The sequence below is a fragment of the Streptomyces sp. NPDC006208 genome (assembly GCF_040613775.1).
Classification (GTDB): domain Bacteria; phylum Actinomycetota; class Actinomycetes; order Streptomycetales; family Streptomycetaceae; genus Streptomyces.
In genome coordinates, this window is sequence record NZ_JBEXSW010000034.1 from 56,328 (window position 1) to 102,027 (window position 45,700).

At 70.6% G+C, this 45,700-nt stretch carries 39 protein-coding genes (1 of these 39 running past the window's edge); 26 read left to right on the forward strand and 13 right to left on the reverse strand.

The genetic code is table 11. The annotated features are described in order from the left end of the window. The 3 genes from ABZ208_RS25865 to ABZ208_RS25875 all read left to right on the forward strand — a co-directional run. Positions 1 to 2,850: the 3' portion of a DEAD/DEAH box helicase gene (locus ABZ208_RS25865; RefSeq protein ID WP_356911852.1), read on the forward strand. 57 nt of this gene lie to the left of the window's left edge; the window shows 2,850 of its 2,907 coding nt (coding positions 58-2,907); its start codon lies off the left edge, out of view; its stop codon occupies positions 2,848 to 2,850. Next, entirely contained in the window at positions 2,847 to 4,166 is a 1,320-nt protein-coding gene (locus ABZ208_RS25870; RefSeq protein ID WP_356911853.1) for an SWIM zinc finger family protein, read from the forward strand. Before ABZ208_RS25865 ends, ABZ208_RS25870 begins: the two co-directional genes overlap by 4 nt. A gap of 325 nt (positions 4,167 to 4,491) precedes the next feature. After that, the gene (locus tag ABZ208_RS25875) at positions 4,492 to 5,184 is read left to right on the forward strand and encodes a chaplin (RefSeq protein WP_356911854.1); all 693 of its coding nucleotides are present in this window, start codon (positions 4,492 to 4,494) and stop codon (positions 5,182 to 5,184) included. A 5-nt stretch (positions 5,185 to 5,189) separates the two neighbouring features. On the opposite strand, the gene ABZ208_RS25880 is transcribed toward ABZ208_RS25875, so the two are convergent. Then, the gene (locus ABZ208_RS25880; RefSeq protein ID WP_356911855.1) at positions 5,190 to 5,837 is read right to left on the reverse strand and encodes a DUF2293 domain-containing protein; all 648 of its coding nucleotides are present in this window, start codon (positions 5,835 to 5,837) and stop codon (positions 5,190 to 5,192) included. 45 nt (positions 5,838 to 5,882) lie between these two features. Here ABZ208_RS25880 and ABZ208_RS25885 point away from each other — a divergent pair, with 45 nt between their 5' ends. After that, positions 5,883 to 6,854: a D-2-hydroxyacid dehydrogenase family protein gene (locus ABZ208_RS25885; RefSeq protein ID WP_356911856.1), complete on the forward strand. Its 972-nt coding sequence runs from the start codon at positions 5,883 to 5,885 to the stop codon at positions 6,852 to 6,854. Positions 6,855 to 6,870: 16 nt separating this feature from the next. On the opposite strand, the gene ABZ208_RS25890 is transcribed toward ABZ208_RS25885, so the two are convergent. Next, the gene (locus ABZ208_RS25890) at positions 6,871 to 7,329 is read right to left on the reverse strand and encodes a hypothetical protein (protein WP_356911857.1); all 459 of its coding nucleotides are present in this window, start codon (positions 7,327 to 7,329) and stop codon (positions 6,871 to 6,873) included. Between the two features lie 68 nt (positions 7,330 to 7,397). Between ABZ208_RS25890 and ABZ208_RS25895 the strand changes: the two genes are divergently transcribed. After that, positions 7,398 to 8,129: a hypothetical protein gene (locus ABZ208_RS25895; protein ID WP_356911858.1), complete on the forward strand. Its 732-nt coding sequence runs from the start codon at positions 7,398 to 7,400 to the stop codon at positions 8,127 to 8,129. A 409-nt stretch (positions 8,130 to 8,538) separates the two neighbouring features. Here the strand turns inward: ABZ208_RS25895 and ABZ208_RS25900 are convergent, their stop codons facing one another. Next, positions 8,539 to 9,750: a pyridoxal phosphate-dependent aminotransferase gene (locus ABZ208_RS25900; RefSeq protein WP_356911859.1), complete on the reverse strand. Its 1,212-nt coding sequence runs from the start codon at positions 9,748 to 9,750 to the stop codon at positions 8,539 to 8,541. An 85-nt stretch (positions 9,751 to 9,835) separates the two neighbouring features. Between ABZ208_RS25900 and ABZ208_RS25905 the strand changes: the two genes are divergently transcribed. Further along, entirely contained in the window at positions 9,836 to 10,513 is a 678-nt protein-coding gene (locus ABZ208_RS25905; RefSeq protein ID WP_356911860.1) for a winged helix-turn-helix transcriptional regulator, read from the forward strand. Position 10,514: 1 nt separating this feature from the next. On the opposite strand, the gene ABZ208_RS25910 is transcribed toward ABZ208_RS25905, so the two are convergent. Beyond that, entirely contained in the window at positions 10,515 to 11,066 is a 552-nt protein-coding gene (locus ABZ208_RS25910; protein ID WP_356911861.1) for a hypothetical protein, read from the reverse strand. Between the two features lie 133 nt (positions 11,067 to 11,199). Between ABZ208_RS25910 and ABZ208_RS25915 the strand changes: the two genes are divergently transcribed. Then, the gene (locus tag ABZ208_RS25915) at positions 11,200 to 11,838 is read left to right on the forward strand and encodes a uridine kinase (protein ID WP_356911862.1); all 639 of its coding nucleotides are present in this window, start codon (positions 11,200 to 11,202) and stop codon (positions 11,836 to 11,838) included. A gap of 24 nt (positions 11,839 to 11,862) precedes the next feature. Here the strand turns inward: ABZ208_RS25915 and ABZ208_RS25920 are convergent, their stop codons facing one another. The 5 genes from ABZ208_RS25920 to ABZ208_RS25940 form a co-directional block, all read right to left on the reverse strand. Beyond that, the gene (locus ABZ208_RS25920; protein ID WP_356911863.1) at positions 11,863 to 12,750 is read right to left on the reverse strand and encodes a sugar kinase; all 888 of its coding nucleotides are present in this window, start codon (positions 12,748 to 12,750) and stop codon (positions 11,863 to 11,865) included. Next, positions 12,747 to 13,652, reverse strand: a complete 906-nt coding sequence (locus tag ABZ208_RS25925; RefSeq protein ID WP_356911864.1) for a pseudouridine-5'-phosphate glycosidase — start codon at positions 13,650 to 13,652, stop codon at positions 12,747 to 12,749. The genes ABZ208_RS25920 and ABZ208_RS25925 overlap by 4 nt, the downstream gene beginning before the upstream one ends. A 163-nt stretch (positions 13,653 to 13,815) precedes the next feature. Then, positions 13,816 to 15,090: an MFS transporter gene (locus ABZ208_RS25930; RefSeq protein ID WP_356911865.1), complete on the reverse strand. Its 1,275-nt coding sequence runs from the start codon at positions 15,088 to 15,090 to the stop codon at positions 13,816 to 13,818. 81 nt (positions 15,091 to 15,171) lie between these two features. Beyond that, a complete protein-coding gene (locus ABZ208_RS25935) occupies positions 15,172 to 15,702 on the reverse strand; it encodes a methylated-DNA--[protein]-cysteine S-methyltransferase (protein ID WP_356911866.1) in 531 nt (176 codons plus the stop codon). Then, a complete protein-coding gene (locus ABZ208_RS25940) occupies positions 15,699 to 16,628 on the reverse strand; it encodes a glycerophosphodiester phosphodiesterase family protein (protein WP_356911867.1) in 930 nt (309 codons plus the stop codon). Before ABZ208_RS25940 ends, ABZ208_RS25935 begins: the two co-directional genes overlap by 4 nt. A gap of 256 nt (positions 16,629 to 16,884) precedes the next feature. Here ABZ208_RS25940 and ABZ208_RS25945 point away from each other — a divergent pair, with 256 nt between their 5' ends. The 6 genes from ABZ208_RS25945 to ABZ208_RS25970 all read left to right on the forward strand — a co-directional run bounded on the left by ABZ208_RS25945 (position 16,885) and on the right by ABZ208_RS25970 (position 25,070). After that, a complete protein-coding gene (locus tag ABZ208_RS25945; protein WP_356911868.1) occupies positions 16,885 to 17,763 on the forward strand; it encodes an MHYT domain-containing protein in 879 nt (292 codons plus the stop codon). Positions 17,764 to 17,843: 80 nt separating this feature from the next. Then, entirely contained in the window at positions 17,844 to 19,973 is a 2,130-nt protein-coding gene (gene uvrB, locus ABZ208_RS25950) for an excinuclease ABC subunit UvrB (RefSeq protein ID WP_356911869.1), read from the forward strand. Positions 19,974 to 20,105: 132 nt separating this feature from the next. Beyond that, the gene (locus ABZ208_RS25955) at positions 20,106 to 20,684 is read left to right on the forward strand and encodes a TerD family protein (protein ID WP_328401952.1); all 579 of its coding nucleotides are present in this window, start codon (positions 20,106 to 20,108) and stop codon (positions 20,682 to 20,684) included. A 143-nt stretch (positions 20,685 to 20,827) separates the two neighbouring features. Then, positions 20,828 to 22,828 carry a TerD family protein gene (locus ABZ208_RS25960; RefSeq protein WP_356911870.1) on the forward strand — a complete coding sequence of 667 codons (2,001 nt, stop codon included), beginning with the start codon at positions 20,828 to 20,830 and terminating at the stop codon, positions 22,826 to 22,828. Between the two features lie 264 nt (positions 22,829 to 23,092). After that, positions 23,093 to 24,115: a TerC/Alx family metal homeostasis membrane protein gene (locus tag ABZ208_RS25965; RefSeq protein ID WP_356911871.1), complete on the forward strand. Its 1,023-nt coding sequence runs from the start codon at positions 23,093 to 23,095 to the stop codon at positions 24,113 to 24,115. A gap of 202 nt (positions 24,116 to 24,317) precedes the next feature. Further along, entirely contained in the window at positions 24,318 to 25,070 is a 753-nt protein-coding gene (locus ABZ208_RS25970) for an alpha/beta hydrolase (protein WP_356911872.1), read from the forward strand. A 221-nt stretch (positions 25,071 to 25,291) separates the two neighbouring features. Here the strand turns inward: ABZ208_RS25970 and ABZ208_RS25975 are convergent, their stop codons facing one another. Further along, the gene (locus ABZ208_RS25975) at positions 25,292 to 25,948 is read right to left on the reverse strand and encodes an MBL fold metallo-hydrolase (RefSeq protein WP_356911873.1); all 657 of its coding nucleotides are present in this window, start codon (positions 25,946 to 25,948) and stop codon (positions 25,292 to 25,294) included. A 9-nt stretch (positions 25,949 to 25,957) separates the two neighbouring features. After that, positions 25,958 to 26,641: a maleylpyruvate isomerase family mycothiol-dependent enzyme gene (locus ABZ208_RS25980; protein WP_356911874.1), complete on the reverse strand. Its 684-nt coding sequence runs from the start codon at positions 26,639 to 26,641 to the stop codon at positions 25,958 to 25,960. Positions 26,642 to 26,834: 193 nt separating this feature from the next. On the opposite strand from ABZ208_RS25980, the gene uvrA reads away from it, so the two are divergent. After that, the gene (gene uvrA / locus ABZ208_RS25985; RefSeq protein ID WP_356911875.1) at positions 26,835 to 29,828 is read left to right on the forward strand and encodes an excinuclease ABC subunit UvrA; all 2,994 of its coding nucleotides are present in this window, start codon (positions 26,835 to 26,837) and stop codon (positions 29,826 to 29,828) included. Positions 29,829 to 29,957: 129 nt separating this feature from the next. Here the strand turns inward: uvrA and ABZ208_RS25990 are convergent, their stop codons facing one another. Then, positions 29,958 to 30,854 (reverse strand): carbohydrate kinase, encoded by an 897-nt coding sequence (locus ABZ208_RS25990; RefSeq protein ID WP_356911885.1) that lies wholly within the window; start codon positions 30,852 to 30,854, stop codon positions 29,958 to 29,960. 156 nt (positions 30,855 to 31,010) lie between these two features. On the opposite strand from ABZ208_RS25990, the gene ABZ208_RS25995 reads away from it, so the two are divergent. Next, complete coding sequence (locus ABZ208_RS25995) at positions 31,011 to 31,466, forward strand: Rieske (2Fe-2S) protein (RefSeq protein ID WP_356911876.1); 456 nt, start codon at positions 31,011 to 31,013, stop codon at positions 31,464 to 31,466. A 22-nt stretch (positions 31,467 to 31,488) separates the two neighbouring features. Here ABZ208_RS25995 and ABZ208_RS26000 read toward each other — a convergent pair whose 3' ends face one another. Continuing rightward, positions 31,489 to 32,427 carry a hypothetical protein gene (locus ABZ208_RS26000; RefSeq protein WP_356911877.1) on the reverse strand — a complete coding sequence of 313 codons (939 nt, stop codon included), beginning with the start codon at positions 32,425 to 32,427 and terminating at the stop codon, positions 31,489 to 31,491. A 276-nt stretch (positions 32,428 to 32,703) separates the two neighbouring features. Here ABZ208_RS26000 and uvrC point away from each other — a divergent pair, with 276 nt between their 5' ends. From uvrC to ABZ208_RS26055, 11 genes are all read left to right on the forward strand, one after another. After that, positions 32,704 to 34,701, forward strand: coding sequence for an excinuclease ABC subunit UvrC (gene uvrC, locus ABZ208_RS26005; protein WP_356911878.1), 1,998 nt, complete (start codon positions 32,704 to 32,706; stop codon positions 34,699 to 34,701). 6 nt (positions 34,702 to 34,707) lie between these two features. Further along, the gene (gene rapZ / locus ABZ208_RS26010) at positions 34,708 to 35,649 is read left to right on the forward strand and encodes an RNase adapter RapZ (protein WP_328401972.1); all 942 of its coding nucleotides are present in this window, start codon (positions 34,708 to 34,710) and stop codon (positions 35,647 to 35,649) included. Then, a complete protein-coding gene (gene yvcK / locus ABZ208_RS26015; protein WP_356911879.1) occupies positions 35,646 to 36,680 on the forward strand; it encodes a uridine diphosphate-N-acetylglucosamine-binding protein YvcK in 1,035 nt (344 codons plus the stop codon). Before rapZ ends, yvcK begins: the two co-directional genes overlap by 4 nt. Continuing rightward, positions 36,671 to 37,660 (forward strand): DNA-binding protein WhiA, encoded by a 990-nt coding sequence (gene whiA / locus ABZ208_RS26020; protein ID WP_005318962.1) that lies wholly within the window; start codon positions 36,671 to 36,673, stop codon positions 37,658 to 37,660. The genes yvcK and whiA overlap by 10 nt, the downstream gene beginning before the upstream one ends. Positions 37,661 to 37,815: 155 nt before the next feature. Next, positions 37,816 to 40,764 (forward strand): M14 family zinc carboxypeptidase, encoded by a 2,949-nt coding sequence (locus tag ABZ208_RS26025; protein WP_356911880.1) that lies wholly within the window; start codon positions 37,816 to 37,818, stop codon positions 40,762 to 40,764. A gap of 212 nt (positions 40,765 to 40,976) precedes the next feature. Next, a complete protein-coding gene (gap, locus tag ABZ208_RS26030; RefSeq protein WP_328401979.1) occupies positions 40,977 to 41,981 on the forward strand; it encodes a type I glyceraldehyde-3-phosphate dehydrogenase in 1,005 nt (334 codons plus the stop codon). A gap of 118 nt (positions 41,982 to 42,099) precedes the next feature. Continuing rightward, positions 42,100 to 43,311 (forward strand): phosphoglycerate kinase, encoded by a 1,212-nt coding sequence (locus ABZ208_RS26035; protein ID WP_356911881.1) that lies wholly within the window; start codon positions 42,100 to 42,102, stop codon positions 43,309 to 43,311. 6 nt (positions 43,312 to 43,317) lie between these two features. After that, positions 43,318 to 44,106: a triose-phosphate isomerase gene (tpiA, locus tag ABZ208_RS26040; RefSeq protein ID WP_328401983.1), complete on the forward strand. Its 789-nt coding sequence runs from the start codon at positions 43,318 to 43,320 to the stop codon at positions 44,104 to 44,106. Positions 44,107 to 44,210: 104 nt separating this feature from the next. Next, entirely contained in the window at positions 44,211 to 44,441 is a 231-nt protein-coding gene (secG, locus tag ABZ208_RS26045; RefSeq protein WP_328405962.1) for a preprotein translocase subunit SecG, read from the forward strand. A gap of 135 nt (positions 44,442 to 44,576) precedes the next feature. Continuing rightward, positions 44,577 to 44,912: an RNA polymerase-binding protein RbpA gene (locus ABZ208_RS26050; protein ID WP_072483070.1), complete on the forward strand. Its 336-nt coding sequence runs from the start codon at positions 44,577 to 44,579 to the stop codon at positions 44,910 to 44,912. A gap of 109 nt (positions 44,913 to 45,021) precedes the next feature. After that, positions 45,022 to 45,700: MFS transporter (locus ABZ208_RS26055; RefSeq protein ID WP_356911882.1), on the forward strand; the 679-nt coding region annotated here is incomplete at its 3' end.

Genomic DNA, 45,700 nt, shown 5'->3' on the forward strand with positions numbered 1-45,700 from the left:
CCCGCCGGTCTGCCACGCGAGGGCCGCGTCGCCTTCTGGAACCCGGACGGCGGCCCGGTCCCGGACCTGGTGGGCGCCGAGACCGAAGCGCCGGGTGCCGCAGACGGCGGCAGTGGCCGGCTCACCGTCGTGCGGCCGCACGGCGCAGGGGTGCGAAGCCGCACCGTGCCCGCCGTACTGCTGCCGGTGGCCGAGGCCCTGCCGCTGCTGGCCCGGGCCCGTCATGATCCGGCCGCACACCCTGCGGCAGCCTGCTGGGGCGCCGCGGCGCTGCACGCCCTTCATCTGGTGGCGCGCGGCCGTCTGCTGCCCGGCCTGACCGCGCACGACCACGACGCCTGGCGGGCCGGACCGCTGGACGCCGACGACATCGCCCAGCTGCGCGCCATCGCGGCCGCCATGCCGTACGAAGCGCATGCCGCGCCCTTTCCCGGGCTGCGCCCGCTGCGGCTGCCCGATCCTGAGGCCTTGGTGCGCGCGTTCTTCGACGCGGTCGCCGACACCCTGCCGCGTACCCCGTCCGCCGCGCACGCCGCGGGTGCGCCGTTCGCGGCGGCGGGTGCACAGCATCTGCCTGCCGCGCGCGAGTGGGCCGCCGAGGCGGCAGCGGGCATGGACGCCGGGGTGCGCGTCTCGCTGCGCCTGGACCTGTCCGCGTTCGAGCTCTTCGACACGGCTGACGAGGACGGTGCCGAGCGCAGTGCCGGGGCCGCCCTGGTCCAGGTGCACAGCCTTGCCGACCCGACGCTCGTGAGGGACGCCGCACGGCTGTGGGCGGGCGACGGCGACGAGCACTTCGGGCCCCGCGCCCGGATCGATGCCGTGCTGGCACTGCGCCGCGCCGCCCGGGTCTGGTCGCCGCTGACGCGGTTGCTGGAGCGGGACGTGCCGGACGTGCTGCCGCTGACCGAGGACGAGCTGTACGAGCTGCTGGGGCCCGGCGCGGCGCGCCTGGACGCCGCAGGAGTCGCCGTCCACTGGCCCAGGGAGCTGGCGCGGACTCTCACCGCCGCGGCGGTCGTACGGCCCGCGCCCGGCTCGGCCACCGACGGTACGCCGTTCTTTGACAGCGACGAACTGCTCAAGTTCAACTGGCAGCTGGCGTTGGACGGCGAGCCGCTCACCGAGGGGGAGATGGACGCGCTGGCCGAGTCCCACCGTCCTGTCGTGAGGCTGCGGGACCGATGGGTCGTGGTCGATCCCGACCTCGTACGCAAGGCGCGCAAGCGGGAGTTGGGGCTGCTCGAGCCCGTCGACGCGCTCGCCGTCGCGCTGACCGGTACCGCCGAGGTGGACGGCGAGACGGTGGAGGCGGTGCCGACCGGCGCGCTGGAGCGCCTGCGCGACCGGCTCAGCGCCGTGGCCGCTCCCGTCGAGGCACCGGCCGGCCTGCATGCCACCCTGCGCGAGTACCAGCTGCGCGGGCTGGCCTGGCTGGATCTGATGACCGGCCTCGGGCTCGGCGGCTGCCTCGCCGACGACATGGGGCTCGGCAAGACGGTCACCGTGATCGCCCTCCATCTGCGCCGCGCACGCAAGGCACCGACTCTCGTCGTCTGCCCGGCCTCGCTCCTCGGCAACTGGCAGCGGGAGATCGCCCGTTTCGCCCCCGGCGTGCCGGTGCGCCGCTTCCACGGCACCGAGCGCTCCCTTCCCGGACCGGACGAGGAGCCCGGCGGCACGTTCGACGCCGGGACCGGCGAGGTGCCGGCCGGCGGCTTCGTGCTGACCACCTACGGCACGATGCGCACCAGCGCCGAGCGGCTGGCCGCGCACACCTGGGGCATGGTGGTCGCCGATGAGGCGCAGCACGTGAAGAACCCGTTCTCGGCGACCGCCAAGGCGCTGCGCACCATTGCGACCCCGGCCCGCGTCGCCCTGACCGGCACCCCGGTGGAGAACAACCTCTCCGAGCTGTGGGCGCTGCTCGACTGGACGACACCGGGTCTGCTCGGCCCGCTGGGGGCCTTCCGCGCCCGCCATGCCCGCCTGGTGGAGCTGGGTGAGGACGACGAGGCGGCCCAGCGGCTGGCCCGGCTGGTCCGCCCCTTCCTGCTGCGGCGAAGGAAGTCCGATCCGGGCATCGTTCCGGAGCTCCCCCCGAAGACCGAGACCGACCACCCCGTCGCGCTCACCCGCGAACAGGCGTCCTTGTACGAAGCGGTCGTGCGGGAGGCGATGGCGGCAATCGAGGGCGCGGAGGGCATCGCCCGCCGCGGCCTCGTGATGAAGCTGCTGACCTCCCTCAAGCAGATCTGCAACCATCCGGCGCAGTTTCTCGAGGAGTCCGGGACGGCAGGCGCCGGCCCCCGGCTCGGCGGCCGCTCCGGCAAACTCGCCCTCCTCGACGAACTGCTGGACACGATCCTGTCGGAGGACGGCTCGGTCCTGGTCTTCACCCAGTACGTCTCCATGGCCCGGCTGCTGTCGGCCCATCTCGCGGCCCGCGCGATCCCGAGCCTGCTCCTGCACGGCGGCACGCCGGTGGCCGAGCGCGAGCGCATGGTCGACCGTTTCCAGTCCGGTGAGGTCCCGGTGTTCATCCTCTCCCTGAAGGCGGCAGGCACCGGCCTGAACCTCACCCGTGCCGGCCATGTCGTCCACTTCGACCGCTGGTGGAACCCCGCGGTGGAGGAGCAGGCGACGGACCGGGCGTACCGCATCGGCCAGACCCAGCCCGTGCAGGTCCACCGGCTGGTGGCGGAGGGCACCGTGGAGGACCGCATCGCCGAGATGCTCGCCGCCAAGCGGGCGCTGGCGGACGCGGTTCTGGGCGCGGGTGAGGCGGCCCTGACCGAGCTGACCGACCGTGAGCTGGCCGATCTCGTCTCTCTGCGGAGGTCCGCATGAAAAGGCCGGACCGCGCGCGCACCGGGCCGGCCCGTCCCGGATCCCGTCCCGGTTCCCTGCCCGGGCACGACGACCACCGCCGTACCTTCCCCGCCCTGGAGCCGCTCGGCGGCGAGGAGGCCGCGGCCACCTGGTGGGGCCATGCCTGGGTGGACGCCCTGGAGGACATGGCCCTCGACCAGGCCCGGCTGCTCCGCGGCCGTGCCTATGCCCGCGGGGGGAACGTCGCGGCGATCACCGTCACCCCCGGCCGCGTCATGGCGTACGTCCACGGCAGCAGGCCGCGCCCGTACCGCACGGAGATCCGCCTGCGCACCCTCACCGACGACGAGTGGGAGGACTTCCTCGCAGCCGCCGCGGCCCGGCCGGACCACATCGCGGCGCTGCTCGACAAGGACGTGCCGCACGGCCTGGCGGCCGCCGTCGATCTGCTGCCCGCACCCGGCGACCTGATCCCCGACTGCTCCTGCCCGGACGACGGTTATCCCTGCAAGCATGTGGCGGCCCTGTGCTACCAGACGGCCAGACTGCTGGACCAGGACCCGTTCGTGCTGTTCCTGATGCGCGGTCGCGGCGAGCGGGAGATCCTCGCCGCACTGGCCCGCCGCAATGCCACACGATCGGCTGCCGAGCGGACCACCACCGCGGCCGACGCCCCCATGGCGACCGTCCCCGCCCGCTCGGCCGTCGCCGAGAGGTCGCGGCCCGCGCTTCCGCCGCCCTTCCCGGCCCCCGACCGGGCCGGCCGGCCGCCGTCGTATCCGCATGCGCCCGGCGCGCCCGACCCGCTCGCGCTGGACCTGCTGGCCGGCGAGGCCGCCGCACGCGCCCACACTCTCCTGGTCACCGGGCGGGACCCCGTCGCGCACCTGACGCAATGGCAGGACGCGGTCCGGCTGGCCGCAGGCCATCCCGGCTCGGGGCTGACGGCCTCCACCCGCGCCCTCTACCGCGATCTCGCAGCGGCCTCCGGCCGCACCCCCACCGACCTGGCGCGCGCCGTCGCTGCCTGGCGGCAGGGCGGACTCGCAGCCCTCGCCGTACTGGAAGAGCCGTGGGACCCGCCCGCGGGTCCCTTCGACCGGGCCCGGCCCGCTCTCATCGCCGCGGACTTCCCGCCGTTCCGCCCCTGGCGCAACCAGCTCTCCAGCCTCCCGCAGCCTCCCGGCGGGGGTGCCACCCTGCTGCAGCTGCGCTTCGGCCGCGACGGCCTCTGGTACGGCTACGAGTCGGACCCGGACCGTGAGGACTGGTGGCCACGGGGGACCCCCGACGCGGACCCGGTGGGAGCACTCACCTCCTTCGCCGGCGGCTGACCGACCGGCTCACGGCATCGCGGCCACGCCGGCGCACAGCGCACCCGCCTTCGGACGTATGCGCGACCGTTGTCGACGGCCGGATCCCGATACGGGACCGGACCGCTGACCCTCGGGGTGCCCGCCATCGCCACCGAGCTCGCAGAACGGCCGCCCGCGCCGCCCCCGCGACCCGCGGACGCCGTATCCAGAAGGGTGACGGCCAGTTCGACACATTGCGCACCCGATGGGGTGAATGGAGGTTTCACCAGAACCGATGAGGCCTCGCGGCGTTATTTCCGGTGCGGGCGAGTGTCCCGAGATTATCTTCCGAAAGCAGGGAACTATGAGGCAGGTTCACCGAAAGGGCCTGACCACCGTGATGCTCACGGGTGGCGCGTTGGCCATGGCGACGGGATACGCGCAGGCGGACTCCAGCGCGAGCGGCGGCGCGTCCAACTCACCGGGAGTGCTGTCCGGCAATGCGGTGCAGATCCCGGTGAACGTTCCGGTCAACGTGTGCGGCAACACGGTCGACGTCGTCGGACTGCTGAACCCGGCGGCCGGCAACCGGTGCTCCAACGACTCGAGCGGTGCCGCCGTCTCGGGCGGCTCGCGTGCCGGCGTCGTGCACCAGGGCGGCACCCGCGCCCCGGGCTCTCTTGCCAACGGCGGCGGCGCGAGGGCCGACGGTGCAGCGGAGAACTCCCCGGGCGTCCTCACCGGCAACGGCGTCCAGCTGCCCGTCGACCTGCCGCTCAATGTCAGCGGCAACTCGGTGAACGTCGTCGGCATCGGCAACCCCGCCGTCGGCAACTCGTCGGAGAACGTCTCGGGCAAGCCGCCGGTCACACCGCCGAGGACCGTACCGCCGCAGACCGAGCCGCCCCTCGGCGAGAGCGGGGCCAGGGGCCCGTCCCTGGCGCAGACCGGCAGCGACGCGCTGGCGTTCGCCGTACCCGCGGGTGCGACCATGCTGCTCGGCGGCCTGGTGCTCTACCGCCGCTTCCGGCCCGCGCAGCAGTCGGCGCGCGCCTGACCCGGCTACGAGCACCACGACGCCAGCACCGCGTCGATCGTCGACGCCACCCGCGCCCGCGCCTCGTGGCGGGTGACCCCGGCCATCAGCAGCGCGTCGTACGGGGTGTCGAGATGCCGTACGGAAGCCCGGACAGCGGCGGTGACCGCCTCCTGCTCCATGGAGCGGCCCGCCGCCGTCCGGCCCACCCGGCCGCTGCCGCGCACCGAGGCATGCGCGGCGATGCCGGCGGCACGCTCGGCAGGACAGCCCGGAAACAGCCGGCGGATCTCGGCGCAGAGTTCGGCGGTGAACCGCACGTCCTCGGCCGCCCTCCGTACGGCATCCCGCTCCCGACGCCGGGCCCGGGCGTCCGCATCGGCGAGGCAGGCCGACTCGGCGCGGGCGAGAGCCGCCTCCTCGACCAGCAGCCCCTGGCGCTCGTAGCGCCCCCGGCGCCGGTGGAAGCGCACCACGACCGCGCACAGCGAACTGGCCTCGCGCGCCCGCCGGGTGAGCGCCGCACTGCCCCGCGGCAGATACACCAGATGGGCAAGATCCGCGCAGTCCAGGCAGATGGGGCGACGGAACTCGAGCACATGCAGCGTGAGCGGTCCGCGGCGGCACTCCGCGCAGTGTTTGTCCTTCAGTGGTTCGATGACCACCAGGTCCATGCCCGGAGCGTACCCACACCCACTGTCCCGATACGCTCGGCCCTCATGACGCTGCACTGTGCCGTTCTCGACGACTTCCAGGGTGTCGCACTCTCCCACGCGGACTGGTCCTCGCTCGGGGATGCCGTCGAAGTCCGGGCGCTTCGCACCCATTTCACCTCCGAGGAGGACGTCGCCGACGCCGTCGGCGACTGCGAGATCCTGGTCGTGATGCGTGAGCGCACCCCCTTCGCCGCGTCCCTTTTCGCCCGGCTGCCGCGGCTGCGTCTGCTGATCACCTCGGGCATGCGCAACGCCTCGATCGATCTCGCGGCGGCCGCCCGGCACGGCGTCACCGTGTGCGGCACCGCCAGCAGTTCCACACCGCCCGCCGAGCTGACCTGGGCGCTGATCCTGGGCCTTGCCCGCCATGTCGTCGAGGAGAGCACCGCTCTGCGACACGGCGGCCCTTGGCAGTCCACGATCGGCAGCGACCTGCACGGGCGTCGCCTCGCCGTCCTCGGCCTGGGGAAGATCGGCACCCAGGTCGCCCGCGTAGGAAAGGCCTTCGGTATGGAGGTGACGGCCTGGAGCCGGAACCTCACCGACGAGCGGGCCGCCGAACACGGCGTCGTACGGGCGAAGTCGCTGGACGAGCTCCTCGAGGCCGGTGACGTCGTGTCGGTGCATCTGCAGCTCAGCGACCGTACCCGGGGTCTGATCGGCGCGGCCGAGCTGCGGCGGATGCGCGGTACCGCGTACCTCGTCAACACCTCGCGGGCCGCGATCGTCGATCAGCAGGCGCTCGCCCGTGCCCTGCGCGAGGGATGGATCGCCGGAGCGGGGTCGGACGTCTTCGAGACCGAGCCACTGCCGGCCGACGACCCGCTGCGCACGGCTCCCCGCTTCCTCGGGCTGCCGCATCTCGGCTATGTCACCCACGGCAACTATGAGCGCTACTACGGCGAAGCGGTCGAGAACATCGCTGCATACCTCGCGGGCACGCCGGTCCGTACGCTCACCGAGGCGGCCGAGTAGCCCCCGGGGGCGGTCCTCAGCGGACTCCCGGAGCCGCGGCGCCGATGAACTCCGACAGCGTCTCGCGGGCCTGCTCGGAACGTTCCGCCCGGTCGTCCTCGTCCTGCGCCTCGTGCATGCAGTTGGTCACCTCGAAGGCGGCCGCGGCAAGCTCCAGCGCAGCCGTGTCGTCACATACCAACTGGACGCGGATCAGTGCCTGATGGGCGGCGGAGCGCAGACGGTAGGAGTCGATCCGGGACTGTTCGGCCACCGCGCTGCCCGGGGCCTCCTGGCCCCGGTGCCAGCGGTCGTTCTGACCGCGGCGGTAGTCGACGAGAGCGTCCGCGAACGAGCTGTACGCCGAGATCCTTTCCTGGCGAAGCTGTTCGGCACGGGCGAGGGCGGCGGTCCGCTCAGCCGTCTGCCGCTGGAAGAAGTGGGTCGCCACCGAGCCGAGCAGGGTGCCTACGACCGCGATGACGGCTGTCCACATGGTGCCTCAATTCCCGTGCTCCGAATAATCGATCGATCGATTCGAGCGGTACTGCTAGCTTCACCTGCGTGGCGAAACTCAATCAGATCATCGCAGTGGAGAAAGGCGTCAAGTCCAAGGCGCATCAGGACCTGACGGCGGCCCATCACGGGCTCCAGAAGCCTGCCCTGCTCGCCGGTATCTCGCGGACGTACCAGCCGAAGGACGAGGAGGGCGAGCAGCTGCCGCCCGAGTCCACCCGGGTGCAGGTCAAGGCCGAGGACGTGCTGCGCGAGACGGCCAAGACGCTGACCAGGCTGTTCGATGTGACTGCCACCAAGGACTGGGCCAACTGCGCGGCGCGCGCGGATGTGACCGTGGACGGGCGCGTGCTGGTGAGCGATGTGCCGGTCGCGTATCTGCTCTTCCTCGAGAAGCAGCTGACCGACATCAACACCTTTGTGCGCAAGCTTCCGGTGCTGGACGCCTCCGAGTCGTGGACGCAGGACCCGTCGACCGATGCCTGGAAGACCGAGGCCGTGCGGACGCTGCGGACCAAGAAGGTGCCGCGCAACCATGTGAAGGCCGAAGCCACCGAGAAGCACCCGGCGCAGGTCGAGGTGTACTACGAGGACGTGCCGGTGGGTTACTGGACCACCGTGAAGTTCTCCGGCGCGCTGCCGGCCCGGCGGGTGAACGAGCTCCTGGACCGGGTGGAGAAGCTCCAGCAGGCCGTGAAGTTCGCTCGTGAGGAGGCGAACGGCGCGGAGGTCACCGACCAGCGGGTGGGTGACGCGGTCTTCGGCTATCTCTTCGGATAGCCCCATGAACCCCCCGTCCGCCGGAGCGCGGGCGGGGTGCGCGAGGAGCGCAAAGCTGAAACTGAAGCTTGTCGTGAACCACGCGGTCCCAGTGGAGGTTCGAGTCCTCCCCCCGGCACCACAGGCCGGGGTGGCCCAACTCGGCAGAGGCAGACCGCGATGAATCTCAGACTCTCGCTCCAGACTCAGCATTCGCCGCTCATCGCCGGATCGACCGGGCCCGGGCCCTGGTGCGTCGAAATGCCAGTTCGAATCTGGTCCGCCGAGCTCGATCGGCGGTGGTCCAAAGGCAGGACGCGACGCAATGACGACTGACCCGGGTCCTCAAGTGTGCCGGCGTGTGATCGTGAGCGGCATTCCCAGGGCTCGGGGGCAGGCTACGCCCCCGGGCCCGCTCCTTTCTCCCGGGTCACTGCCGGTAGCCGCTGAGGAAGCGGCCGATCCGGCTGATGGCCGCGTCGAGGTCATCGGCATGCGGCAGGGTGAGGATCCGGAAGTGGTCGGGACGCGGCCAGTTGAAGCCCGTGCCCTGCACGACCTGGATCTTCTCCCGCAGCAGCAGGTCCAGCACGAACTTCTCGTCGTCGTGGATCCGGTGCACCTTCGGGTCGAGCCGCGGGAACGCGTACAGCGCACCCTTCGGCTTGACGCACGAGACTCCGGGGATCTCGTTCAGCTTCTCCCAGGCCCGGTCGCGCTGCTCGTGGAGCCTGCCGCCGGGCGCGACCAGTTCCCGGATGGACTGGCGGCCGCCGAGCGCGGCCTGGATCGCGTACTGGGCGGGGGCGTTGGCACACAACCGCATCGAGGCGAGCATCGTCAGGCCCTCGAGGTAGCTGCGGGCGTGCTGTTTGGGGCCGGTGACCACGAGCCAGCCCGAGCGGAATCCGGCGACGCGGTACGTCTTGGACAGTCCGCCGAAGGTGAGCACGACGAGATCGGGCGCGAGGGCTGCTGCCGTGTGGTGGACGGCGTCGTCGTACACGATCTGGTCGTAGATCTCGTCGGCGAACACCATCAGCTGGTGGCGGCGCGCGAGATCGAGGATGCCTTCGACGATCTCACGCGGATAGACCGCGCCGGTGGGGTTGTTGGGATTGATGATCACGACCGCCCGCGTACGGTCGGTGATCTTGGAGGCCATGTCGGCGAGGTCCGGGTACCAGTCGGACTCCTCGTCGCACAGATAGTGCACCGCCTTGCCGCCGGAGAGGGTGGTCACTGCGGTCCACAGCGGGAAGTCCGGGGCGGGGATGAGTACTTCGTCGCCGTCCTCCAGCAGGGCCTGGACGGCCATGGAGACCAGCTCGGAGACGCCGTTGCCGAGGAAGATGTCGTCGACGGACACGTCGGGCAGGCCCAGCGACTGGTAGCGCTGGGCGACCGCACGCCGGGCGGAGAGGACGCCGCGGGAGTCGGTGTAGCCGTGGGCCTGCGGGAGCATCCGGATCATGTCCTGGACGATCTCCTCGGGTGCCTCGAAGCCGAAGAGCGCGGGATTGCCCGTGTTGAGGCGCAGCACGCTGTGGCCGGCCTCCTCCAGCGCGTTGGCGTGCTCGATCACCGGACCGCGGATCTCGTAGCAGACCTCGCTGAGCTTGCTCGACTGCCGGAACTCCATGCCGTGCCCTCCCCGGACCGAATGACGTACTTGGTTTTACCAAGTTCGAGCTTGGAAAGTCCAACAACTTGTCTAGACTCCTCGCATGCCACGCCAGACGCGCCGCCGAAGCTATGACCAGTACTGTGCCGCCGCCCGCGCGCTCGACGCCGTCGGAGACCGGTGGACCCTGCTGGTCGTCCGGGAGCTGCTGGCGGGCCCCCGTCGCTACACCGACCTGCACGCGGACCTGCCGGGCGTCAGCACGGACGTCCTGGCCTCCCGGCTCAAGGACATGGAACGGGACGGACTGGCCACGCGTCGCAAGCTCCCGCCGCCCTCGGCCGCGACCGTGTACGAACTGACCGTGCGGGGGCGGCAGTTGCTTCCCGTGCTCACCGCCCTGGCCGGCTGGGGCGCGCCCGAGCTGGCCGAGCGCCGGCCCACCGACGCGGTACGCGCGCACTGGTTCGCGATCCCGCTGGTGCGCGCGCTCGCCGGGCCGGGGGACCGTTCGGGCGTGGTGGAGGTGCGGCTGGACGAAGGTGTCTTCCACGTACGACTGGGAGGCGGGGGACCTGACTACGGAGACGGTCCCGCCACCCGGCCGGACGCGTGCCTCACCCTTGACGCGGACACCTGTGTCGCCCTCGGCAGAGGCGAGTTGACGCTGGCGGACGGTGTACGGACCGGTCAGATCACCGTGGAGGGGGACACGGCGTTCCTCGGCGTAATGAGCACGTCCGTCCCGAGCGGCGGTACCGGCTCCGCGGGCGGCGGGTGAATCAGCGCTCGCCGGTGACGACGATTGTCGCGCCCGAGGTGCTCAGCCGCGGGTCCTTGAGCGGATCGGAGCCGCCGTACGGCTTCTGCCCCTTGTACTCGACCCGCACGGTGCGCAGCCGGCCGTCGTCGTACCGGTCCGTGTAGACCGCGCCGGTGCGCGAGGCCACCGCCGTACCGTGGCGGCCGACCTGATAGGTCCGCACGAAGTCGGCGACGCTGCTGTCGCGTACGACGTCGAGGTCGTAGCGCAGCCGGGAGGAGACGACGGCACCGGACGCGGCGCGCACCACAGTTGCCTCGACGGGCACGTAGAAGCGGATCTCGTCCGGGTACTGGTCGTGGTGGAGATGGGCGAACGTCTCGGCGGCATCCACATCGGTGCGGCGCGAGCGGGGCTCCTCCGTCGTGAACACCAGGACCAGCCAGACCAGACCCAGACCGGACAGGATGAGGAACCCCGACCGTACGGCGGTTGCGACACCGCGCCGCCGTGCGCGCCGGGCAGGAGGCGCCGGCGCGTCGGCGGCCTCGGTCCGTTCTCCGGTCCTCACACCCCCACCTCCGGCCTTCATCCTGGCATGTCGGGAGTCGGCCGGTGAACCGTGGTCGCAGCTGCCGGTGGCCCTACCGGAGCGCACCTCTTCGGCGAGGACAGGCCGCAGCCCGCCGGGCGATGATGGGCGCGTGCGACTCGAAGCGATCACCTGGGAGCGGCTGACCGAAGCACTCGCGGCCCGGATCCTTCGGACCCGGGCCGCGGACGGCAGCCCGTGGCTGCGCGTCGGCATCGACGGTGCCCCCGCGGCACGGCCCGAAGAACTCGCCCGTCCGCTCGCCGAGGCCCTGCGGCTGCGCGGGCGCGGCGTGCTGGTGGCCGGCACGGACGGATTTCTGAAGCCCGCGTCGCTGCGGTACGAGCACGGGCGCGAGGACCCCGACACGTACTACAGCGGCTGGTTCGACACCGGGGCGCTGTGGCGGGAGGTCTTCGGGCCCCTGGAGCCGGGCGGTACCGGGCGGGCGCTGCCCGACCTGTGGGACCCGGCGACCGACCGGGCGACTCGTTCGGCGCCCGTCGAACTCCCGCCCGGGGGAGTGCTGTTGCTGCACGGCCCGTTTCTGCTCGGGCACTGGTTCCCGTTCGACCTGACCGTGCATCTGCGCCTGTCGCCGGCCGCGCTGGAGCGCCGCACGGACCAGCGGGAACGCTGGACGCTCCCGGCGTTCGCCCGCTACGAGGACGAGGTCGGTCCCGGGGACGCCGCGGACGTACTCGTACGGGCCGACGATCCCCGCCACCCGGCGTGGGGCGGCCTGCACTGATCCGGCTTGTACTGATCCGGCTGATCAGGGCCGGCCGCCGGTCAGTGTGACGGCCAGGGCCCCGGCCCGGCAGCCCTCGTCCGCGGCCGTCCGGGCGTCCGCCCCCGAGAGGCGGGCCGCGAGAAACGCTCCCGTGAACGCGTCGCCCGCGCCGGTGCTGTCCACCGCCTCGGCCGCGTGGGGCGCGATGCGGGCCGTCACCCGGCCCGCCTCCGCGACCAGTGCCCCGTGGGTGCCCAGCGTGACGACGGCCAGCGGGACACGGCGGCTGAGTTCGGCTGCCGCGGCCGCCGGATCGGGCAGCCCGGTGAGCTGCCGGGCCTCGTCCGCATTGGGGAGGAGGACGTCCGCGCCGTCGACGGCAGACAGCATGTGCTCCACACCCAGCGCGGCGATGAAGCCCGCCGAGGCCGGGTCGACGCTCACCGGGATGTTCCTCTCCCGCGCCGAGTCGATCGCGAGGCGGGCAGCGGCCCGGCTGGTGCCGGAGAAGAGGAGGTAGCCCGACACATGCAGGGCGCCGACCCCGTCCAGCATCGATGCCGAGAAGTCCCCTGCGGCAAGGTGCAGAACCGCACCGCTGTCGGTGAGAAACGTACGCTCGGTCGTCGCGTCGACGAGCGCGATGACGGTGGCGGTGGGCACGTCCTGATCGGGCACCAGGTACGGGTGCACCCCGGCCGCTCGCAGCTGCTCCGCGTGCCAGGGCAGATCGGCAGCGCCGACCCTGGCGAGCAGCCGGACCTCCCCGCAGGCCCGACGGGCGGCCCAGCAGGCCACGTTGGCACCGGCGCCGCCGGGCAGGACACGGATACGTGCCGTCGTGTCCGTGCCCCGCGCGAGCGGAGTGCGGTGGCGTGCCACGACATCGGTGACGACGTCCCCGAGGACCAGCAGTCCGCCGCCCGTCATGCGTACGCCGCTGCGATCCGGGCCGCGAGCCGGACATTGCCGCGCACCGCGGCGAGATTGGCCTCCAGTGAGGCGCCTTCGGTGTACCGCATCAGCCTCTCGAGGAGGAACGGAGTGACCGCCTGGCCCGTGACGCCCGTCTCGTGTGCTTCGTCGAGGGCCCGGGCGAGCACGCGATCGTGCAGAGCGGGGTCCAACTGGTCCTGCACCGGCACCGGGTTGGCCACGATCAGGGAGGAGTGCGGTGCGCCGAGCGCGTCCTTCGCCTGCATCACCGTGGCCACCTCCTCGGGCGTATGCACGACCCAGTCGACCGGTTCACCCGCAGACGTCAGATAGAAACCGGGGAACTGCTCCGTGCCGTACCCGATCACGCCCACACCCAGGGTTTCCAGCCGCTGGAGCGTGGCGGGGACATCGAGGATCGACTTGACCCCGGCACAGACCACGGTGATGCCGATCCTGGCGAGCAGCCGCAGGTCCGCCGACTCGTCCTGTGTCTCGGTCCAGCCCCGGTGCACACCGCCGAGGCCTCCGGTGGCGAAGACCCGGATCCCGGCACGGTCCGCCAGGAACGCCGTTGCCGACACCGTCGTCGCCCCGCTCGCACCTGCCGCGAGTGCGGGCGCGAGGTCCCGGTGACCGAGCTTGCGTATGGAGTCGTCCCCGGCGATCCGCTCCAGCTGGTCCTTGTCCAGGCCGACATGGGCCTTTCCGTCCAGTACGGCGATGGTGGCGGGGACGGCGCCCGCGTCCCGGACCAGCCCCTCGAGCTCCTCGGCGACGGCGAGATTGCGGGGGCGGGGCAGTCCGTGCGCGATGATCGTCGACTCCAGGGCGACGACCGGGCGCTGTGCGTCCAGGGCTTGTTGTACTTCGTCGGTCACATGGGTCAGCAGCATGTCCCATCCCTGGCACAGGAGCGGTGCCCCCAAACGTCGGAAGCCGGCGTGGACCGACGGACACGTCCTTGACCGGCAGGTTCTGTGACGAGCTGGTGCCGACCGCGCCCTCATGTCCACCGTCGCAGCACATGAGCCGGGGCCCGGTCTCCGGCCCAGGAGGTCAGTCGCGGGCCAGGGCGCGGTGGACGGTCAGGGCCGCCATCGGCAGCAGCAGGCACGCGCCGATCAGGTTCAGCCAGCCGTAGCTCGCCTGGGCCACGATCAGACCCGCCGCCGCGCCGCCGAGGCCCGCCGATGCGTTGCTCGTCAGGTCCGAGAGTCCCTGGACGGCGGCCCGGGCCGGTTGCGGTACCGAGTCGGTCAGCAGTGTGGAACCGGCCACCAGACCCGCCGACCATCCCAGGCCCAGCAGGAACAGGCCGATCGCCGTCCGGCCGTGACTCGCTCCTGCCGTGCCCGCCAGCACGGCGGCCGCGCAGAGCAGCCCCGCGGCCAACCCGATCACCGACAGCCGTCCGATGCGGTCCGCAAGCCAGCCCATCACCGGCGAGAACGCGTACATGCCCGCGATGTGGCCGCTGATCACCAGACCGATCAGCTGGATGTCCGCGCCGTGGTGGCTCAGCGCGACCGGGGTCATCGACATGATCGACACCATCGCGGTGTGCGACACGGCCACCGTCACCAGCGCCAGCCGGGCCTGGGGCGAGGCGCGGACCGCCCGGACCCCGGCGCGCAGCGAGCGTCCCTCGGGTGAGCGGTCGGCCGGGGACAGGGCCCGCGCCGTGAGCAGCGGGTCGGGTCGCAGCAGGACCAGGACCAGGACCGCCGCGACGAGGAAGACCCCGGCCGCCCACACGAACGGGCCGGCCGCTGCCGGAATGCCGAGCCCGGACACGCTGCGACCCGCGGGCGCCGCGATGTTGGGGCCGAGGACCGCCCCGATCGTGGTCGCCCAGACGACGGTGGAGATGGCCCGGCCACGACGCTCCGGCTCGGCCAGGTCGGCGGCCGCGAAACGGGCCTGCAGATTCGCCGACGACGCCGCGCCGAACCCGGCCATGCCCACCAGCAGAAGCGGGAAGCTGCCGGCGACCGCGCCCATCACGACCACGCCCGCGCCCACCGCCCCGATCAGATACGCCAGGACCAGCCCGGGCCGCCTGCCGCGCGCCGCCATCAGAGCGGCCAGCGGCATCGACAGCAGCGCGGTGCCGGCCACGGTCGCGGTCGGGGCCAGGCCGGACAGTGCCTCCGTGCCGCTGACCTCCTGTGCCAGCACCGAGGCGAGCGCGATCCCCGTCGCGACACCGAGTCCGCCGAGGATCTGGCTCGCGATCAGTACGGCGTTGATCCTGCGCCGCAGCGCGGGCAGCCCTGCGGCAGGCACCGCGATGCCGCCGGGTATGTCAGGTGCGTCAGGGCTTACGGTCACCGGCGCAGTGTGCCAGCCCGCACCTCCGCACGAAACAGCGGCGGCGCCCGACCCGGTGGTCGGACCGACGCCGGAACAACGTCAGAACAGCGGCTCGGGCAGCACACCCTCCAGCGCCAGCAGCTTCCGCTTGGTCTCCGGACCGCCGCCGAACCCGCCGAGCCCTCCGTCCGTCTCCACCACCCGGTGGCAGGGCACCACGACCGGCAGCGGATTGGACCCCATCGCCGCGCCCACTGCCTGGGCCGCACCCGGCCGGCCCACCCGGGACGCCAGGTCGCCGTACCCGACCACCGTTCCGTACGGCACGCCGGCCAGCAGCTCGCACAGCACCCGGCGGTTGAAGCCGCCGGACAACGACCAGTCCAGTGCCAGGTCGAACGTCCGCAGCCCGCCGGCGAAGTACGCCTCCAGCTGGCGTATCGGCTCGGCGAGCCGCCCTGCCGGGTCCTCGACGCCCGCCGCGTCGAGCCGTGCCGTCAGCCGCTCGAGCGCCCGCTCCCGCACCGCCGCGTCGGCGTGGAAGACCACGCTCACCAGCCCCTCGTCGGTCGCGGCGAGAAGCAGCGGCCCGATGTCGGTGCCGACCGTGGCCCACCCGAAGCTGTTCATGGGACCACGGTACGACCGGCCACTGACACTCCCGCTGAGCCCGGAGCCCGGCCCAGGGCGTCCCGCACCACGTCCGGGTTGTTGGTGATGATCCCGTCCACTCCGAACCCGGCCGCCCGCACCGCGCCCTCCGCGTCGTTGACCGTCCAGGTGTTCATCCGCAGCGGCCTGCCGTGCGGGCCCTTGAACGCGTGGACCGCGTCGACGTACTCGGCGCTCAGTGAGGTGTGCGACGGATTGATCTGGTCCGTGAACGCCGCGAACGAGGGCAGGTCCGCCACCGCGGGCGTACCGAGGAAGCCGGTCGTGATGTCGGGTCGCAGTGCGTGGACCACCTTCATGCTGTCCGCGCCGAAGCTCTGGACGACCAGCCGGTGCCCGACGTGCGCCCGGTCGAGCCAGCCCTCTTCACCGAGCACCCGCAGGGTGTCCTGCTCGATGCCGGGGTACAGCTCCGGCTTCTTGATCTCCAGCAGCAGCTTCTGACCGTTGTCGTCCACCCGGTTCAGGTACTCCTTGAGCGTCGGCACCCGGGCCCATGCCCACTCGGGTCCGCGCCAGCTGCCCGCGTCCAGGGTCGCGATCTCGGCGGCGGTGAAGTCCTTCACCTTCCATGGCGCCCGGCCTGGAAAACGCTCTTCCACGTCGGTCGTCCGGGCGAGTGAATCGTCGTGCACGACCACGAGCTCACCGTCCCTGGTGCGCTGGACGTCGTTCTCGACCCAGGCGAAGCCCATACGGGCGGCGAGGTCGATCGCCGCAAGCGTGTTCTCCGGCGCGTAGGCGGACGCGCCGCGATGGGCGATGACCACCGGGTCGCCGTGCCGTGCCGTGGCGTCCTCGGTGCCCGCGGCGGATCCGGGCAGGAACAGCGCACTGAATCCGAGAGCGGTGGTGGCCAGCGCTGCGACGGGGCGGGCGAACATAAGTGGTCCTCACGTCGTCGGTCACGGACGAGCCGAGGGTGGCAGCTGTCGGTCAACGAGGTGCGAGTGAAGTATGGCCGTAACGTGAACGCGGCCGCGCGGCGCGCATTCCGTGTCAGACTCCGTGTCGACAAACTCCGCTCAACGCTTGCGTGACGCCTTGCGGGCCGTGTTCCGGCCCGAACCGGACCCCCATCAGGGTTCGCAAGGGATCGCAGGGATCGCAGGGCGTCACCCGGGACGAAGGGCAAGGGTCATGCAGGGCACTGTGGACGGATTCAGCTACGGGCTCGTCACGCCCGTGGCCGCGTTTCTCATGGCATGCCTCGGCGGGGCGCTCGGCCTGCGCTGCACCACCCGCTCCCTGCGCACCGGACGGTCCTTCAAGCCGGGCTGGCTCGCCCTCGGCGCGACCGCGATCGGCTCCGGAATCTGGACGATGCACTTCATAGCCATGATGGGATTCAGCGTCGAGGGGGTGGCGGTCAACTACGACAGACCGACCACCTTCGCCAGCCTCGCCGTCGCCGTGATCATGGTCGGCATCGGTATCTTCATCGTCGGCTACCGGGGTGCGACGGCCATGGCCCTCGTCACCGGCGGCACGATCACCGGACTCGGTGTGGCCTCCATGCACTACCTCGGCATGGCCGGAATGCGGCTGGAGGGGCGCCTCCTGTACGACACGGGGACCGTCGCCCTGTCCGTGGTGATCGCGGTGGTCGCCGCTACGCTGGCGCTGTGGGCCGCCGCCGCGATACACGGCTTCATGGCGAGCCTCGGCGCGAGCCTGGTGATGGGGATCGCGGTGACCGGGATGCACTACACGGGCATGGCTGCCGTCAGTGTGCATCTGCATCCGGTCGTCGGCTCCGCCGCCGGCGGTGACCCGGCCGCCACGGTCCTCGCTCCCGTGCTGGTCGGCCCCGGCGTCTTCCTGCTTCTTGCCGCTGTCGTGGTGATGTTCGATCCGCTGCTGGTGCTGGGCGAGCCCGACCGGCTGCCCGCCGAAGGCGGCCGTGCCCGGCCCGGAGTGCCCGCGCAGCGGACGCCGGCGCCGTCGTATCCGAGGGCAGCCGCCTGGGCCGCCGACCGCAGCATGCGCCGCGGGCACCAAGGCTCCGGCAAGGACTGAGCCACGGCCGGCCGGTCCGGCCGCGGTCGTGCGCGGCCGATCACCCCCCTGGTGTCAGTGGCGGGTCGTACGGTTGTTGCATGCGGCCCGTTTCCAAGATCGAACGTACGGTGGCGCCCTTCGAGGTCGTCAGCCACTACCAGCCCAGCGGCGACCAGCCGACCGCCATCGCCGACCTGGAGCGGCGTATCCGCGCAGGTGAGAAGGATGTCGTCCTGCTCGGTGCGACCGGCACCGGCAAGTCGGCGACCACCGCCTGGATGATCGAGAAGCTCCAGCGCCCCACCCTCGTGATGGCGCCGAACAAGACCCTGGCCGCCCAGCTGGCGAACGAATTCCGCGAACTGCTGCCGAACAACGCGGTCGAGTACTTCGTCTCGTACTACGACTACTACCAGCCCGAGGCGTACGTCCCGCAGTCGGACACCTACATCGAGAAGGACTCCTCGATCAACGAGGAAGTGGAGCGCCTGCGCCACTCCGCGACGAACTCCCTGCTGACCAGGCGGGACGTCATCGTGGTCGCCTCCGTCTCGTGCATCTACGGCCTCGGCACCCCGCAGGAGTATGTGGACCGCATGGTGCAGCTCAAGGTCGGCGACGAGATCGACCGCGACCAGCTGCTGCGCCGCTTCGTCGACATCCAGTACACGCGCAACGACATGGCGTTCCAGCGCGGCACCTTCCGGGTCCGCGGCGACACCATCGAGATCTTCCCGGTCTACGAGGAGCTCGCCGTCCGTATCGAGATGTTCGGCGACGAGATCGAGGCGCTGTCCACCCTCCATCCGCTCACCGGCGAGATCCTCAGCGAGGACCGGTCGCTGTACGTCTTCCCGGCCAGCCACTATGTGGCCGGCCCCGAGCGCATGGAGAAGGCGGTCAACGGTATCGAGGCCGAGCTGGAACAACGCCTCGCCGAGCTGGACAAACAGGGCAAGCTGCTCGAGTCCCAGCGGCTGCGCATGCGTACGTCGTACGACATCGAGATGATGCGCCAGATCGGCTCCTGCTCGGGCATCGAGAACTATTCGATGCACTTCGACGACCGGGAGCCCGGCTCCCCGCCCAACACTCTCCTCGACTACTTCCCCGAGGACTTCCTGCTCGTCATCGACGAGTCGCATGTCACCGTGCCTCAGATCGGCGCGATGTACGAGGGGGACGCCTCCCGCAAGCGCACCCTGGTCGACCATGGATTCCGGCTGCCCTCGGCGCTCGACAACCGCCCGCTGAAGTGGGAGGAGTTCAAGGAGCGGATCGGCCAGACCGTCTATCTGTCCGCCACCCCCGGCACCTACGAGCTCTCCCGCGGCGACGGCTTCGTGGAGCAGATCATCCGCCCCACCGGCCTCGTCGACCCCGAGGTCGTCGTCAAGCCCACCGAGGGGCAGATCGACGACCTGGTGCACGAGATCCGCCTGCGTACGGAGAAGGACGAGAGGGTCCTGGTCACCACGCTCACCAAGAAGATGGCCGAGGACCTCACCGACTACTTCCTCGAACTGGGCATCCAGGTCCGCTACTTGCACAGCGACGTCGACACCCTGCGCCGGGTCGAGCTGCTGCGCGAGCTGCGCGCGGGCGAGTACGACGTTCTGGTCGGCATCAACCTGCTGCGTGAGGGCCTCGACCTGCCCGAGGTGTCGCTGGTGGCCATCCTCGACGCGGACAAGGAGGGCTTCCTGCGCTCCGGCACCTCGTTGATCCAGACCATCGGCCGCGCGGCGCGCAATGTCTCCGGCCAGGTCCATATGTACGCGGACAAGGTGACCGCGGCCATGGAGAAGGCGATCGAGGAGACCAACCGCCGCCGCGAGAAGCAGATCGCCTACAACACCGCCAACGGCATCGATCCCCAGCCGCTCCGCAAGAAGATCAACGACATCGTCGCCACCATCGCGCGCGAGGAGGTCGACACCGAGGAGCTGCTCGGCACCGGCTACCGCCAGGCCAAAGAGGGTAAACCGGGCAAGGCGGCCAAGGCGCCGGTCCCGGTGCTCGGCACCGGCGCGGGGGCGGCAGGCCGTAAGGGGGAGGTGCTCTCCGACCGCCCGGCGGCCGAACTGGCCGGAATCATCGAGGAGATGACCGAGCGGATGCGGGCCGCGGCCGCGGAGCTCCAGTTCGAGGTGGCGGCACGGCTGCGTGACGAGGTGAGCGAGTTGAAGAAGGAACTGCGGCAGATGAAGGAGGCGGGTCTCGCCTGAGCCCCGCACACCAGGTGTGTTGCAAGACCGACACAAAAAACGACCAACTGTGCTGCGCTGTTGGAGTGACTGCGTAGGGTGCTGGACAACCGCACATATGGGCGGCGGCAAATACTAAGAAGGGGACAGCGCGTGACGGTCAACATGACCAAGGGTCAGGCCATCAGCCTGCAGAAGAGCGACGGGGGGACCCTTACCTCGGTGCGGATGGGGCTCGGCTGGCAGGCGGCGCCTCGCCGCGGTCTGTTCGGTTCGCGCACCCGTGAGATCGATCTCGACGCGTCGGCGGTGCTGTTCGCCGACAAGCAGCCGGTGGACGTGGTCTTCTTCCGCCACCTGGTCAGCGATGACGGCTCGGTCAAGCACACGGGTGACAACCTGGTCGGCGGCGCGGGCTCGGGCGGCGACGACGAGGCGATCCTCGTCGACCTGCAGCGGGTGCCGGTCCACATCGACCAGATCGTCTTCACGGTGAACTCGTTCACCGGCCAGACGTTCCAGGAGGTGCAGAACGCCTTCTGCCGCATTGTCGACGAGAGCAACGGCCAGGAGCTGGCCCGCTACACCCTGGACGGCGGCGGCCAGTACACCGCGCAGATCATGGCGAAGGTGCACCGGGTCGGCGGCGGCTGGAAGATGACGGCTCTGGGCAACCCGGCCAACGGCCGCACGTTCCAGGACCTGATGCCGTCCATCCTGCCGCACCTGTAAGTACGGCCCGCGCGGACGGACACGCAGCTCCCGGGGGCCCAGCCGCCGGGAGCTGCACCGCGTACCACGCACCGCGAATGACGCACGGTGAGCTGCTCACCGTGCCGACGACCACAAGCGCACAGCACCGAGGAGACAGAGCGATGACGGCCGAGCTGGTCCGGGGGCAGAACCACCCCCTGCCCGACACCCGCCTGCAGATCCGGGTGTCGGCGGGCCATCCAGTGCTGGCCTGCGCCACCTGCTCCGACGCGCAGGGGGCCGTCGGCGACGGTGCGATCGCCTACCCCGGAGCCACCGCGCTGCCCGGGATCGAGGTGCCCGGGCAGGCCACCGAGGCGCCCCGGTTCAGCATCGACCTGGACGCGGTGCCCGATGCGGTGGACCAGGTCAGTGTGCTGCTCGCGCTCCCGGAGGCATCGGGCGGGCCGGCCCACTTCGGCGCCACCGCGGCCCCCTTCCTCGCCGTCGTCGGCCAGGACGACGCCGAGTTGGTCAGCTTCACCATCACCGGACTGGACAGCGAGACCGCGCTGGTCGCCGTCGAGCTGTACCGCCGCCAGGGCGCCTGGAAGATCCGCGCCGTCGGCCAGGGGTACGCGGGCGGACTCGCCGCGCTGCTCAGGGACCAGGGCATGGACGGAGCCGACCGGATCGCGGCGGCCGTCCAGGAGAAGGCCGCGTCCCGCTCGCCGCGTACGGAACCGGCCCGGCTGCGTACGAGCGGCGGCGACGCCCACGCCGCTCAGGGCACCCCCGCACCGGGACCCGACCAGTCGGCGCCGGCGGACGCCACCCTCGCTGCCGGCAGTGCCCTTCCCGACGACTTCCCGCTCGCCGGCCCTCAGCCCGCCACCGCCGGCGGCGCCACCGGGCCCCAGCAGACGCCCACCGCCGACGCCCCGCAGACGCCCAGCGGTGGCCCCATCAACTACGCGCATCCGCGCCGGCAGTCCACCGCGCCCCCGCCGCCGCCTCCGGCCGCACAGCCCGGCGAGCCGGGCCGCCCGCCCGTGCCCGTGGCCGGCGATGCCACCGGCTGGTCGATGGAGGAGCGCCTGTACAACCAGGTGTGGGGCATGTTCGAGGACTACGCCCGTGCGGTGGCCGCCTATCGCAGCGCGGTCGAATTCGCCGAGAACCGTATGGAGCAGGAGCTCGACCATGTCCTGTCCGACCCGCGAAGCCGGATCGGCGGCACGGGCGATGCGGCCCGCGAGGCGGCGCGCGCCAAGTGCGAGCAGCTCACCGACCAGGCCCGTCAGGTCCTCGACCGCGATCTCGCCCAGCTGGCGGCCGAGTCGGAGGTCGTCGAGCCGGCCCTGCCGCCCGCCTTCGCCCGCTGGGACAACCCCACCTGGCACGCCTACCGGGTCCCGATGGAGATCCCCATGGCGCTGCGCATCGGCGATCTGCATCTGCCTGAGAGCCCCGAGCTGCGCATCCCCTGTCTCGTACGGCTGCCGCTGGAGCGCGGGCTGTGGGTCGACAGCGGACGGGGCGGCTCGGAAGCCGCGCTGATGATGGACGACGCCCAGCTGCGCCGCCTCGCCGTCGACTGCGCGGTCGCGCACGCGGCCCGGCTGCTCGCCGTCTACCCGCCCGGCGAGTTCTCCGTGCATGTCATCGACCCTGCCCGCTCCGCGGCCGCGTCGCTCGCCCCGCTCGTCGCCTCCGGAGTGCTGGCGGCGCCGCCCGCCGCCGGCGCCCAGGGCGTCAGCGACGTGCTGGCGAAGCTCACCCAGCGCGTGGACCTGGTGTCGATGGCTATGCGCGGAGGCGCGGCCGACGCGCTGCCCCCCGGCTTCGACACCGGTGAGCAGCTGCTGATCGTCAATGACTTCCCGCACGGCTTCGACGATCGAGCGGTCACCCAGCTGCGCTATCTCGCCGACGAGGGCCCGGCCGTCGGCGTCCATCTGATGATGGTCGCCGACCGCGAGGACGCGAGCGCGTACGGCCCGGTGCTGGACCCGCTGTGGCGCTCCCTGCTGCGCATCACGCCGGTCCCGGACGACCACCTTGCCGACCCCTGGGTACGGCATGCCTGGACGTACGAGCCGCCGATGGTGCCGTCGGGCAGCGACGTGCTGCGCCAGGTTCTGGACCAGGTGGCCACGGCCCGCCGTTCCTGGAACCGCTGAGCCGTCCTCGGCCCCTTACCTGATCCAGTCACTGACCTGCGCATTTGAGGAGTGCTTTACCTCAACCTTTACCTTTCATTGGGCTTCCGTGTACTGTTCTTTGCGCGGAGGGGAGTACTCCCGACACGCGGCGTGCCCGTCAGTACGGACAGACAGAGAAGTCCCGGGGCGCCGGCCCGTGGTTGCGGCATCGCGTCGCCCCGGGTGGAAGAGACCTCCGGCAGCGACGACGCTGATCAATAGCCGTACGACGCCGGAGGCGCAGTGGACGTTTCATTCAACATGTGGGTGCTGACCATTCTCGGTCTGAGCGCTCTGATCGCGGTCGACTTCTTCATCGGGCGCAAGCCCCACGACGTGTCCATGAAGGAAGCGGGCATCTGGACCGTCGTCTGGATCGTGCTCGCCGCACTCTTCGGCCTGGGCCTGCTGGTGTTCGGCGAGCGCCAGGCGTCGGGCGAGTTCTTCGCGGGCTTCATCACCGAGAAGTCGCTCAGTGTCGACAACCTCTTCGTGTTCGTCCTGATCATGGCGAAGTTCGCGGTGCCGTCGCACCTGCAGCAGCGCGTGCTGCTCGTCGGTGTGCTGATCGCGCTGGTTCTGCGGGCCATCTTCATCGCGGCCGGCGCCGCGATCATCGCCAGCTTCTCCTGGGTCTTCTACATCTTCGGCGCGTTCCTGATCTACACCGCCTGGAAGCTCATCCAGGAGGCGCGCTCGGACGAGGAGGAGGACGAGTTCGAGGAGAACAGGCTCCTCAAGTCCATCGAGAAGAGGTTCGGGGTCGCCGACCGGTACCACGGCACCAAGCTCTTCATCCGGGTCAACGGCAAGCGGGTCCTGACCCCGCTGATGGTGGTCATGCTCGCCATCGGCACGACCGATGTGCTCTTCGCGCTGGACTCGATCCCCGCGATCTTCGGCCTGACCCAGGACCCGTACATCGTCTTCACCGCCAACGCCTTCGCCCTCATGGGTCTGCGGCAGCTGTACTTCCTCATCGGCGGACTGCTCAAGAAGCTCGTCCACCTCAGCTACGGCCTGTCGGTGATCCTCGGCTTCATCGGCGTGAAGCTGGTGCTGCACGCCTTGCACGAGAGCGGAGTGAACGTCCCGGAGATCTCCATCCCCTTCTCGCTGGCCTTCATCTGCGGTGTGCTGATCATCACCACGATCACCAGCCTCATCGCCTCCAAGAAGCAGTCCGAGCGCGAAGCGGCCGAGGAAGCCCGGAAGGCCGGGGTCCAGGGCCCCGGGGAGTCGGACAAGGACAGCGTCGACGCCTGACGGCCGACGAGGCACCAACACCCCCGACCGGCGGGTGCGGACGGCAGAGCCGTTCCGCACCCGCCGGTCCCGGCGTACGGGCCCGACTCTCGGGGGAGGGGGGAGGCGCGCGGCGCGGCGCCCTTCCGCATACCGTTGCGTGCGACACACGACGACGACGCACGACGGTGGACGACCGTCCCGAGCCGACCCGACCGAGGACATGACACCCCGACGCACACGCCGGCAAGAGCCCGCGCCCGCCGCCCCCCTCACCTTGCGCATCGACCGGACCGCCCAGCCGCCCCGGGCAGCGGTCCTGTTGCTGCACGGCGGCCGGGCCGACGGCCTCGAGCCGCCCTCCGGCCTCAACCTGCCCGGCGTGCGGATGCACCCCTTCGCGCGGGCCGTCGCCCGTGCCACTGCCGGGCACGACATCGTGCTCGGCCGCGTCCGCTACGGCCACCGGGGCTGGAACGGCACGCGGGCCGACGCCGGACGTGACGCCCTCAGCGCCCTGGACGAACTCGCCCTGCTGACCGGCCCCGTGCCCACGCTGCTGGTCGGCCACTCGATGGGCGGGCGCGCCGCCCTGCACGCCGGCGGACATCCGCTGGTGACCGGCGTCGTCGGCCTTGCCCCCTGGTGCCCCGAGGGTGAACCGGTGGACCACCTCGCGGGCCGCCGCGTCGTACTGCTGCACGGTGACCGGGACCGTGTGACCGACCCGCAGGAGACCTGGGCGTTCACGACCAGGGCCCGCGCCGCGGGGGCCGAGGTGTGCGCGCTGCGCATGGCCGGCGGCGATCACGCCATGCTGCGCCGCGCCGGCGAATGGCACTCGCTCACCACCCGCGTGGTGACGGGTCTGCTGGGGCTGGGGCCGCTCCCGCCGGTGATCGCGAGGAGCTTCGAGGGTGCGGGCGCCGCCGAGCCGACCGACGCCGCGGACGCGACGGACGCCGCGGGCGGCTAGGCCCTGTCCGGGCGATCTTGTCGGGCCTGTGGCGACAGCTACGGCACCTTGCTGTGTTGTCGGAGTCGCCCAAGTACGCCCAGTACGAGGGCGACCTCCGCCGTGCGATGTCTCTCCCCCGGCCCTGGCGGGCCGGGGGAGACCCCACGCATCTGACGCCGCAGGCTTATCCTCGAAGGTCGCCCGGACAGGGCCTCGGGCGTCCGGCGCGTGCCGTCCGTCTACCAGCCGCGCTCGCGCCACGTGGGCAGCTGCGGCCTCTCGTTGCCGAGACTGGTGTCCTTTCCGTGGCCCGGGTAGACCCAGGTCTCGTCCGGGAGTGCGTCGAAGAGCTTCTTCTCGACCCCGTCGATGAGGCTCGCGAAGGCCTCCGGGTCCTTGCGGGTGTTGCCGACCCCACCGGGGAACAGGCAGTCGCCCGTGAAGACGTGCGGATGGCCGTGCGGGTCGTCGTAGACGAGCGCGATCGAGCCCGGGGTGTGGCCGATCAGATGACGGGCGACCAGCTCGACCCTGCCCACACGGATCGTGTCGCCGTCCTCGACGAGCACATCGGTCGGGACGGGGATGCCGTCGGCGTCGTACCGCCCGGCGTAGGTGCGCGCGCCGGTCTCGCGGACCACCTCGGCCAGCGCCTGCCAGTGGTCGGCGTGCTGGTGCGTGGTGACCACGGACGCGATGGAGTCGTCGCCGATGAACCCCAGCAACGTCTCCGGCTCGGCCGCCGCGTCGATCAGCAGCTGCTCGCCGGTGGCCCGGCAGCGCAGCAGATATGCGTTGTTGTCCATCGGTCCGACCGCGATCTTCGAGATCATCAGGTCCGTCAGTTCGTGTACGTCCGCAGGGCCGCCGACCTTCACCACTCCGCTGTACGTCATGGGCTCAGCCTATAGCGGGGGCAGTGCGGGCAGCAGGCCTCCGGAGACCTCCAGCGCCGCGCCGTCCCGCCGGCCCGCGAGCCAGCCCAGCACGTCCGCCGCCGGGCCCGAGACGGTGACCGGGGTGCCGCCCGTGCCGCCGGTGTGCCACTCGCCGCCGTCGGTCAGGATGCGGGTCGGAGGGACGTCCGCGTGCCCGCTGAAACGCTGCGCGAGGAAGTCGGTCTCCCGCTCCGTGAACTCCTTCGGCAGGTCCTCGAGCTCGTAGCCGATGTCCAGGTCGACATGGTGCAGCTCGACCTCGACGAGACGCCGGAACGGCAACCGGGAGGCGTTGTCGGTCACACCGTTGCGGAGCTCGACCGTCCGTGACCAGTCGGCGTCCCGCTCTCCGGCGGCCTGGATGCGGTCGGCGGTCGCGCGGAGGTCGGCGAGCTGCTCGGTGAGGGGGCGAGGGGCGTCGCGCTCGATATCGGCCTCGCGCGCCGCAGCGCTCTCGTACATGGGGCGGCCCTCGAGAACATTGACGAGGGCGTCGGCGTTACGGGCCAGGTGGGCCAGGACATGGCCGCGGGTCCAGCCCGGCAGCCGTGACGGTCCGCTCGTGGCGGCGTTGTCCAGAGCGGTGGCTGCGGTGAGCAGTCGCTCGGTGGCTTCGCGTACAGCGTCCAGGTCGCGCTTGGGATCGATCATGGTGCAGACGATAGACCCGCCACTCGATCGGGTGAAGGTGGCCGAGCGCGTCCGCTAATCGAATGTGCGTGCTATACGCTCGGTGGAGGCATCCTTGAAAGTCAGGCATCCATCACCTGGCGGCCCCCATAGCCTGTAACAGTCTGGGACGGGGGCTGTGCCCCCGCTTCTCTCAAGAAAGGTGCGGACCGGCGTGGCCGACCGTCTCATCGTTCGTGGCGCTCGCGAGCACAATCTCAAGAACGTCTCGCTCGACCTCCCCCGCGACTCGCTCATCGTGTTCACGGGTCTGTCGGGGTCGGGCAAGTCCTCGCTCGCCTTCGACACGATCTTCGCCGAGGGCCAGCGCCGGTATGTCGAATCCCTGTCGTCCTACGCCCGCCAGTTCCTGGGCCAGATGGACAAGCCGGACGTCGACTTCATCGAGGGACTCTCCCCGGCCGTCTCCATCGACCAGAAGTCGACCTCGCGCAATCCGCGCTCGACGGTCGGCACGATCACCGAGGTCTACGACTACCTCCGCCTGCTGTTCGCCCGTATCGGCAAGCCGCACTGCCCCGAGTGCCGCCGGCCCATCTCGCGCCAGTCGCCGCAGGCCATCGTCGACAGGGTGCTCGAGCTGCCCGAGGGCAGCCGCTTCCAGGTCCTGTCGCCGCTCGTGCGCGAGCGCAAGGGCGAGTTCGTCGATCTCTTCGCCGATCTGCAGACCAAGGGCTACAGCCGGGCGCGGGTCGACGGAAAGACCATCCAGCTGGCCGAGCCGCCGCAGCTGAAGAAGCAGGAGAAGCACACCATCGAGGTGGTCGTCGACCGCCTCACCGTCAAGGACAGCGCCAAGCGCCGGCTGACCGACTCGGTCGAGACCGCGCTCGGGCTCTCCGGCGGCATGGTCGTGCTCGACTTCGTCGATCTCCCCGAGGACGACCCCGAGCGCGAGCGGATGTACTCGGAGCATCTGTACTGCCCGTACGACGACCTGTCCTTCGAGGAGCTCGAGCCCCGATCCTTCTCGTTCAACTCGCCCTTCGGCGCCTGCCCCGACTGCACCGGCATCGGGACGCGCATGGAGGTCGACCCCGAGCTGATCGTCCCGGACGAGGAGAGGTCCCTCGACGAGGGTGCGATCCACCCCTGGTCGCACGGCCACACCAAGGAGTACTTCGGACGCCTGATCGGCGGGCTCGCACAGGCGCTGGGCTTCAGCACCGACATGCCGTGGGCAGGGCTGCCCCAGCGTGCCAAGAAGGCACTGCTCCACGGCCACAAGACCCAGGTCGAGGTCCGCTACCGCAATCGGTACGGGCGGGAGCGGGCGTACACCACCCCGGCCTTCGAAGGGGCCGTCCAGTTCGTCAAGCGGCGGCACTCCGAGGCCGAGAGCGACTCCAGCAGGGAGCGCTTCGAGGGCTATATGCGCGAGGTGCCGTGCCCGACCTGTGAGGGCACCAGGCTGAAGCCGATCGTGCTCGCGGTCACCGTGATGGAGAAGTCCATCGCCGACGTCTCCGCGATGTCGATCAGCGAGTGCGCGGAGTTCCTGGGCCGGCTCAAGCTCAACGCCCGCGACAAGAAGATCGCCGAGCGTGTGCTCAAGGAGGTCAACGAGCGGCTGCGGTTCCTGGTCGACGTCGGCCTGGACTACCTCTCGCTGAACCGCGCGGCCGGCACGCTCTCCGGCGGTGAGGCGCAGCGCATCCGGCTCGCCACCCAGATCGGCTCCGGCCTCGTCGGGGTGCTGTATGTGCTGGACGAGCCGTCGATCGGCCTGCACCAGCGCGACAACCACCGTCTGATCGAGACGCTGGTCCGGCTGCGCGACATGGGCAACACCCTCATCGTCGTGGAGCACGACGAGGACACCATCAAGGTCGCCGACTGGGTCGTCGACATCGGCCCCGGCGCGGGTGAGCACGGCGGCAAGGTCGTCCACTCCGGCCCCTTGAAGGAGCTGCTGACCAACAAGGAGTCGATGACCGGGCAGTATCTGTCCCGCAAGAAGGCGATCGCGACGCCGGACATCCGACGGCCCATGGATCCGACGCGGCAGCTCACCGTCCACGGCGCCCGGGAGAACAACCTGCGGGACATCGACGTCTCCTTCCCGCTCGGTGTGCTCACCGCGGTCACCGGTGTCTCGGGCTCCGGAAAGTCGACGCTGGTCAACGACATCCTCTACACGCATCTCGCGCGCGAGCTGAACGGCGCGAAGTCGGTACCCGGCCGGCACACCCGGGTCGACGGCGACGACCTCGTCGACAAGGTGGTCCACGTCGACCAGTCGCCCATCGGCCGCACGCCCCGGTCCAACCCGGCGACGTACACCGGTGTCTTCGACCATGTCCGCAAGCTGTTCGCGGAGACGATGGAGGCCAAGGTCCGCGGCTATCTCCCCGGCCGGTTCTCCTTCAATGTGAAGGGCGGCCGCTGCGAGAACTGCTCCGGCGACGGCACCATCAAGATCGAGATGAACTTCCTGCCGGACGTGTACGTCCCCTGCGAGGTCTGCCACGGGGCGCGCTACAACCGGGAGACCCTTGAGGTCCACTACAAGGGCAAGTCCATCGCCGAGGTGCTGGACATGCCGATCGAGGAGGCCCTGCACTTCTTCGAGGCCGTGCCGACGATCTCCCGCCATCTGCGGACGCTCAACGAGGTGGGCCTCGGCTATGTCCGGCTCGGCCAGTCCGCGCCGACGCTCTCGGGCGGTGAGGCGCAGCGGGTGAAGCTCGCGTCGGAGCTCCAGAAGCGTTCCACGGGCCGCACGGTCTACGTCCTGGACGAGCCGACCACCGGACTGCACTTCGAGGACATCAGCAAGCTGATCAAGGTGCTGTCCAACCTGGTCGACAAGGGCAACACGGTCATCGTGATCGAGCACAACCTGGACGTCATCAAGACGGCGGACTGGGTCGTCGACATGGGCCCCGAGGGCGGCAGCGGCGGCGGCCTGGTCATCGCCGAAGGCACCCCGGAGCAGGTCGCCTCGGTCCCGGCCAGCCACACCGGAAAGTTCCTGCGGGACATCCTGGACGCGGACCGGATCAGCGATGCGGTCGCGGTGCCGGCGGCGCGCAGGGCGAAGAAGGCGGCGGCCAAGAAGCCGGTGTCGGCGAACGCGACGGCGTCGAAGAAGACGGTGACGTCCCGCGCGACGACTGCTCGCGCGGCCAAGGCGCGCAAGGCCTGACCGGGTGCATCGAGGGCCGGACGCCGCCTGTGGTGTCCGGCCCTTGGCGTCTCGCGGGTGCGAGGCGATTCAGGGCGGGGTGGGCACGGCTGCGGGCGGCGACTTGCGTAGCCCGCGGCGGTACGGGGCCTAACGCTCCAGCTCCGCCGCGTACGGCGGTTCCGCGCCCGTGCGGGTGCACGTCACGGCAGCGGCGCGGGCAGCGAGGGTCAGCACCTCGGTCCAGGCAGCCGCGTCGAGTGACGACAACCCCTCCGGGGACAGGGCGTCCCGCTCCGCGAGCCCGTGCAGAAGCGCCGCGTTCACGGTGTCCCCCGCGCCGATCGTGTCCGCGACCGTCACCGGGGCGGCCGGGACCGAGACCTCGAGACCTGACCGGGTGCGTACCGTCAGCCCGGACCCGCCCCGGGTCAGGACCACCGCGGCCGGGCCCTCGGGGACACCGCCCAGCCAGGTCGCGTCGTCCTCGGACAGCTTGAGCAGCGACACGTACGGCAGCCAGCCCGCGCATCGCGCCCGATAGGCGTCCGCGTCGGGGATCAGGCCCGCCCTGATGTTCGGGTCGAGCAGGGTGAAGACCCCGCGTCCCGCCTCCCGCCGCAGCAGCGCCTCGTACGCGCTCGCGCCCGGCTCCAGCATCAGGGAACATGTGCCGAGCGCCAGTGCCCGTACCGTCTCCGGCAGCGCGTGCGGCAGCTCGAAAAGGCGGTCCGCGCTGCCCTCCGTGTAGAAGCCGTATCCGGCCGAGCCGTCCGAGCCGATCGCCGCCACCGCGAGCGTCGTCGGCTCGGGGCCGCGCTGGACGAGCGATGTGTCGACGCCGGCCCTGCGCAGCCCCGCCAGCAGCGCCTCCCCGAAGCCGTCCGTCGAGACGCGCGAACAGAACGCGACGTGCTCTCCGAGCCTGCCCAGCGCGATCGCGGTGTTGTACGGGCCCCCGCCCGGGCGTGGCAGCAGCAACGGCAGCGGTGTGCCGTTCTCCTGAGGGACCAGGTCGATGAGGGATTCTCCGGCGACGACGAACACGGCCCGAACGTAACCCATGGCTTCATGGGCCGTGACCCATGGCCCCCCGGCAGCCGACCGGCAGCCCGCCCGCAGCCCCTTCGATCTCCGCCGGTATCGTCGGGTCTGTCACTGGCAACGAGCCCTGACAGCACGCCCCTGATTTGTGGAGTTCCCATGTCCGGCCAGCCCTCCCCCCACCTTCGGCAGTCGGTACCCCCGGCCCGCCGGACCGTGCTGAAAGGCGCCGCGCTCGCCGGGGCCGCCGGACTGGGCGCGGCAGCCTGCTCCACCGAATCCAAGCTCGGCCATGCCCGGATCCCCACCCCCACCGCGCCCGTGGACCTCGGCGCGGCCGACGCCGTTCCGGTCGGCGGGGCGAGGCTCTACCGCGAGCAGCGCCTGGTCGTGAGCTGTCCGGCCGAGGGCCGGTACCGGGCCTTCAGCGCCCAGTGCACCCACGCCGGCTGCGTGCTCGACAAGATCGAGAACAACGAGGGCAACTGCCCCTGCCACGGCAGCCGCTTCGACGTGACGAGCGGCAAGGCCGTGGTGGGCCCGGCGACCGTGCCGCTGCCCGAGGTGCCGATCAAGGTCGAGGGCGGCAGGCTCGTCGCCGGTCCGGACGCCTGAGAAGGACCGCAGGCCCCATGGCTCAGTCCCAGTCCCAGTCGATCCCGAGAATCCCAGGCCGCACCCCCTGCTCGACCAGATGCACCGTGCGGTGCCGACGGCTCAGCGTCAGATCCGTACGGGCTCCGCGCGGCGCCCCCGTGGTCGCCTGCGCGAAGCGGCGGCAGCGCACCGGGAGTGCTTCCTCCGCGAAGTGCACCTGGAGCACGTACTGCCCGCCCGCGAAACTGAACCCGCGCACGTACTCGGTGCTCGGACCGCCGGTCCCGTCCTCGAAGCCGTAGCCGAAGAAGTAGGTCTCGCCCGCACGCAGCCGGGCGTCGAACAGCAGCTCCGCGATCACCACCCCGCTCTCCTGGTGCCACCGCACCCGGCCCGCGCGGCAGTTCTCCAGCCCCTCCACCGCCACCCGCGCCGGATCGCACCCCGGGTCGCCGTGGTGGATGGCCAGGTAGCGGTCGACGCCGTCCCGATGGGCGCGAACCACGTGCTGCGACTGCCGCCCCACCAGTTCACGCTCCCGTCCTATGCGCACCCGCTCCTGGTGTCCGACCGTGTGCAGCCCGCCGTCCGTCGGCGACCGGAGATCCGCGAGCAGCTGTTCCACCACGCCGGAGGGCTCGACCAGCGAGCGGTACGAGCGGGCGGCCGGCCGTTCCAGATCCGCAGGGGAGCGTCCGTCGCCGTCGCCCTCGCCGAGCAGACGGAGCAGCGAGTTCCCCGGCAGCTCCAGTACGTCCTCCAGCGCCCGCACCGCCCGCAGCGACTCGGGCCGTTGCGGCCGGCGCGCGCCCTGCTGCCAGTAACTGAGACTGGTCACGCCGACCTTGATGCCACGATGCGCGAGATGGTGCTGGACCCGCTGGAGCGGCAGCCCGCGCACCGCGAGGGCGGCACGCAGCGCCAGATGGAACGGGCCGGTGTCCAGCACCTGTGCCAGATCGGCTTCGGTGTGGCCCATGGCTTCCCTCCGGGGACTCATCGCGTCGGTGCACGTTCACGAGCAGGGCTGACCGCTGTGGATGGGCGGCAGCGGCCCTCCAGGTGGGGCGGGACGGAGGTGTTCACATCCGGACCACACCGTTCACAGGGCCGCGTCACCCCGCATTGAAGCGTGTTGGCCTGCCTCCGACAAGGATTGATACTCAACCGCGGCATCGGGCCACCGGCCGCACCGTCCTGTCCCGGGCCCCCGGACATGACCACGCTGTCACCGCCCGACAGTAGGGTGGTCGGCATGGCAGACCCCTCCAGCTACCGTCCCAAGCCGGGAGAGATCCCCGACTCTCCGGGGGTCTACAGATTCCGTGACGAGCACCGCCGGGTGATCTACGTCGGCAAGGCGAAGAGCCTGCGCCAGCGCCTCGCCAGCTACTTCCAGGACCTGGCGAATCTGCACCCGCGCACCCGCACCATGGTCACCACCGCAGCCTCGGTCGAGTGGACCGTCGTCGCCACCGAGGTGGAGGCGCTTCAGCTGGAGTACTCCTGGATCAAGGAGTACGACCCCCGGTTCAACGTCAAGTACCGCGACGACAAGAGCTATCCGTATCTCGCGGTGACGCTCAACGAGGATTTCCCCAGGGTCCAGGTCATGCGCGGCGCCAAGCGCAAGGGCGTGCGGTACTTCGGCCCGTACGGACAAGCGTGGGCGATCCGCGAGACGGTCGACCTGATGCTCCGTGTCTTCCCGGTGCGTACCTGCTCCGCGGGGGTGTTCAGGAACCACGTGCAACGAGGCCGCCCCTGCCTGCTGGGCTACATCGGCAAGTGCTCGGCGCCCTGCGTGGGCCGGGTGACCCCCGAGGAGCACCGCGAACTGGCGGAGGAGTTCTGCGACTTCATGGCCGGGCGCACCGGCACGTACATCCGCAGGCTCGAGAAGCAGATGATGGCCGCGGCCGAGGAGATGGAGTACGAGAAGGCGGCCCGGCTGCGCGACGACATCGAGGCACTCAGGCGCGCGCTGGAGAAGAACGCGGTGGTCCTCGCGGACGCCACCGACGCCGACCTGATGGCCCTCGCCGAGGACGAGCTGGAGGCTGCCGTGCAGATCTTCCACGTCCGCGGCGGACGGGTGCGCGGCCAGCGCGGCTGGGTGACCGACAAGGTCGAGAACGTCGACACGGCCGGTCTGGTCGAGCACGCCCTGCAACAGCTGTACGGGGAGGAGAGGGGCGACGCGGTCCCCAAGGAGGTCCTCGTCCCGGCACTGCCCGAGGAGACGGACGCGGTGACGCAGTGGCTGAGCGGCCGCCGCGGGTCCCAGGTGTCACTGCGCATACCGCAGCGCGGCGACAAGAAGGACCTGATGGAGACGGTCCAGCGCAACGCCCAGCAGGCGCTCGCGCTGCACAAGACCAGGCGCGCCAGCGACCTGACCACCCGCTCCCGCGCCCTGGAGGAGATCGCCGAGGCGCTCGGCCTGGACTCCGCCCCGCTGCGGATCGAGTGCTTCGACATCTCGCACCTCCAGGGCGAGGACGTCGTGGCGTCCATGGTGGTGTTCGAGGACGGCCTGGCCCGCAAGAGCGAGTACCGCCGCTTCCAGATCAAGGGCCGCGCCGGGGACACACAGCTCTGGCACGGGGAGGGCCAGGACGATGTCCGGTCCATGCACGAGGTGGTCACCCGCCGCTTCAAGCGGTATCTGGCCGAGAAGGACCGGACCGGGGAGTGGATCGGCGGCGATGATCCCGACGACGCTTCCGACGACGGGAAGCCGAGGAAGTTCGCCTACCCGCCCCAGCTCGTCGTGGTCGACGGAGGGCAGCCGCAGGTCGCGGCGGCCCAGCGCGCTCTGGACGAGCTCGGCATCGACGATGTCGCCGTCTGCGGTCTGGCCAAGCGCCTCGAAGAGGTCTGGCTGCCGCACGACGACGACCCCGTCGTGCTGCCCCGCTCCAGCGAGGGGCTGTACCTCCTCCAGCGGGTACGTGACACAGCTCACGATTTCGCCATCCGCTATCAGCGCTCGAAGCGGACCAAGCGCATCAGGACCGGTCCGCTGGACGCGGTCCCCGGGCTGGGAGAGACCCGCAAACAGGCTCTGATCAAGCATTTCGGCTCGGTGAAGCGGCTGCGGCAGGCGACAATCGAGCAGATCTGTGAGGTTCCCGGCATGGGCCGCAAGACGGCGGAGTCCGTGGTCGTCGCCCTGGCCCAGGCGGTTCCGGCCGCCCCTGCCGTGAATACGGCGACTGGAGAGATCATTGAAGAGAACGACGGGGGATAGCGCGACATGACCGAGCACGATGGAGACGGAGCAGCAGACGTGAGTACGGGCAACGGAACCGAGCCCGGCGATGCTGCCGCGGACGCGGCCATCCCCGAGCTGGTGATCATCTCCGGAATGTCGGGCGCCGGGCGCAGTACGGCGGCGAAGTGTCTGGAGGACCTCGGCTGGTTCGTCGTGGACAACCTGCCCCCTGCGCTGATCCCCACGATGGTGGAGCTCGGCGCCCGCTCGCAGGGCAATGTCGCGCGGATCGCGGTGGTCGTCGACGTACGCGGCCGCCGGTTCTTCGACAATCTCCGCGAGTCCCTGGCCGACCTGGACGCCAAGCAGGTCACCCGCCGGATCGTCTTCCTCGAGTCATCCGACGACGCCCTGGTGCGCCGCTTCGAGTCGGTCCGCCGTCCGCACCCCCTGCAGGGCGACGGCCGGATCGTCGACGGTATCGCCGCCGAGCGCGACCTGCTGCGCGAGCTGCGCGGTGACGCCGATCTGGTGATCGACACCTCCAGCCTGAACGTGCACGAGCTGCGCGCCAAGATGGACGCCCAGTTCGCGGGCGACGAGGAGCCCGAGCTGCGGGCGACCGTGATGTCGTTCGGGTTCAAGTACGGACTGCCCGTCGACGCCGACCTGGTCGTCGACATGCGCTTCCTGCCGAACCCGCACTGGGTCCCGGAACTGCGTCCCTTCACCGGCCTCAACGAAGAGGTCTCGAACTACGTCTTCAACCAGCCCGGCGCCAAGGAGTTCCTGGACAGCTACACCGAGCTGCTCCAGCTGATCGCCGCGGGCTACCGCCGTGAGGGCAAGCGGTACGTCACCATCGCGGTGGGCTGCACCGGCGGCAAGCACCGCTCCGTCGCCACGTCCGAGAAGCTCGCGGCCAGGCTGTCCGCCGCCGGGGTCGAGACCGTCGTCGTGCACCGTGACATGGGGCGCGAGTGACCGGACGCAACCTCCGTCTGCGGCGGCTGCGCAGGACCACGCGCACGCTGTCGGCACGGAAGCGCGGCGCCCAGCCCAAGGTCGTCGCCCTCGGCGGCGGAATGGGCCTGTCGGCGTCGCTGGCGGCCCTGCGCCGCATCACGGGAGATCTCACCGCGGTCGTCACCGTCGCCGACGACGGCGGCTCCAGCGGGCGTCTGCGCAGGGAGCTCGGCGTACTGCCGCCCGGTGACCTGCGCAAGGCGCTCGCCGCGCTGTGCGGCGACGACGAGTGGGGCCAGACCTGGGCCCGGGTCATCCAGTACCGCTTCCAGTCCAAGGGCGAGCTGCACGAGCATGCGGTCGGCAATCTGCTGATCGTGGCCCTGTGGGAGCAGTTCGGCGACCATGTCCAGGCCCTCGATCTGGTCGGCAAGCTGCTGGGCGCGCACGGGCGGGTGCTGCCGATGTCGGCCGTACCGCTGGACCTCGAGGCGCTGGTACGGGGGCACGACCCGGCGCGCCCGGACGCTGTGGAGACGGTCCGGGGCCAGGCCACCGTCGCGCTCACCCCGGGCGAGGTGCAGTCCGTGCATCTCGTCCCGCACGACCCGCCGGCCGTACCGGAGGCCGTCGAGGCGGTGCTGGACGCCGACTGGGTGGTTCTCGGCCCCGGCTCCTGGTTCTCCTCGGTGATCCCGCATCTGCTGGTTCCCGAACTGCTGGACGCCCTGGTGGAGACCAAGGCGCGCCGGGTCCTCTCCCTCAACCTGGCGCCACAGCCCGGGGAAACCGAAGGGTTCTCCCCGCAGCGTCATTTGGAGGTTTTGGGACGACACGCGCCTAAACTCGCCCTGGACGTGGTGCTGGCCGACGAGGCCGCAGTGCGCGACCGCGCCTCCCTCGCCGAGGCCGCCAGTCGGCTGGGGGCCGCGGTCGAGCTGGCTCCGGTGGCCTCGCCCGACAGCGTTTCGAGGCACGACCCGGAGCTGTTGGCCGCCGCGTACGACCGTATTTTTCGGATGCATGGAAGGATCGGCCCATGGCGATGACGGCAGCGGTGAAGGACGAAATCTCCCGGCTTCCCGTCACCCGGACCTGCTGCAGAAAGGCGGAGGTCTCGGCGATCCTGCGATTCGCGGGCGGGCTGCACCTGGTGAGCGGCCGCATCGTGATCGAGGCGGAGCTGGACACCGGGATTGCGGCGCGCCGGCTCAAGCGCGACATCCTGGAGATCTTCGGGCACAGTTCCGAGCTGATGGTGATGGCCCCTGGCGGGCTGCGCCGGGGCTCGCGCTTCGTGGTGCGGGTGGTGGCGGGCGGCGATCAGCTGGCCCGCCAGACCGGCCTGGTGGACGGTCGCGGCCGCCCCATCCGCGGGTTGCCCCCGCAGGTGGTCTCGGGGGCCACCTGTGATGCGGAGGCCGCCTGGCGGGGCGCCTTCCTGGCCCATGGTTCGCTCACCGAGCCGGGCCGCTCCTCCTCGCTGGAGGTCACCTGCCCCGGCCCCGAGGCCGCCCTGGCGCTGGTCGGTGCCGCCCGCCGGCTGTCCATCGCCGCCAAGGCGCGCGAGGTACGGGGCGTGGACCGGGTGGTCGTACGCGACGGGGACGCGATCGGTGCGCTGCTGACCCGGCTCGGCGCCCATGAGTCGGTGCTGGCGTGGGAGGAGCGGCGGATGCGGCGCGAGGTGCGCGCCACCGCCAACCGCCTCGCCAACTTCGACGACGCGAATCTGCGCCGTTCCGCCCGGGCCGCGGTTGCCGCGGGCGCTCGGGTGCAGCGAGCGCTGGAGATCCTCGGCGAGGAGGTGCCCGAGCACCTCGCCGCCGCGGGCCGGCTGCGCATGGAGCACAAGCAGGCCTCCCTCGAGGAGCTGGGGGCGCTTGCCGATCCGCCGCTGACCAAGGACGCGGTCGCGGGCCGTATCCGCCGGCTGCTGGCGATGGCCGACAAGCGGGCCCAGGACCTCGGGATTCCGGGAACGGAGTCCAATCTGACGGAGGAGATGGCGGACGGTCTCGTCGGCTGACTCCTACGGCATGCAGCTCAACAGCTTTGCTGCCGACGCCTGTTGAGGCGTCGGCAGCATTGTTTTCCCCGCCCGATGCACTATTGACATGATCATGGACAGTCATGAGCCTGGCGCATGTTCACTTTCGTGGCAGACAACAGCAAGGGGGGCTTATGAGACGCAGGGCGAGATCGATCCTCGCTGCGGCTTCACTGCTGGTTGCCGGACTTTCGGCTGCGCCGATCGCGCAGGCCGACCCCGGTGACGGCAGCGGTGAGGAACTCTCCGTATGGCATGCGAAAGTCACCAGGGCACAGGTGCCGCTGATCCTCGCGGCCGGTGCCGACGCACATGAGCTGACCGAGCAGGTGCCGGCCAAGGGCACCGCGACGATCGAGCTCTATCTGACGGAACGCCAGGCCGGTGAACTGCGCGAGCAGGGCATCGGCGTCACCGAGCACACGGTCCCGAAGGCGGCCGAACGGCGCGTCGCCGCGGCCGGTGACGGCGTCTTCCGCCCGTACAGCGGCGAGGACGGTCTCAAGAGCGAGATCCTCCAGGCCGCCAAGGCCAACCCGGACATCACCAAGGCCGTCAGCATCGGCAAGTCGGTGAAGGGCCAGGACATCCTCGCCCTGAAGGTCTCCAAGGGTGCCAAGAAGCACAAGGACGGCTCCAGGCCGGCCACGCTGTACATGTCCAACCAGCACGCCCGTGAGTGGATCACCCCGGAGATGACCCGGCGGCTGATGCACCACTACCTCACCCAGTACGGCAAGGATCCGCAGGTCACCAGGATCGTGGACGCCTCCGAGGTGTGGTTCGTGCTCTCCGCCAACCCCGACGGCTACGACTACACGTTCAAGGGCACCGCCGAGCGGCAGTGGCGCAAGAACATGCGCGACAACGACGGCGACGGCGTCATCGCCCCCGGCGACGGGGTCGACCTCAACCGCAACTTCGCCTACAAGTGGGGCTACGACAACGAGGGTTCGTCCCCGGATCCGTTCGACGAGACCTATCGCGGCACCGGGCCGGCGTCCGAGCCCGAGACCAAGGCGATCGACGCGTTCCAGAAGCGCATCGGCTTCGAATACGGCATCAACTACCACTCCGCGGCCGAGCTGCTCCTGTACGGCGTCGGCTGGCAGGTCGCCACCCCGACCCCCGACGACGTGCTGTACGAGTCGCTGGCGGGCACCCCGGAGAACTCCGCGATCCCGGGCTACCATCCCCAGGTCTCCTCCGAGCTCTACACCACCAACGGCGAGGCCGACGGCCACGCGGCCAACGTCAACGGCATGATGATGTACACCCCGGAGATGTCGACGTGTGCCACCGCGTCTCGGATCGACCCCGACGACGCCTGGAACGCTGCCGACTGCGCCTCCGTCTTCACCTTCCCCGACGACGAGAAGCTGATCCAGCAGGAGTTCGCCAAGAACATCCCGTTCGCGCTGTCCGTCGCCGAGACCTCCCTCCACCCCGACCGGCCCTCCTCCTCGCTCGGCCTGGAGGCGGCGGACTTCACCCCGCAGCCGTTCACCACTTCCTACGCCCGCGGCGGCGACCAGGAAGTGTCCGTCATCGTGCGCAAGTCGGTACGCGACAAGGAGCTCAAGTACCGCGTCAACGGCGGCCGGGTCCATGACCAGACGCTGCGGCGCTGGAAGGGCGGCGAGACATACGGCGGCGACGACAACATCCGCTTCGACGAGTACCGCGCCAAGGTCCAGGACGGCGATGTCGGCGACACCGTCGAGGTCTGGTTCACCGGTGAGACCGGGGCCGGAAAGTCCACGTCCAGCGAGCACTTCACCTACCGGATCGCCGAACGTCCGCGCGGCGACACGCTGGTGATCGCCGAGGAGGGCGGTACCGCCCCGGCCCAGCACGCCGCGGCGTACACGAAGGCCCTCGCCGACAACAACCGGCGCAGCGCCATCTGGGACGTCGCCACCCAGGGCACCCCCGATCCGCTCGGCGTGCTCAGCCACTTCCGGACCGTCGTCTGGTACACCGGCGCGGCGGCGCCGTCCTGGGCCACCACCCAGGCCGTGCGTGACTATCTCAACGAGGGCGGCAAGCTGGTCACCGCGGGTGAGCGGGCGGGCGGCAACGCCAACCTCGGCGGCGCGCTCAGCGACGACTTCGCCCAGTACTACCTCGGCGCATCGGGCCGTGCCTCGCTCGCCGGGGTCACGGGATTCCGCGGCACCGGACGTCTCGGCGGTGGCTTCGGCGCACTGGCCGGCGCGCCCGGCAACCCGCTGGACGCCGCGGGCGCATACACGATCACCTCGGACACCCTGCCGGCCGGCGAGTTCCCGCAGTTCCGCAGCGCGGCAGCGGGCGAGTACCCCGGCGTGCGCATGCCCTTCTCGCCGTACGCGGGTGACTGGTACGCGGCAGCCACCCACCGCAACGGCTCCTGGATGCGCCTGTCGCGCACGATCGATCTCGGTGGCACGGCCGCGGCCGACAAGCCCGCGCTGAACATGGCGCTGAGCTTCAACACCGAGCCCGGCTACGACAATGCCGTCCTCGAGGTCCACACGGTCGGCCAGGACGACTGGACGACCCTGCCGGACACCGGCGGCGGCACCCGAACCACCGTGCCGACCCAGTGCGGCGAAGGCTTCTACGTCAACCAGCATCCGTTCCTGAGGCACTACCTCACCGTCGGTGCGGGTGGCTGTACGGCGAGCGGCACGAGTGGCAGCTGGAACTCCTTCACCGGAGCCTCCGACGGCTGGCGGGCCACGTCGTTCGATCTCAGCGCCTACGCGGGCAAGCAGATCGAGGTCTCCCTGTCGTACATCACCGACCCCGGCGACGGCGGCCGCGGCGTCTTCGTCGACGAGACCAAGCTGGTGACCGGCGGCGGCGAGCAGGGCGCCGACGGCTTCGAGACCTCGCTCGGGCCCTGGACGGCGGCGGGACCTCCGCAGGGCAGCCCGGCCCCGCGCGGGAACTGGGAGCGCAGCCAGGACCTGTATCCCTCCGCGGCGGCGGTCGCCACGAGGGACAGCGTCCTGCTCGGTTTCGGCCTGGAGCATGTGCCGGCCGCTGCCGAGCGCCGGCGGATCATCGCCGCAGCGCTGACTGCGCTTCGGCGCTGACCAGCGCACTGCACCCGGTCCGGCGGACCCGGGCCGGGTGCAGTGCTCCGGCGGCTCGTGTCCCTACTGACGGGTACGAGCCACCAGGCAATACACGCACCCTCTCGATGTCACTCGGGGCCCTCGTGGGGGGTAGGGTCATAGGCGGTCGGGGACATCCCATACAGCTCGCCGGCGTCGAAAACCGGCGTACCAACGAGGAGATCGGTTTCGTGACGATCCGCGTAGGCATCAACGGCTTTGGCCGCATCGGTCGTAACTACTTCCGCGCGCTGCTGGAGCAGGGTGCAGACATCGAGATCGTGGCTGTCAACGACCTGGGTGACACTGCGACCACGGCCCACCTGCTGAAGTACGACACCATCCTCGGCCGCCTCAAGGCCGAGGTGACCCACACCGCCGACACGATCACCGTCGACGGTCACACCATCAAGGTGCTCTCCGAGCGCAACCCGGCCGACATCCCGTGGGGTGAGCTGGGCGTCGACATCGTCATCGAGTCGACCGGCATCTTCACCAAGAAGGCGGACGCCGCGAAGCACATCGCCGGTGGCGCGAAGAAGGTCCTCATCTCGGCTCCGGCCAAGGACGAGGACATCACCATCGTCATGGGCGTCAACCAGGACAAGTACGACGCGGCCAACCACCACGTCATCTCCAACGCCTCCTGCACCACCAACTGTGTGGCGCCGATGGCGAAGGTTCTCGACGAGAACTTCGGCATCGTCAAGGGCATGATGACCACGGTCCACGCGTACACGAACGACCAGCGCATCCTGGACTTCCCGCACTCCGACCTGCGCCGCGCCCGCGCCGCCGCGGAGAACATCATCCCGACCTCGACGGGTGCCGCCAAGGCCACCGCCCTGGTCCTGCCGCAGCTCAAGGGCAAGCTGGACGGTATCGCCATGCGCGTCCCGGTCCCGACCGGCTCGGTCACCGACCTCGTCATCGAGCTCAACGCCGAGGTCACCAAGGACGACATCAACGCCGCGTTCCAGAAGGCCGCCGAGGGACAGCTCCAGGGCATCCTGGAGTACACCGAGGACCCGATCGTCTCCTCGGACATCGTGAACTGGCCGGCCTCCTGCACCTTCGACTCCTCCCTGACCATGGTCCAGGGCAACCAGGTCAAGGTCGTCGGCTGGTACGACAACGAGTGGGGCTACTCCAACCGTCTCGTGGACCTTACGGTCTTCGTCGGTAACCAGCTCTGATCTGCACCTTCTGATCTGCAACGAGAGCACCACGATGTAAGCGACAGGGCTCGGCCGGCGCAATGTGGCGCGGTTCGAGCCCTGTCGCACGTCCAGCCCTCCGAGGAGCCGTAATTTCATGAAGACGATCGACCAACTCCTGGCCGACGGGGTCGCGGGCAAGCGGGTATTCGTCCGCGCCGACCTCAATGTGCCGCTCGACGGCACCACCATCACCGACGACGGCCGCATCCGCGCCGTCCGGCCGACCATCGCCAAGCTCGCCGAGGCGGGCGCGCGTGTTGTCGTCGCCTCCCACCTGGGCCGGCCCAAGGGCGCCCCGGACCCGGCGTTCTCGCTCGCCCCGGCCGCCAAGCGGCTCGGCGAACTGCTCGGCGCCGAGGTCGCGTTCGCGACCGACACGGTCGGCGATTCCGCCACCTCCGTGGTGGCGGCCCTCGCCGACGGCGAGGTCGCCGTCGTCGAGAACCTGCGCTTCAACGCCGGCGAGACCTCCAAGGACGACGCCGAGCGCGGCGCGTTCGCCGACCAGCTGGCCGCCCTGGCGGATGTGTACGTCGGCGACGGCTTCGGCGCCGTGCACCGCAAGCACGCCTCGGTGTTCGACCTTCCGGCGCGCCTGCCGCACTACGCGGGCCACCTCATCGGGACCGAGGTCGGCGTGCTGAAGAAGCTCACCGAGGACGTCAAGCGTCCGTACGTCGTCGTGCTCGGCGGCGCCAAGGTCTCCGACAAGCTCGCCGTCATCGACCAGCTGCTCGGCAAGGCCGACAGGCTGCTGATCGGCGGCGGCATGGCGTACACGTTCCTCAAGGCCAAGGGCTACGAGGTCGGTATCTCCCTCCTCCAGCAGGACCAGGTCCCGACTGTCATCGAGTACATGGAGCGTGCCGAGAAGAACGGCGTCGAGCTCGTACTGCCGGTCGACATCCTGGCCGCGGCGGACTTCCCGGACCTCAAGACCAAGGCCCCGGCCGAGTTCGTCACGGTCGACGCGGACGGTATCCCGGCCGACAAGGAGGGCCTGGACATCGGCCCGAGGACGCGTGAGCTGTACGCCTCGAAGATCGCCGACGCCGGGACCGTCTTCTGGAACGGCCCGGTGGGCGTCTTCGAGCACCCCGACTACGCGGGCGGCACCCGCGCGATCGCCCAGGCGCTCGTCGACAGCTCGGCCTTCACGGTCGTCGGCGGTGGCGACTCCGCTGCCGCCGTCCGTACGCTCGGTTTCGACGAGAACGCATTCGGCCACATTTCGACCGGCGGCGGCGCGAGCCTCGAGTATCTCGAGGGCAAGACGCTTCCCGGTCTCGCTGCACTGGAGGACTGACCCCGCATGACCGCTCTTGAAAAGGGCCGCATCCCGCTGATGGCGGGCAACTGGAAGATGAACCTCAACCACCTCGAGGCCATCGCCCACGTCCAGAAGCTCGCCTTCGCCCTCGCGGACAAGGACTACGACGCGGTCGAGGTCGCCGTCCTGCCGCCGTTCACCGACCTGCGCTCGGTCCAGACGCTGGTCGACGGCGACAAGCTCAAGATCAAGTACGGCGCCCAGGACATCTCGGCGCACGACTCCGGTGCCTACACCGGTGAGATCTCGGGCCCGATGCTGTCCAAGCTGAAGTGCACCTACGTCGCGGTGGGTCACTCCGAGCGCCGGCAGTACCACGCTGAGTCGGACGAGATCTGCAACGCCAAGGTGAAGGCCGCGTACCGGCACGGTCTGACGCCGATCCTGTGCGTGGGTGAGGGCCTGGAGGTCCGCAAGGCGGGCCGGCAGGTGCCGTACACCCTCGCGCAGATCGACGGCGGCCTGAAGGACGTCCCGGCCGAGCACGCGGAGTCCATCGTCATCGCCTACGAGCCGGTGTGGGCCATCGGCACCGGCGAGGTCGCCACCCCCGAGGACGCCCAGGAGGTCTGCGGAGCGATCCGCGGGCGTCTCGCCGAGCTGTACTCGCAGGAGCTGGCCGACAAGGTCCGCATCCAGTACGGCGGCTCGGTGAAGGCCGGCAACGTCGCCGCGATCATGGCGCAGCCCGATGTGGACGGTGCCCTGGTGGGCGGCGCGGCGCTGGACGCGGAGGAGTTCGTCAAGATCGTCCGGTTCCGCGACCAGTGAGTATGCGCTAGCGCAGATCCGGCGTACCCTTGCGGGGGCCGAAGCTCATGGAGCTCGGCCCCCGTCGTCCATACCAGTCCTAGGAAGTTGGTCCAGCCGTGGTTATGGGGTTCTCGATCGCCCTGATCGTCTTCAGTGGCCTGCTGATGCTGCTGGTGCTGATGCACAAGGGGAAGGGCGGCGGCCTCTCCGACATGTTCGGAGGCGGAATGCAGTCCTCGGTCGGCGGCTCCTCGGTCGCCGAGCGCAACCTGGACCGCATCACCGTCGTTGTCGGTCTGCTCTGGTTCGCGAGCATTGTCGTACTTGGTCTGCTCATGAAGCTGGACAGCTGACCCACAGGTTCCGCGTCCCGAGCTGGGGTGTAACTCCAATCACTGGACGAGCGTTGGGCCTTACGTAGACTGGGGCACTCGCGGCGCAGCCGCTGTGAGACGCTGTGCAGCACCATCACGCAGGGAGTTACGACCGTGGCAAGTGGCAACGCGATCCGGGGAAGCCGGGTCGGAGCGGGGCCGATGGGCGAGGCTGAGCGAGGCGAGTCCGCGCCGCGCCTCCGCATCTCCTTCTGGTGCTCGAACGGGCACGAGACGCAGCCGAGCTTCGCCAGTGACGCACAGGTCCCGGAGACGTGGGACTGCCCGCGTTGCGGGTTCCCGGCCGGTCAGGACCGGGACAGCCCCCCGGACCCGCCGCGCACCGAGCCGTACAAGACGCACCTTGCCTATGTACGGGAGCGCCGCAGCGACGCGGACGGCGAGGCGATCCTCGCCGAGGCACTCGCCAAACTGCGGGGCGAGATCTAGAGCTTGAGGTCCGGTCGGACACCTGCGGGTGACGGCCGGACTTTTGCGTCGCCGGGCGGTGCGGGCCGCCGGACCCGGCCGTTGTCAGTGGCACCCCGTACGGTTCTGGATGACCGGACCGAAGGGGGGCGTTGTGGCGGTGACCGGTGCGACGGCGACGCGAACTCCCGCGTGGCGTGGAGGATTCGGCCGGCTGTGGACGGCCGCGGTCGTGTCCCGGTTCGGAGATGCGCTGCGGACCGCCGCGATGCCGCTGCTCGCCGCCTCGCTCACCGACGACCCGCTGCTGATCGCCGCCGTGACCGCCTTCGGCTATCTGCCGTGGCTGCTGTTCGGACTGCTCGGCGGCGCGGTGGCCGACCGGGTCGACCAGCGGCGCGCCATGTGGGCCGTCGATCTGCTCAGAGGCGCCCTGATGGGCGCCTTCGCCCTGGCCGTCCGGCTGGACCACGCGTCGATCGCCCTGCTGCTCGGCCTCGCCTTCACCCTCACCACGCTCCAGACGCTCTTCGACAATGCCGCCACGGCCCTGCTGCCGTCGCTGGTGCCCGATGCAGCCCTGGGCAGTGCCAACGCCCGCCTGATGACCGCGCAGCAGATCGCGGGCGGTTTGGTGGCCGCTCCCGTGGTGCCGGTCCTTCTCGTCGCGGGTGCCGCCGTGCCGTATGCGGCGGATGCGGTCACCTATGTGCTGGCCGCGGCCCTGATCGCCTCCCTGCGGCCCTCGGCGCCCGATCGGGCGGCGGGGGGCGGGGGTCGGTTTTTCAAAACTCTTTACAACAAGAAAA

Coding starts and splice junctions, on each gene's coding strand:
- ABZ208_RS25870 (WP_356911853.1), top strand. CDS start 2,847: ATGAAAAGGCCGGACCGCGCGCGCACCGGGCCGGCCCGTCCCGGATCC.
- ABZ208_RS25875 (WP_356911854.1), top strand. CDS start 4,492: ATGAGGCAGGTTCACCGAAAGGGCCTGACCACCGTGATGCTCACGGGT.
- ABZ208_RS25880 (WP_356911855.1), bottom strand. CDS start 5,837: ATGGACCTGGTGGTCATCGAACCACTGAAGGACAAACACTGCGCGGAG.
- ABZ208_RS25885 (WP_356911856.1), top strand. CDS start 5,883: ATGACGCTGCACTGTGCCGTTCTCGACGACTTCCAGGGTGTCGCACTC.
- ABZ208_RS25890 (WP_356911857.1), bottom strand. CDS start 7,329: ATGTGGACAGCCGTCATCGCGGTCGTAGGCACCCTGCTCGGCTCGGTG.
- ABZ208_RS25900 (WP_356911859.1), bottom strand. CDS start 9,750: ATGGAGTTCCGGCAGTCGAGCAAGCTCAGCGAGGTCTGCTACGAGATC.
- ABZ208_RS25905 (WP_356911860.1), top strand. CDS start 9,836: ATGCCACGCCAGACGCGCCGCCGAAGCTATGACCAGTACTGTGCCGCC.
- ABZ208_RS25920 (WP_356911863.1), bottom strand. CDS start 12,750: ATGACGGGCGGCGGACTGCTGGTCCTCGGGGACGTCGTCACCGATGTC.
- ABZ208_RS25925 (WP_356911864.1), bottom strand. CDS start 13,652: ATGCTGCTGACCCATGTGACCGACGAAGTACAACAAGCCCTGGACGCA.
- ABZ208_RS25935 (WP_356911866.1), bottom strand. CDS start 15,702: ATGAACAGCTTCGGGTGGGCCACGGTCGGCACCGACATCGGGCCGCTG.
- ABZ208_RS25940 (WP_356911867.1), bottom strand. CDS start 16,628: ATGTTCGCCCGCCCCGTCGCAGCGCTGGCCACCACCGCTCTCGGATTC.
- ABZ208_RS25945 (WP_356911868.1), top strand. CDS start 16,885: ATGCAGGGCACTGTGGACGGATTCAGCTACGGGCTCGTCACGCCCGTG.
- uvrB (WP_356911869.1), top strand. CDS start 17,844: ATGCGGCCCGTTTCCAAGATCGAACGTACGGTGGCGCCCTTCGAGGTC.
- ABZ208_RS25960 (WP_356911870.1), top strand. CDS start 20,828: ATGACGGCCGAGCTGGTCCGGGGGCAGAACCACCCCCTGCCCGACACC.
- ABZ208_RS25970 (WP_356911872.1), top strand. CDS start 24,318: ATGACACCCCGACGCACACGCCGGCAAGAGCCCGCGCCCGCCGCCCCC.
- ABZ208_RS25975 (WP_356911873.1), bottom strand. CDS start 25,948: ATGACGTACAGCGGAGTGGTGAAGGTCGGCGGCCCTGCGGACGTACAC.
- ABZ208_RS25980 (WP_356911874.1), bottom strand. CDS start 26,641: ATGATCGATCCCAAGCGCGACCTGGACGCTGTACGCGAAGCCACCGAG.
- ABZ208_RS25995 (WP_356911876.1), top strand. CDS start 31,011: ATGTCCGGCCAGCCCTCCCCCCACCTTCGGCAGTCGGTACCCCCGGCC.
- ABZ208_RS26000 (WP_356911877.1), bottom strand. CDS start 32,427: ATGGGCCACACCGAAGCCGATCTGGCACAGGTGCTGGACACCGGCCCG.
- uvrC (WP_356911878.1), top strand. CDS start 32,704: ATGGCAGACCCCTCCAGCTACCGTCCCAAGCCGGGAGAGATCCCCGAC.
- rapZ (WP_328401972.1), top strand. CDS start 34,708: ATGACCGAGCACGATGGAGACGGAGCAGCAGACGTGAGTACGGGCAAC.
- whiA (WP_005318962.1), top strand. CDS start 36,671: ATGGCGATGACGGCAGCGGTGAAGGACGAAATCTCCCGGCTTCCCGTC.
- ABZ208_RS26025 (WP_356911880.1), top strand. CDS start 37,816: ATGAGACGCAGGGCGAGATCGATCCTCGCTGCGGCTTCACTGCTGGTT.
- ABZ208_RS26035 (WP_356911881.1), top strand. CDS start 42,100: ATGAAGACGATCGACCAACTCCTGGCCGACGGGGTCGCGGGCAAGCGG.
- tpiA (WP_328401983.1), top strand. CDS start 43,318: ATGACCGCTCTTGAAAAGGGCCGCATCCCGCTGATGGCGGGCAACTGG.
- secG (WP_328405962.1), top strand. CDS start 44,211: ATGGGGTTCTCGATCGCCCTGATCGTCTTCAGTGGCCTGCTGATGCTG.